A 50,870-nucleotide genomic window follows, 5' to 3' on the forward strand; every position below is an offset into this window, starting at 1 on the left:
ACGACCATAGAGCATTGGAACCACCTGATCCCATCCCGAACTCAGAAGTGAAACGATGCATCGCCGATGGTAGTGTGGGGTTTCCCCATGTGAGAGTAGGTCATCGTCAAGATTAAATTCCAGAACCCCTGTTTGCTAACGCAAACAGGGGTTTTGTTTATGTAGAAGTCCATGAATTTAACCGGCACGTTGCTAACACAACGGTCCGGTGCACAGAATTTCTTGACGACCATAGAGCATTGGAACCACCTGATCCCATCCCGAACTCAGCAGTGAAACGATGCATCGCCGATGGTAGTGTGGGGTTTCCCCATGTGAGAGTAGGTCATCGTCAAGATTGAATTCCGAAACCCCTGTCTGCTAGCGCAGACAGGGGTTTTGTCGTTTAAGAGATGCGGCAGTTGATAGATCCCCGGTAAGCATGTTCGATTTATTCACGTCGTCAGTGATCGATTACCAGGCCATTGCATGACATGCAAAAACCTATGAGGCATCTTGATTCCGGAGCTCCTGCTCTGTTGCAGCAAGTTCACAAAGGCGCCTTGCGCGGACGTATCTGCGGCACGACCCTGGCGACTGAAAGGCTCTGCATCACCGATCCGTTATCGCCTACCACCGGTCGGTTTCTCTCGCGAAAACAGGATATACCTCACAATCCCCTAAGATTTGCCCTGCTTTGGCCGAAAGCCTGATGAGCCATGCGTGCACCGAAATAGAGCGGTCAGAGAGTCCGCCTATACCGTTACATGGAATGTTCCACTTGGCACGCTCACACCCCCATTTGGCAAAAGAAGTCGGTGAAATGAATCTTAAGTTCAGTCATAAAATTCTGTTGGCCGCGTCAGGCGTTGTGGTTCTAGCCTTCGCGTTATTCACGCTTTACAACGACTACCTGCAGCGAAGCACCATCAAGCAAAACCTGGATTCCTCCATCCAGCAATCCGGCGAGCTTACCGCCAGTAGTGTGCAGAACTGGCTCAGTGGGCGAATTCTGGTACTCGAAAGCCTGGCGCAAAATATTGCCCACCAGGGCACTGGCGCAGACCTCCCGGGCTTGGTCGATCAACCTGCCCTCACAGCAAATTTCCAGTTCACCTATGTCGGCCAAACCAACGGTGTGTTCACCCAGCGTCCAGATGCGAAGATGCCTGATGGCTACGACCCCCGTCAGCGTCCTTGGTACAAGCAAGCTGTAGCCACTGATAAAACCATGCTCACCCCGCCTTACATGGCCGCAGTGGGTGGGCAGATCGTGACCATCGCGATGCCGGTGAAAAAGAACGGTGAACTGCTGGGTGTCGTCGGTGGTGACCTGAGCCTGCAAACCCTGGTGAAGATCATCAACTCTGTGGATTTCGGCGGCATCGGACATGCGTTTCTGGTCAGCGGCGATGGCCAGGTCATCGTCAGTCCTGACCAGGACCAGGTGATGAAGAACCTTAAGGACATCTATCCAGGCTCCCCTGTGCGTATCGAGAAGGTCAGTCAGGATGTCGTCCTCAATGGCCAGGATCGTATTTTGTCGTTCACCCCGATCAGTGGCCTGCCAGATGCGGATTGGTACATTGGTCTGTCGATCGATAAAGACAAGGCCTACGCACCGCTGGGTAAATTCCGTACATCAGCGTTGATTGCCATGTTGATTGCGGTGGTGGCGATCGCAGTGCTCTTGAGCCTGCTGATCCAAGTACTGCTGCGGCCTCTGACCACTATGGGCGTTGCCATGCAGGACATCGCTCAGGGTGAGGGCGACCTGACCCGTCGCCTGGACGTCACCAGCAAGGACGAGTTTGGCGAGGTAGGCAGTGCATTCAATCAATTCGTAGAGCGTATCCACGCCTCCATCTCCGAAGTGTCTTCAGCAACACGCCAGGTGCATGACTTGTCCCAGCGCGTAATGGCATCGTCCAACGCCTCGATCATTGGTTCCGACGAGCAGAGCGCGCGCACTAACAGCGTGGCTGCCGCGATCAACGAGCTGGGTGCAGCCACTCAGGAAATCGCGCGTAATGCTGCCGACGCCTCGCAGCACGCGAGCGGTGCCAGTGAGCAGGCTGACGATGGGCGCAAAGTGGTGGAGCAAACCATTTTGGCGATGTCGGAACTGTCGCAAAAGATCAGCCTGTCCTGCACGCAGATTGAAACCCTGAATGCCAGCACCGACAACATCGGTCACATTCTTGATGTCATCAAAGGCATCTCCCAGCAGACCAACCTGCTTGCGCTCAACGCCGCGATCGAGGCTGCCCGTGCCGGGGAGGCTGGCCGCGGGTTTGCCGTGGTCGCTGATGAAGTGCGTAACCTGGCCCACCGTACGCAGGAGTCGGCTGAAGAAATCCACAAAATGATCACCTCGTTGCAAGTGGGTTCGCGTGAAGCGGTGAGCACGATGAACGCCAGCCAGACCTCCAGCGAAGAAAGTGTCCAGGTGGCCAACCAGGCGGGTGAGCGGCTGATCAGCGTGACGAAGAGGATCGTTGAAATCGATGGCATGAACCAATCGGTCGCTGCCGCCACCGAAGAGCAGACTGCAGTAGTGGAAACACTCAATGTCGACATCAATCAGATCAACCTGCTGAACCAGCAAGGCGTGACCAATCTCAACGAAACATTGAAGGACTGCGATGCGCTATCCCAGCAGGCCAGCCGCTTGAAACAGCTGGTCGACAGTTTCAAGATCTGACGGTGATTGAACAGGAGCGAGCCCTCTCGCTCCTGCTCCTCAACCCAGCATATGGCGCACATTTCCCAAAGCGTTGTCGGCGAATGTTTGTACAAACTGTTCAAACTCCGCCTGCGCCATTTCTGCCGGCTCGCCGATCAGCGTCCAGGTCGCCCTTGAACCGCTTGAACCGAGTGCTTCCACGCGCATCGCCGCCCACAATCGAGCTACGCCCAGCGTGTTATAGATCGTTGTCCAGGTCATGCTCATGGCATCTTCGTCCCGGCTATTGAGTTGCTCCACGACGCGATGACCATCGTGGAAAAACTTGGTGCGCAAAGCGCCCACGCCTTCCCCCGTCATTTCGATGTGCGACAGGGCCGGAATAAAGGCATCAAAGCCTGCAAAGTGACCCACCACCCCCCACAGTCGCATGGCCTCGCAGTTGACCACGACAGAGGCCACCACCGGCATGCCAGTTGGGTTGTGAATCAATGTATCGGGTTGCAGCGGTTTCATGAGGTTGTCCTTAATCCGTTCAAAGAAAGCCGATAGCCTTGAGGTAGTCGCAGCCCCTTTGCAGCAGCGACGCGCTCTTTTCGGGGTAGTGGGTACCCATTGCTTCCACTGCCCGGCGTGCGTTGTTGCAGTGGATCATTGAGGTGTCGCCAATGTCGTCCCCCAGCCCGTCCAGATAAAAGCCCAGTACGCCAAACAGCGCGTTTTCGCGGCTTACCGTGCGCAGCGCCCTTTGCCAGTGCGCGACACTGACGCGCTCGAATTCGTAGCCCGCCCGGCTGAATGCATCCAAATATTGATCCCAGCTCAAAGGCTGTGGGTTATGCAGGTTGAAGACGTTTCGCCTCGCTTCAAAATGGCCGCAGTGGAACGCGAGAAACCGAGCAAAAAAGTCCACAGGCATCAGGTCGAAGTTCACTTCCAAACGGGGCACCAAGCCCAATTGCAGCGAGCCTTTTAGCATCAGCATCAGGCGATTTTTCTGCGGCTGACACACACCGCTCCGGCTGTTGAAACTGATGTTTCCCGGGCGGTGAATGTTCACCCAGGAACCTTGCTTGACCGCGCGCCCCAGCCAGCGCTCAGCGACCCACTTGGACAAGTTGTAGCCATTTTTGATGTAGATCGGCAGGGTCTGCGCGGCCGGGGTTTCGAGGACGTGGCCATGTGCGTCGGTGTCGCTGCAGGCGGACAAGGTCGAGATGAAATTGAGCACTTTCTTGCAGTGGGTCTCACACAAGCGCAGGCATTCCAGCAGGGGGGCGACGTTGTCCTTTACCAACGAGGCGTAGTCCATCACGTGATTGACCCGCGCGGCGTTGTGCACGAGCACACCGTAGTCCCGTGCAAGGTGCTCATACGTATCGCAAGCCAAGCCCAGGCGTGGTTGGCTGATATCCGCGGCATAGACCTGCACCCTGCTCAAGTCCAAGTGTTCAAGACGGTGTTCGCGCAACGCCTGAGCGAATCGCGTGTTTGCGGCTTGTCCCGGCAGCTCCCGCACCAGGCACGCCACGTGGGTTGCACCATTGGCCAACAGCGCCTCGACGATATGCACACCGATAAAACTGTTTGCGCCTGTCACGATCACTTTGTTGCGATCACCGACGCGCTCTACAGGCAGTACCTGAACAACGTCTTCCCTCTGTGCATCCTGAAGCGCCTGGCCGGAAGCTGCTTCAGGCAGCGCCCCATCCTCGATCAGCAGCGCAAGCGTGCGAATCGTTGGTGCTTCAAAGAAGCGGTTCAACGGCAGGCTGCGGCCAAACTGCTCGCGGATACGCAGCAACAACATCGACAACAACATGGAGTGGCCGCCGAGATTGAAGAAGCTGTCATCAATTGACAGCTCGCCCACTGGCAACCGCAACAACTCACGCCATAACGCCACCAGTTGCATGTGAAGGGGCGTTTGCGCAGCCTGCCCGGCGCTATTCAACGTGGGGTGGGCCGGCAACGCCAGCAAGGCCTGGCGGTCGACCTTGCCGTTACTGGAGCAAGGCAGGCTGGGTAGCTCGGCCCACAGGTCGGGCTGCAGGTAATCAGGCAGCCACTGCCGTGCATGCTGTTTCAAGCCGGCTAGCGTGGCGCCAGGCTCCGGTTGGGCGACGACACCACGAATCTTGCGTTCACTATCAATGACCACCGCCACCTGGCGATACAGTCGACTGTCGCGCAGGCACTGTTCGATTTCCTGAGGTGCGACCCGGATTCCGCGAATCTTCACCTGCGCATCGCGCCTGCCGCCCAGCTCGATACCCCCGGCAGTCCACTTCGCAAGGTCGCCACTGCGATAGGCCCGCAGGGGCTTGCCACCCGGCAGGGCCAGCGTCATGAAAGGGTCGTCGGGCAACTGCGCTGCATTTAAATACCCCAGGCCTACCCCAGGGCCGACGATGTACAGCTCGCCCATCACCTGTTCGTCCACCGGTTGCAGGTTATCGTCGAGGATCAGCACTTGGCTGTTGGCGATGGGGCGGCCCAGGTTGCGATTGCCATCCCCGGCTTGCAGGATCCGATGGGTGACCAGTACCGTCGCTTCGGTGGGACCGTAGAGGTTGTGCAGGTGGCATTGGCCTGCCAAGCGTTCGATCACATAAGGCTCGCAGGCATCGCCGCCGGTCAACAGATGCGTCAGGCCCAAGGGTTTATCAAGCGGCAGGAGGCTGAGCAGCGCCGGCGGCAAGAACGCATGGGTGATGCGCTGTTGCCGAATCAGCTCGACCAATTGCTGCGGATCGCGCCGTTGCGTCTCGCTGGGGATGATCAACTCCGCGCCGGCGATCAGGCTGGGGAAAATGTCCATCAGCGATGCATCGAAATTCACCGAGGCGAACTGCAGCACACGACTCCGTTCACTCAGCGCCATTTGGCTGGCAAACCAAGCGCTGAAATGGGCGAGATTGTCCTGGCCGAGCAGTACACCCTTGGGCCGTCCCGTGGTGCCTGAGGTGAAGAGCGCCATGCAAGGTGCTTCAAGGTCTATGCAAGGAGGCCGCAATGGTCGTGCAGTGTCTGGCGCGCCGAGATTGCCAACGTCCAGCGAAACGAAGTGCTCACGCAATGGATGGCTGCCTTCATCCAGCAATACGCGGGCGCCTGCACTTTCCAGCATGGCCTGCTGGCGTTGTGATGGGTGGTCGGGCGCCAACGGCAGGTACACTGCGCCGCAGCCGAGCACTGCGAGAATACTGGCGTACAACGCGATGGATTTTTCCAGGCAAACACCGACTACGGCGGGTGCCTCAATGCCCTCCAGTAGCCGTTCCAGCCGCTGCTGGATGGCGAGCACCTGAATCTGCAGTTGCCGGTAAGTCGTCACATTGCCCGCAATGTTCAGGGCAGGTCGCTCGGCGAAGGTGAGAAGGCTGGCCTGCAATCGCTCGATCACCGGCACCTGGGCTGCCTGCCACACGGCCGGGTCCGCCGTGCGATTAAACCGATGCAGAAACGCCACCGCTTCCAGCCCCTGCATGCCTTGCTCAGGCCAGGCATTGGCGCAGGCCTCTGGGGGCAAATACTCAGGGTCACGTGCAACACGACTGATGTGCAAGGCAACCCATTCCGCCAGCACCCGGGTTGCTTGCAAACGCAGTCGCTGGCCGTTCCCACTGAGCTCTTCGGCAAGGTTCAGCGCGGCAAGCAGGCGCCTGTTGCGGTCATAGCCGCGCAACTGTACGGCGGGCAGCCCGTATTCAGTCAGAGCGCCGATGCCCACGCGCAAGCTGATGCGGGAGGCTTCGGACAAGCGCCGGGGTACTGGCTGGCTCCCGTCTTCGATCACCCACTCGGCGGCCTCATCACCAGACCGATGGCCGTACTGCTCCAGCACGTGCTTCACGCTCTCCAGGGCTTGGCTGACACCGACCCATCCAATGGTCAGGCATCTCATGCCGCTCTCCCGGCCAGGGGCAAATAGTCACTCAATGCCTGTGTCACGCTGGGTGTCTGCAGCAAGCCGCTACGCTGCAGAAAACCTGTGATGTTACCGATCAGTGGGTGTTGTCGGGTGATGGGGAAATCCAGCGCGTTTACTTCTCGCGTCAGCGCCTGACGGATGTTGGGGTCCACGTCCAGACGTTCGATCAGTTGCAGGTCGAAGGACTTCTGCAGGTCGTTGGTCAGGTAGTGGCTCAAGAATGTTGGCAGCACGTCGGCGATGCTGTCGCGATCCTCCGGGCTCGCCGCTTGCCAGTAGAGGCGTACCAGGCGTGTCCAGAATTGCGCATGACGCCCTTCGTCAGAGAGATGATCGGCCATCATGCCGCGTACCGACGACTTGACGCTGTCGTCCTTGGCGAAGGCGGCGACGTCATGGGTCACCGTATTTTCGGCGATGGCCACGCCAATCAACTCAACCGCGTCACGCAGGTGTGCCGGGGCCTGCGCCTGTGCTGCCGGCAGGGCGCGACTGAGCTCGATTTGTGCCGGCAGTTCGAGCGGTTCTATACCGGTCATTGCCACGGTCTGTTGCAGGAAATCCAGCGCGACCAGGGCATGGTAATCCTCGTCCACCACGATGGTCATTGCGTCGTAGCGACAGGCGAGGGGGAAGGTGATGGCGAAGCGGTTCTTGGCAATGCGGCGGGCGGTCTTGTCGACGATCTCGGTTTCGAAAATCACTACGTCATTGATGAATTTATAGAAGCTTTGCACCAGCACAAAATCGCGCCATTGCGAGCAGTGCTCGAGAAACGTCGCGCCCACTACCAGTGGCTGGCGACACAATGGATAGATCAGATTGCCGTCGTTTTCCAGCACGCGGCGAGGACGTGTGCGAATGGTTGCACGGCACTCCCAATCCTCAGCGATGGAGCGATAGTCAGCGGTATTCATGGATGCCCCCTTGCAACGAGGCACGCACCGAGTCCCAGAAGGTGATGCGGTTTTCCACCGCGTTGAGTGCAGCGCCCGCAGCTTCTTCTTTGCGGCACGCGTCGGCGCCAATCAGGCGTTGCAGTAACTGTTGCGCCGCTGGCTCATGGCCCTGGGTATCCAATTCGATGTGACGGTTCAGGTAGTGGCCCAGGATAGGCGCCTGTTGATTGATGATCCCGTTACCTTGCAACAGACGTTCGAACATGGCCGGGATTACACTCTCACGGCCGTGCAGGAACGCTGCGGCGACACAATGGGTCGGGGCATTTAACGCGATAAGCAACGTGTCCTCGACGAAGCGGGACACGCCTTGCGGTACATCGATCTGTTGCAAGGCTGCGTGGGCCTCGATGCCTCCGCGTTGCAGCGTAATAAAGGCATCGACGGCGGCGGTGCTGGCGCCCACTTCGACCATTGCTTCACGGTACAGCTCGAAGTGGCTGCTATAGCCTCGCTCAGGATGCTCGTCGGACTCCTCACCCAGCACGATCTCGTTGATCAATCGGGCAGCGTGTGGATCGGTCGGGGGAAGCCAGGGTAGCCGCGTGCACGTCAGGTCCTGTTGCAGGCGTTTGGTGAGGGTCATGAAGTCCCATACCGCAAATACGTGGCTCTCCATGAAAAGTTGTAACTTACCCAGTGAAGTTATTTCATCAAATAACAGATGGCTGCATAACAGCTGTTTTTTTTGCTCAAGCAAAGTTTGATACATGGTTGATGCCTATAAGTTGTCGCGACTGCTCGTGAAGCAGTGATGGCTTTTGCAGCCGGAAGTAGACAAGTAGCGTTCAGTCAGGCCAAGCGCAAGGCGCGCCATAGGCCTGGATGGATACGGACAGTTGAAAAGTTTAATGTTCAGCGGAAGATAATAAGCTGATTAAACGTTTGGGTGAGCTTATAAGTGCACTGGATGTTTTTTCGAGAAGTTACATGTGGTGTGTAAAGTGCGTTTTAAAGGTGGGAAGTTTCTTGGGTAGAAGCAGGTTTAGTTTAATCAAGTTGTTTTAATCACGTCATCTTGACGCGGCGCTCTCCTTGAGGGGGGAGCCCCGCAACGCAGGGGGGCAAGCGTTGCGGTGGAAAACCTATCTGTCGGCTTCTTCAAGGCCATTGAGATAGTTCGCGATGACTTCCATGCCGCGCGTCAGGTGATTGCGCAGTGCCAGGATGCTTTCGTCGAGCTTCTTCTGCGCCACCAGGTTCAGCAGTTCACGGTGATCTTCCTGGGATGTCTCGCCCAGCCCCATCGCTTCAAGGTTGAAGCGCAAAAAACGCTCCTCTTCATTCAAACCGTGTTCGACCAGCTTGAGCAGCCGCTGGTTAGGAGCCTTGCCATACAGGACCATGTGAAACAGTCGATTCAGGCGGCCAATCTCGGTGTAGTCTTTCTCCCGTTCCAAGGCATCGATGTAGGTATTCGCCTCGGCAATATCGGCGGCGGTCAGCAACGGGGTCGACAAGCGCAGCGCTTCCGACTCCAGAAGAATGCGCAAGGCATAGGTCTCAGCCGAGTTGTCCTCAATCAGCGGCGCAACCACTGCGCCCTTGTGCGTCACCACATGCAGCAATGACTGTGCCTCCAACTGGCGCAAGGCTTCGCGGACTGGCATGCGGCTGACCCCGAACAGGCTGGCCAGCTCTTGCTGGCGCATGGCGGTACCACACGGCAACCGGCCATCGAGAATGGCGTTACGCAAGGTTTCTTCAATTACGGAGCGGGCAAGGTGGGCGGGAATCGGCCCGCTGATCTTGATGCTGTTCAAAGGGTTCGGCTTCTGCGTCACGGCTACGCTATCCTCCTTATTAGAATGAGTGTGGCTAATTGGATCCAATGCACACTAGAGACTGCCTGCCGGGTTGTCAAACGGGCAAGGTTTTCGGCTTGTAAGCGGCTAAACACGCGGTTCTTGGCGCCCACACAGCGTTTCTACGACGTCTTACAGTTGAACGTTTCGCTTCGCTGATTTATGCCATCCCGGCCGCCGAAAGCGCCTTTTCGCCGGAACATTCCTGTCTATAGATATTCATTATCGGTATTTAAAATGCCGCTCTTATATCTATAAAGTCAGTCTCCTGTCTGACCGGGAGTGAACTCATGTCCGCCGCCTCTACTGTTCCAACAGCGATCCCTACCCACCAAACCTTCGAGATTCGCCCACTTCCCGGCAGTGTCGGTGCCGAGATCATTGGCCTGGACTTGACCCGTGCGATCAACGACAAAGATTTCGCGCGCATCCACCGCGCACATCTGGACCATCATGTCGTGGTCTTCCGTGACCAACGCATCACCCCCGAGCAACAGATCGCCTTCAGCCGTCGCTTTGGCGTGCTGCAGATCCATGTGCTCAAGCAGTTCCTGTTGGCCAACCATCCGGAAATCCTGATCGTCTCCAACATCATCGAAAACGGCCAGTCCATCGGCCTGGGGGACGCGGGCAAATTCTGGCATTCGGACCTGTCCTATAAAGAACTGCCGAGCCTGGGCTCGATGCTGCACGCTCAGGAGCTGCCCTCTGAAGGCGGCGACACCTTGTTCGCCGATATGCACAAAGCCTGGGACCAATTGCCCGAGCACTTGCGCAACGCCGTCGAAGGTCGCAGTGCCGCCCATTCCTACACCGCGCGCTACAGCGAAACCAAATTCGAAGGCAACTGGCGCCCCACGTTGACCCCTGAGCAGCTTGCCCAGGTTGCGGAAGTCGTGCACCCCATCGTGCGCACTCACCCGGAAAACGGCCGCAAAGCGCTGTTTGTCAGTGAAGGTTTCACCACCCGCATCGTCGGCCTGCCGGAGGACGAAAGCCGCGACCTGCTGGCCCAACTCTATGCGCACAGCGTGTTGCCGCAAAACATCTACCGCCACCAGTGGCAGCCCCACGATCTGGTGTTCTGGGACAACCGTTCGCTGATCCACTTGGCCGCCGGTTGCCCGAGCCATCTGCGCCGCAAGCTGTTTCGTACCACCATCCAGGGCGACGCGCCTTTCTGATTCGGAGCATGACCATGTCCAGGAACATTCCATTTGCACGGCTGGCCGCGACCGTCGGCCTGGGTATCAGCCTGCTGGCCGGCAGCCTGGTCGCGCCAGCGGCCGCGCAGGCCGAAGGCGAGATTCGCATTGCTGAGCAGTTCGGCATCGTCTACCTGTTACTCAACGTGGTACGCGACCAGAACCTGATCGAGAAATACGGTAAGCAGGAAGGCATCGACATCAAGGTGGACTGGACTCAGCTGTCTGGCGGCGCGGCAGTCAACGACGCACTGCTCTCCGGTTCCATCGATATTGCCGGTGCCGGTGTCGGCCCGCTGCTGACCATCTGGGATCGCACCCACGGCAAGCAGAACGTCAAGGCCGTCGCTTCCCTGGGCAACTTCCCGTACTACCTGGTCAGCAACAACCCCAAGGTCAAGACCATCGCCGATTTCACCGAGAAAGATCGCATTGCCGTACCGGCGGTGGGCGTGTCGGTGCAGTCGCGTTTCCTGCAATACGCGGCGGCCGAACAATGGGGTGACAAGGAATTCAATCGCCTCGACAAGTACACCGTTGCCGTCCCGCACCCGGATGCCACCGCCGCGCTGATCGCAGGCGGCACCGAGCTCACCGGGCACTTTTCCAACCCACCGTTCCAAGACCAGGCCCTGGCCAACCCGAACGTGCACGTGGTGCTGAACACCTACGACCTGCTCGGCCCGAACTCGCCGACGGTGCTGTTCGCCACCGAGAAATTTCGCAACGACAACCCGAAAACCTACAAGGCGTTCGTCGAGGCATTGACCGAAGCCGCGCAGTTCGCCCAGAACGACAAAGGCGCAGCGGCGGACACCTACATCCGTGTCACCAACGCCAAGATCGACCGCGCCGAGTTGCTGAAAATCATCGACAACCCGCAGTTCGAATTCAGCGTCACGCCGAAAAACACCTACCCGCTGGCGGAATTCCTCTACCGCGTTGGCGCCATCAAGAACAAGCCTGAATCTTGGAAGGACTATTTCTTCCAGGACGCCAAGCCCCTGCAAGGAAGTTGAGATGAACGCGCCTTTGCAAGGCCACGCGGCCAGCAACCTGCACACCACCGGCCCGCTGCTGGCGGTGGATAACGTGAGCCTGGAATACCGCACCCCCGAGCGCGTGGTGCGGGCCACCCACCAGGTGAGTTTCGAGATCGACCCGGCCGATCGCTACGTGCTGCTCGGCCCTTCGGGCTGCGGTAAGTCCACCTTGCTCAAATCCATCGCCGGGTTTATCAAACCCTGCGAAGGCGAGACCCGCTTGCTGGGCCAGAAGGTCGAGCAACCAGGCCCGGACCGTATCGTGGTGTTCCAGGAATTCGACCAGTTGCCGCCGTGGAAGACCGTCAAACAGAACGTGATGTTTCCGCTGCTGGCCTCGAAAACCTTGAAGCGCGCCGAAGCCGAAGAACGCGCGCTGCACTACCTCGACAAGGTCGGCCTCACCGCCTTTGCCGATGCCTACCCGCACACCCTTTCCGGCGGTATGAAAGCCCGTGTCGCCATCGCCCGTGCCCTGGCCATGCAGCCGAAAATCCTGTTGATGGACGAACCCTTCGCCGCCCTCGACGCGCTGACCCGGCGCAAGATGCAGGAAGAGTTGCTGCTGCTCTGGGAAGAAGTGCGTTTCACCCTGCTGTTCGTCACCCACTCCATTGAGGAAGCGCTGGTGGTGGGTAATCGCATCCTGTTGCTGTCGCCCCACCCGGGACGCGTGCGCGCGGAAATCCACAGCCATCAATACGACCTGCACAGCCTCGGTGGCGTGGAGTTCCAGGCGTCGGCGCGGCGCATTCATCGCCTGCTGTTCGATGAAGCGCCCGAGGCCGAACGTGAGTTGGGTTTCGCCGATATCCGCATCGCTTACTGAAGGGACAACCCATGCGCCAGGAATACGAAATCACCCTCGAACCGTTGCTCAGTGTCCCCGTGGAACGCGAGCTGCCGCTGCGTCAACGTTTGTGGCAACAATGCTGGCTGCGCAAGGGCCTGATCCTGATCGTGCTCGCGATCCTCTGGGAAGCCGTTGCGCGGTATCAGAACAACGACCTGCTGTTGCCGAGCTTCTTGCAGACCTTTCACGCACTGTACGACGGCCTGCTCAGCGGTGAATTGCTCAGCAAAGTCAGCATTTCGCTGGTGGTGCTGATCAAGGGCTACCTGATCGGCATTGTGCTGGCGTTTGCCCTGACCACCTTGGCGGTATCAACCCAACTGGGCCGCGACCTGCTGAGCACCCTGACCTCGATGTTCAACCCGCTGCCGGCCATTGCGTTGCTGCCGCTGGCGCTGCTGTGGTTTGGCCTGGGGCAGAACAGCCTGATCTTCGTGCTGGTGCATTCGGTGCTGTGGGCGTTGGCGCTCAATACCTATTCGGGGTTCCTCGGCGTGTCCGAAACCCTGCGCATGGCTGGCCGTAATTACGGTCTCAAGGGCATGCGTTTTGTGCTGTTCATCCTCATCCCTGCGGCGCTGCCATCGATCCTTGCGGGTCTCAAGATTGGCTGGGCCTTTGCCTGGCGCACATTGATCGCCGCCGAACTGGTGTTCGGTGCTACCAGCGGCAAGGGTGGGCTGGGTTGGTACATTTTCCAGAACCGCAACGAGCTGTACACCGACAAGGTGTTTGCCGGGCTGGCGGTGGTGATCCTGATCGGCCTGCTTGTGGAAAATCTGGTGTTTGACACGTTCGAGCGCCTGACCGTGAAGCGCTGGGGCATGCAGCGCTAAACAGGAATGATTGCTCTTTGTCCGCCGTGAACCCGATAATGCCGGCCAAATCTGACGTCGCCCTGGCGTCAGGTGTGCCCGGTAAAAGGATTTACGACGATGCGGTTTTTTGTGTTGGCGGCGGCTTTGTGTTTGTCGACTTCGGTTCTGGCGGAATTCGTGCCTGAAGTGGTCACCATGCCCAAGCCGCTGTACCCCAGCCACCTGATAGCCACCCAGGGGCACGCACGCATCAGCCTGAACATTCATAACGACGGTACGGTCAGCGACGTCAAAGCGCTCAGCGCCACCAAGCCGGCGTTTGGTGAAGCCGCCGTGGCGGCGGCCACGCTATGGCGTTTCAAGCCCTGGACGGTAGAGGCCGATCGGCCCGCAGTGCTCCAGGCGCAAAACGATATGGTGTTCACACCCGAACCGGTGAGAAAGGAAACCACTCAACTGACCTTTACCCAGACCACCTACCAATCCTGCAGCGCGCTGACCGAAGAAGTCAGCCAGTTCCGTCGCGAACATCCCACGCGCCCCTTGATCGCAATGAAGAGCTTTGCCATTACCCGAGTCGCGGTGATGTTCCCGGCGCTGAGCGGTAAGAGCGACTACAACGAAGGCCTGACTCGCGCCGACGAATTGGAAAATGCCCTGCCGGACATCGTGCGCAAATGCCAGGCCCATCCCAAAGCCGCCTTTGCGGACTACCTGCCCCGCAACGTGAAGCCTTACCTGTAAAGCCTGCTACGATTGCGCTCAATTCACGCCTTGTTGATCACGAGTGCTTGGCATGCAACTACCGGACATGAACCTGCTGGTCGCCCTCGACGCCTTGCTCGACGAGGGCAGTGTGGTTGGCGCCGCGCGCCGCATGAACCTCAGCCCGGCGGCCATGAGCCGCACCCTGACGCGTATTCGCGAAGCGGTGGGCGACCCGATCCTGGTGCGCGCCGGTCGCGGCCTGGTGCCCACGCCTAAGGCGCTGCAGCTGCAAGGTCAGGTGCGCAACGTCGTCGAGCAGGCGGCGTTGCTGTTCCGCTCGGCGGACCAGGTGGATCTGAGCACCTTGCGCCGCCGCTTCAGCGTGCGCGCCAATGACTTCTTTATCGGCGTATACGGCGGGCGGCTGTTCGACACCATGGAGCGCCTGGCGCCCCTGTGCGAGCTGTGCTTCGTGCCCGAAGGCGACACCGATGACGAGGCCCTGCGCGAAGGGCGCCTGGATTTACGCGTGAGCAACACCATGCCGGCCAGCCCCGAAGTGAAGGTGCAGAATCTGTTCTCCACCACCTTCGTCGGCCTGGCGCGGGAAGACCACCCGTTGTTCGACGAAGAAATCACCGCCGCACGTTTCGCCAGTTATTCCCATATCAGCATCTCGCGGCGCGGCATCGCGCGGGGGCCGATCGATACCGCGCTGAATGCCCAGGGCCTGGAGCGCCGCGTGGCGATGATCGCCCCAGGCTTTCACGGCGCGATGTTCATGCTGCCCGACTCCGACCTGATCCTGCCGGTGCCTAAGGAGGCGCTGTTGAGTGCCAATCGCCTGAAGCTGCCACTGCGCGCATTCGCCCTGCCTATCTCGCTGCCGACGCTGGTATTGGCCCAATCCTGGCACCCGCGATTCGACAAAGACCCCGCCCACAAATGGCTGCGCGAAACCCTTCGCGAGAGCTGCCACGCCACGTGGCTCGAAGCCCAGCCGGCCTGAAGTGAACTCGGTGAATGTGGGAGCTGGCTTGCCTGCGATTGCGGTCTGACTGTTCCAAATGGATCACTGACCCACCGCTATCGCCGGCAAGCCAGCTCCCACAGAGGTTGGTGTTTATCGTGATTGTTGCGTCTGGTGCAGTTACACACTGCCAACAAGTAACTTTTTGTCATGTTTGTGCCTGATTAAACTGCTCGGGTATTTATCATTCGAGCTACTTGTTCATGACGTCCCTCGCTGCACCCACCCTTGCGGCCGCAGCCAAGCCCACTGCCATGACCCCGCCCGTGTTCGGCCCGCGCATCATCATCGGGCTGGTCGGCGTGTTGCTGGCGGTGCTGGTCTCCGGTCTCAACGAGATGGTCACCAAAGTAGCCCTCGCCGATATTCGCGGCGCGCTGTACATCGGGTTCGACGAAGGCACCTGGCTGGTCGCGGCCTACACCGCCACCTCGGTATCAGCCATGGCCTTTGCACCCTGGTGTTCGGTGACTTTTTCCCTGCGCCGCTTCACCCTCTGGGCGATCGGAGTGTTTACGGTGCTGGGGATCCTGTGCCCGTTCGCGCCGAACTACGAAAGCCTGCTGGTGCTGCGCACCGTGCAAGGCCTGGCCGGTGGTGCGCTGCCGCCGATGCTGATGACCGTGGCGCTGCGTTTCCTGCCGGCCAACGTCAAGCTGTACGGCCTGGCCGGCTACGCCCTCACTGCCACCTTCGGCCCGAGCCTGGGCACGCCGCTGGCGGCGCTGTGGACCGAGTACGTCGGCTGGCAGTGGGCGTTCTGGCAGATCGTTGCGCCGTGTCTGCTGGCCATGGCCGCCGTGGCCTACGGGTTGCCGCAGGACCCGCTGCGCCTGGAGCGCTTCAAGCAGTTCAACTGGCGCGGCCTGCTGTTGGGCTTCCCGGCGATCTGCATGCTGGTGATCGGCATCCTGCAAGGCAATCGCCTGGACTGGTTCGAGTCGGGCCTGATCACCTTCTTGCTGTCGGGTGGCAGCGTGTTGTTGGTGTTGTTCATGGTGAACGAGTGGTCGCACCCGATGCCGTTTTTCAAATTGCAGATGCTCGGGCTGCGCAACCTGTCGTTCGCCCTGATTGTGCTGGCGGGTGTGCTGATGGTGCTGACCTCGGTGATCATCATCCCATCGAGTTTTCTCGCCCAGGTCCAGGGGTACCGTCCGCTGCAAACCGCGCCGGTGATGCTGTTGATGGCGATCCCGCAATTGATCGCGCTGCCGCTGGTGGCGGCGCTGTGCAACCTGCGCTGGGTCGATTGCCGCTGGGTGCTCGGGATCGGCCTGGGGATGCTGGTGCTGTGCTGCGTGGGCAGTGCGCACCTGACCTCGGCCTGGATTCGCGATGACTTCTACGGCCTGTACCTGCTGCAAATTTTCGGACAACCGATGGCCGTGTTGCCGCTGCTGATGCTCTCCACCGGCAGCATCCAGCCAACGGACGGCCCGTTCGCCTCAGCCTGGTTCAACACCATTAAAGGCCTGGCCGCCGTGATTGCCACCGGCGTGCTCGACACCTTGACCACCCAGCGCCTGCACTTCCATTCGACCCTGCTGGTGGACCGCCTGGGCAACTCACCCCTGGCCGACGGCGACGCGCCGGGCTTGGCGCACCGTCTGCACGAGCAGGCCGTGGTGCTGACCTCTTCGGATCTCTATTACGTCATGGCCGCAGTCGCGGCGGCGTTGATCCTGCTGATTTTCTGGATGCCCACGCGGATTTTCCCGCCTCGTGCACCGACTTGATTGAAAGGACTGCTCATGAAACGCAAAGACAAAATTGCCGTCTCCGTTATCGCGGTATTCGCCGTCGGCGTGCTGGTGTACCTGGTCGCGCCGGGCGTGCTCGGCAGCAAGCGCCAGACCACCAACGACGCCTTCGTCGCCGCTGACTTCACCCTGGTGGCGCCGCGCGTGGCGGGCTTCATCAAAGAGGTGCTGGTGGAGGACAACCAGCGCGTTAAGGCCGGGCAACTGTTGGCGCTGATCGACGACCGCGATTTCCGCGCCGCCGCCCAGGCTGCCGACGCTGATACGTTGGTCGCCCAGGCCCAACTGAAAAATGCCACCGCCACCCTCGAGCGCCAAAGCTCGGTGATCGCCCAGGCCCAGGCCACCGTCGCAGCGGACCGCGCCGAAGTGGCTTTCGCCGAACACGAACTCAATCGCTACAACCACCTCGCCGGTGTCGGCGCCGGCACCGTGCAGAACGCCCAGCAAGCCAAGACCCGCATCGACCAGGCCACCGCGCGCTTGGCGAACGCGACGGCGGTGCTGGCGGCCGAACGCAAGCAAGTGGAGATCCTCACCGCCCAGCGCGATGCCGCCGAAGGTGGGCTCAAGCGTGCCCAGGCCGCGCTGGAATTGGCCAGTTATCAACTGTCCTACACGCGCATCGTCGCGCCGGTGGATGGCATGGTCGGCGAACGTGCGGTGCGCGTTGGCGCGTATGTGACGCCGGGCAGCAAGATACTCGCGGTGGTGCCGCTGGAGGAGGCGTACGTGGTGGCCAACTTCCAGGAAACCCAGCTTTCCCATATGCACGCCGGCCAGGCCGTGCAGGTGCGCGTCGACAGCCTCGACGGTGAGTTGCTCAACGGCCATCTGGAAAGCCTCGCGCCTGCGACGGGCGTGACGTTCGCCTCGATCAAACCCGACAACGCCACCGGCAACTTCACCAAGGTCGTGCAGCGGATTCCGGTGAAGATCGTCCTCGAACCCAACCAGGCACTCACCGAACGCCTGCGGGTCGGCATGTCGGTGGAAGCCAGCGTCGACACCCAGCCCGTTGCGCAGCAGCGTGAGGTGGCCCAGCAATGAAGCGAATTGCCTGGCTCACCTTGAGCCTTATCAGCCTGAGTGCCTGCACGGTCGGCCCGGACTTCCACAAGCCCCAGAGCCTGCCAGTGTCGCAATGGAACGAGCCCCAGGGTCGTCAGGCGACCAGCCGTGCCGTCAGCGATCCCTTGCAGGAGCGCTGGTGGGATGTGTTTCACGACGCGCAACTCTCGGCCCTCACCCGTCGCGCGCTCACCGATAACCTTGACCTGAAACTGGCCAGCAGTCGCCTGCAACAAAGCCGTGCCGTACGCCAGGTGACCACGGCCGAGCGATATCCCAACGTCAACGCCAACGCTGATTACCTGCGCCAACGCAACAGCGGCAAAGGCCTAAGCGACCCGTCCGGCAACAACGGTCGTTCGGCGTTCAACCAGTGGGACATGGGCTTTTCTGCCTCTTGGGAGTTGGACTTCTGGGGCCGTGTGAAACGCGAAACCGAAGCCGCTGACGCCACCCTGCAAGTCGCCGAAGACGACCGCCGCGCTGTGCTGTTGTCGGTACTCGCCGAGACCGCCCAGGACTACATCCAACTGCGCGGCGTACAGAACACCCGCGCCGTCACCGAGCAGAACCTTGACGTCGCCCGCCACAGCCTCAAGCTGTCACAGTTGCGCCTGGCCGACGGGGTGGCGACCGACCTGGACGTCGCCGAAGCCGCCGCCCAGGTCGCGGCCATCGAAGCGCGTCTGCCGGATCTGCAACAGCGTCAGGACCAACTGATCAATGCCCTCAGCCTGTTGATGGGCGAGCCGCCGCAGGCCCTGCATGCGCAGTTGTCCAAGGACGCCGCCGTGCCGCAAACCCAGCGCCAGGTTGCGATTGGCCTGCCGTCGGAACTGGCCGAGCGCCGCCCGGACATCCGCCAGGCCGAAGCCCGCCTGCACGCCGCCACCGCCAGCATCGGCGTTGCCAAAGGCGACTTCTACCCGCGCATCACCTTGTCCGGCAGCCTCGGCTCCCAGGCCATGCAACTCTCGGATCTCGGTTCCTGGGGCTCCCGCGCTTTTGCCTTCGGGCCGCAGTTCAGCTTGCCGCTGTTCAACGGCGGGCGCCTGCAAGGCATGGTGAACCTGCGCGAAGCCCAACAACAGGAAGCGGCGCTCGCGTACCAGCAAACCGTGCTGCGGGCCTGGCATGAGATCGACGACCAGTTGACCCGCTACAACGCCAGCCAACTGCGCCGCGACAGCCTCGCCGAAGCCGTGCGGCAGAACCAGATTGCCCTGAGCACCGCGCAGCAGCAGTACGTGGAAGGCGTGGTGGATTTCGTCAACGTGCTCACTGTGCAGAGTGCGCTGCTGGCGACGCAGGAGCAGTGGGTGGAAAGCTCGACCGGCGTGTCCCTGGCCATGGTTGGCCTGTACAAAGCGTTGGGCGGCGGCTGGGAATCGGTGTATCCGCTGCAAACCGCTGGGCGCTGAGCGGCAAAGCTACAGATTGAACGCATCAAGGGTTTTGCAAAAACACCACATAGCCTCGAAACCACTCGCTGTCCTTCAGATACCCCGGTGCTTGCCACTCTCCGCCCTGAATCAAGCCAATCTTGAACGGCAGCCCCAGCCGATCCATGCGTGGCAAGTACGCCGCGTAATCCGGGATGCTGTGGCGGCCTTGGTACGTCTGCACCACCACTTCATCCACCACGCCCTTGAGCTGGGCGATGGCCGCCGGGTCGGCGTTGCTGCTCCAGTCCATCAAGCCGGTGATGCTCAGGCGCAACTCGGCAGGCAAACGCTGGCGCAGGTCGCGCAGGAACTCGGCATATTCGTGCAGGTATTGGGTACGCGCATCGAAGTCGATCTGGATACCGACCACCGGGTTGCCCGCATCGCGCCAGCGTTGCACTTGCCCGAGCAGTTGTGTGTAGACCTGTTCCGGCCAGCGCAGGGTGTGGGCGCGGTAGACGATCCAGATGTCGCCCTGGGTGAGGCGTGGCACGCTGATGCCTTGGGCGATCATCTGCACGCCACGGCCCGGCGCGCGGCGGGTGGCGTTGATCTGGCCCTGGAGGATATACAGGGTCTTGGCCTGCTTGAGCACCGGTTGCGGGGTGACGCCACTCCACAGCCAGAAGGCGTCATAGTCACGGGCGTCAACGGCGCCGAAGGCCGGGCTTGCCAGTAACAGCAAGCCTAGCCACAGGTGCTTCACCAGTAGTACTGCAGGGACTTGCCCCACTGGGTGTCGGCGAAGCCGGTTTTCAACTGACGGAACCATGCCTTGCGCACGGCCGGCTCCACATCAACGCCGCCGCAACTGTTGTAGCCCGATGGCCCATAGCAGTTGATGGCGCGAAACAGCGCATAGGCGCGATCATTCTTAGGCGCCTTGGCGTTGCCGATCACCTGTTTGTAGCCGTCCAGGCGCGAGAAGGTTTCTCCCTTGAAGTCCGACGCAGTGCTGCCCAGGCTGCCGGCGGCGCGTGCCTGTTCCAGTGGCATGCCGTCCAGGCCGTTGCGCAGGATGAACTCACCCAGACAGTTCAGGCCCTGTGGATTTTTGGCATCGCCCTGCAAGGTCGCGGCGGTTTGCGCGATGCTCGGGCAGGCGTAGCCGGATTCGGCCTTGTCGCCATTCCACTGGAACAGCTTCAAGGTTTGGCCGGCGCTGTAGACGTAGCCCAGGCTGGTGCCCAGTTTGTCTTCCGAAGCCTGGGCGGGCAGTTGCTTGAGGTCCTCGGCAAAGGTCGCGAACTGGCCGCGCAGCAGGTCTTTGTAGAGCAGCACGAATTGTGCGGTCTGGCGTTCCAGCGGGTCGCTGGCCTGGGCGATCTGCTGGCGCAGCAACTCAGGACCTGCAACGTTGCGCAGCAGGATGTAGCGCACCGGCTTGGCGCTGATCGGCGAGTCGGCGGCGAATACCTTGGCCAACTGGCCGCTGCGCTCGTAGTTCATGGCCAGGGCCAATTCCAACTGGTCGCGTTGCAGCGGCAGTTTCGCCAGCGGCAGCAGTTGCAGCCAGAGCGCTTCGGCACCTTTCCAGTCTTGCTTGGCTTCCAGGGCGAGGGCGCGCAGGGTCTGCTGGCTGAAGGCGAAGTAATTCAGGCTCGACGGTACGCTTTGGGGCAATAGCTTCAAGGCAGCGTCCGGTTGATGCTCGCTGTACAGCGCATTGACCGCCAGCAGGTAGTCATGCAGTTCCGGCGCATTGGCGAATGCGGCTTTTTGCTTCTCCAGGTCGGCGCGGGAGAGGGCCGGCTGGTTGCCGCCGCGCATTACCATCAGGTCACTGACAAACTGGATCATCGGTGTGGTGACGGTCTCGCTGTTGACCATCAACAGCTTGAGGTCAGCTTCCTCCACCAATTCATCCACCGACACATTGCGCTGCGCGTCAGTGGCCTGGGTCATCGCCCAGGCGTAGGCCTCGGCGAGTTTGGTGTTGTCACCCGCCAACCAATAGACCCGGCGCAACAGGCCACGGGCGGAAGCGACGTAATCGCCCTGTGGATAAGTTTTCAAGTAGTTGAGGAAACCTTCCTCAGCCTCGCTCAGGGCAGACTTATCCACATGCTCGAGGCGCGGCATGCCGTATTCATCGAAGGCTTCAGCCTGGGCCTGGTTCAGTGAGGTACGCGCGGTCATGTACAGCGCGGTTTCCTTCAGCCACGGCACGTTGCTGCTGCTGGCGGCGGCAAACCCCCGTTCGGCGTCACTGAAGCGACCACTGTAGAAGTCGGCCGCGGCTTGCAGGTAAGTGCGCAACAGTTGGCCTTCGCTGGACTGGATCTGCTGGGCGTTCACCACTTGGCCCTCCCACGAACAGGCCGTCAGCAGCTGCAAGCGCGCCTTTACCAGCAGGTCGCGTTCGGCCGCCGGCACGTCGGCCTTGATCACCTGGCGGATAAACGCGGTGGCGCTGTCATCGTCGTTGCTGCGGCAGCGGCTGCCTTCGCCATTGAGGAATGCTTCGCCAGCGGTTTTGTACTCGTCGCGCTTGATGCCCAAGGGCTGCAGCAGTGTGTCGAGTTCAGCGGTGCGTGAGTCGTCCGGGGCGTTGTCGGGTTCTTCGTTTGTGCTGGGAATGGGGGCCAGGCGATAGACCGGGAAGGGCACCGGGCCAAAGCCCTGGGACAGGTCATCTTCGCTCAAGGCGTTGGGCGCCAACGGCGCTGACTTTTTGTCGGCCAGCAACAGGCGCAGATTGACGCGGCTGTCGTTGCCCGGGCTGAGGAAGGGCAGGTTGCTGCACGCGTCGAGGCTGTCACGTGCCACCCGCCAATCGGGGTAGCACGAGTCGTCGGAGCTGGCCTGGGCGTGTTGGGAAAGGCCTGCGAGCAGTGCCAGTGCCAGGGGTGACAGAAAACCGATGCGCATGACGTGTCCTTGATCCTGAGTCCGTGGAGGGGGGCAATAATAGCGTGTTCCTACGGTTGCTTCGGAGACGCCCTGCACAATTTGCTGATTTGTCCGATTCCAGCAGCCAGCCTGGATCTTTTGTCCTAGAGTGGCGGTGTTTACGCGTGGGCAATCAAGGCAGTGGTAGGGGAATCGAGGTGCGTCGGTCTGTGGTAGAACAAAACGAAAAGGTCGGGACGTTACCCGCACTCAACCGCCTGACGTGGGATGGCGCCGGTTGGATCAGCCGACTCTGGTGGGTGCCGATCCTGGCGCTGGCTATGATTCTGCGTTTTTACAACCTGACGGCGGCGGCGATCTGGGGCGACGAAGGCTCGAGCCTGCTGCTCAGCGAATACGCCTTGGCCGACCTGTGGTTTCACGCGGCGCACGACGTGCATCCGCCGCTGTATTTTTTCCTGCTGCGCGGCTGGATCGAGCTGTTCGGCGACAGTATCTGGTCGATACGCGGCATGAGCGCCATTCCCGGTGTGGTGGTCGTGGGCCTGGGCGTCTGGCTGACCCGGCAACTGTCCACGCGCCGGGCGGCGGTACTGGCGGGGATCCTGCTGGCGCTGTTGCCGACAGCGGTACGTTACAGCCAGGAAGTGCGCATGTATTCGCTGCTGGGCGTGTGGTTGCTGGGCGCCACGCTGGCGCTGGTGTACTGGGTGCGCCAACCCGAGCGCACGCGCTATCTGGCGGCCTATGTCGTATTGATGAGTGCCGGTTTCTATACCCATTACTTCACTGCGCTGTGCGTGCTGGTGCATTGGGCTTACCTGGGCGTGCTGGGTGGCACGGCGCCGCGAGGCCAACGCCTGATCACGCGCCCGGCCTGGTGGGTGGCGAACACAACGATTGTGCTGGTGTACCTGCCGTGGCTGCCGAACCTGCTGGACCTGGTACAGCACGTCGACCAACTCAAGGTGGGGGGCGACATCGGCTGGGAAGAACCGGTCAACCTGTTCTCCCTGCCCTCGATGATCTGGCAATTCGTGCTGCAGGATGAAGGCGTTGGCTTCTGGGCACCGCTGTTCTGGCTGTTTCCGCTGTTGCTGGTGGCTGTCGTCGTCATCACGGCCTGGCGTGATCGCGAGCGTCATCGACCGGCCCGCCTGCTGGCGCTGTTTTTCTTGCTGCCGTTGTTATTGGTCTACGGCGTGTCGTTTATTTCCCCGGTGTTTATCGAACGCTACCTGACGGTGTATGCCCTGGGCTTGCCGATCCTTTGGGCGATGGCCATCGACCGCCTGCCATCACGGTTTGCACTGCTGGGGGCGGCGTTGTTCGTCCTGTTTGTCGGCGTGGAATTGGTGGGGCTTAAGAACAATTTCACCGTGGATGAACACGACCAGTTCAACGTGCCGGTGGAGTTCGTCAACCGCAATTACCAGGAAGACGACCGCATCGTCCTCAGCGACATGATGTGGTACCTCAGCTACGTGTATTACGACCAGACCGACGCTCAACTGCAGCTCTACACCCCGCCCAAACCCGACGGCACGCCCACCCGGCCGAATGCCTACGGCTTCGGCACCCTGGTGGACCAGGACGGCGGACGCATCTACCTCGACCACCTGTCGGCACTGCCCGCCGAAACCCGCCGCGTGTGGCTGATCAGCAGCAACGAAGCCCCGGACGACTTCGCCCCGCTGCCCGAAGGCTGGCGCGAACTCAGCCGCCAGGATGGCGGCGGTGCGAGGGCGCGGTTGTTCGTGTTGTGCAACGTGCCGTCGGCGCAACCCGAGGGCTGCCGCTAGACTGGGTTAACGCTTTTCTAACAGGAGTCCGTCATGGAATCGCCCGTGCATAGCTTGCCGTCACTGTTCAAACAGCTGGGTCTGCCGGATGACCCGGTGAGTATCGAGCAGTTTGTCACGACTCATTCGCCCCTCAAGCCGGAGCTGAAACTGGCGGATGCGTTCTTTTGGACCGACAGCCAACAGGCGTTTTTGCGCGAGGAAATTCTGGAGGATGCAGATTGGGCAGAAGTGGTGGATGAGTTGAACTTGATGTTGCGGGGCGGGCGAGGGGTGCAAAAAACTTAGCAGAAAGGGCAAAAGTTGAAAAAACCGGGCTTGATGGCTTGGACCTAGTGGGCGAAATCCAGCCCCGTCTGGATGGCCAGGCCGAACACCAACCCTGAAGCCAGCACTGATCTAAATGTGGGAGGGGGCTTGCTCCCGATAGCGGTCAATCAGTCAACCTTGTATTGACTGAAACTGCGAAATCGGGAGCAAGCCTCTCCCACATTCGGTATGCGGTAAATCCTACCCCCACGCTAAAACCAGCTTTACTGACTCCCACCACCCATCCGCAAAATTGTTTCAAAACTTGACGCATTTGGATCCATCCACCATATTGATAGTTAGCAAACTAACTGTATGCGAACTATCCAGTGCCTCAATCCCTCGAACAACTCCAGATGAACCTCAGCAGCAGCATGGTGGTGGGCGCCCGTAACTGGCGCAAAATCTGCCAGACCACGCTGGTGAGCTATGGCATCTCCGAAGCTTGCGCCGTGCCGCTGTTGATGATCGGCCGCCTGGGCGACGGGGTGCACCAGGTCAAAGTGGCCCAGGCGTCGGGGATGGAAAGCCCGTCGCTGGTGCGCCTGCTCGACCGGCTGTGTTCCGACGGCTACGTGTGCCGTACCGAAGACGTTCACGACCGTCGCGCCAAGTCCCTGAGCCTCACCGAGCGCGGCCGTGAACTGGTGCGTGCAGTGGAAGTACAACTGGTGCGCCTGCGCAAGGACGTGCTGGCGGATATCGCCCCCAGCGATCTGGAAGCCGCGCTGCGTGTGCTGCGTGCTTTCGAGGCGGCGTCGCTTTGAACGGATTTTTTACCGGTTTCCCGCCCGCCCGTGATTGGTTCTACGGGGTCCGTACCTTCGCGGCCTCGATGATTGCCCTGTACATCGCCATGCTCATGCAAATGCCACGTCCGTACTGGGCGATGGCCACGGTGTATATCGTGTCCAGCCCGTTTGTCGGCCCTACCAGTTCCAAAGCGCTCTACCGTGCCATCGGCACGTTCATGGGGGCGGCGGCGGCGGTGATCTTTGTGCCGATGTTCGTGCAATCGCCCTACCTGCTGGTGGTGGTGATTGCCCTGTGGACGGGCACCTTGCTGTTCCTCTCCATGCACCTGCGCACCGCCAACAATTACGCCCTGATGCTGGCCGGCTACACCTTGCCGCTGATCGCCTTGCCGGTGGTGGATAACCCCCTGGCGGTCTGGGACGTGGCCGAAGCGCGCACTGAAGAAATCTTCCTCGGCATCGCAGTCGCAGCGGTGGTGGGCGCAATGTTCTGGCCGCGCCGGTTGATGCCGGTGTTCGATGGCTCGGTGGCCAAATGGTTTGCCGACGCGCAGGTCTACAGCCAGCGCTTCCTCACGCGCAATGTCGAGCCTGAAGAAATCAGCACACTGCGCGGCGGTATGGTCGCCACTTTCAACACCCTTGAATTGATGATCGGCCAATTGCCGCACGAAGGCGCACGGCCACAGACGGTACGCAATACCAAGGAACTGCGCGGGCGCATGATTCACCTGCTGCCGGTGATCGATGCCCTGGATGATGCGGTGTACGCCATCGAACACCGCGCACCAGAGTTTGTCGATCAGCTCGCGCCGTTGCTGGAAGCCGCCAACGCCTGGCTGGAAAGGACTACCGACACCGCGCCTCTTGAGCGCTGGCGCGTGCTGCGCGATCAGGTCGACGCCGCCCAACCCCAAGGCGAAGCGCTGGACGACCGTCACACGCTGCTGTTTTCCAACGCGCTGTACCGCCTGGGCGAATGGATCGATTTGTGGCAAGACTGCCGCAGCCTGCAAGCCGCCATCCAGTGCGAGAGCCAGGACACTTGGCGCGCCGTCTACCGCCACTGGCGCCTGGGCCGGCTCACGCCGTTCCTCGACCGTGGCCTGATGTTCTACTCGGCGTTTTCCACCGTTACCGCGATCATCGTCGCCTCGGTGCTGTGGATCCTGCTCGGTTGGACCGACGGCGGCAGCGCAGTGATCCTGGCCGCCGTCGCCTGCAGCTTTTTCGCAACGATGGACGACCCGGCGCCGCAGATCTACCGGTTCTTTTTCTGGACCGCCATGTCGGTGCTGTTCGCCAGCCTGTACCTGTTCCTGGTGCTGCCCAATCTGCATGACTTCCCGATGCTGGTGCTGGCGTTTGCCGTGCCGTTTATCTGCATCGGCACGCTCACGGTGCAGCCGCGCTTTTACCTGGGCATGCTGCTGACGCTGGTGAATACCTCGTCGTTCATCAGCATCCAGGGTGCCTACGATGCGGACTTTCTCAACTTCGCCAACGTCAACCTGGCGGGGCCGGTGGGCCTGCTGTTCGCCTTTGTGTGGACGTTGATCGCGCGGCCCTTCGGCGCTGAATTGGCGGCCAAGCGCCTGACCCGTTTCAGCTGGCGCGACATCGTCAGCCTCACCGAGCCGGCGACCCTCGCCGAACACCGGCACATGGCCGTGCAAATGCTCGACCGCCTGATGCAGCACCTGCCGCGCCTGGCCCTGATCAACCAGGACACCGGCACCGCCCTGCGCGATTTGCGCGTGGCGCTGAACCTGCTCGACCTGCTGGCCTACTCGCCGCGCATCCTCGGCGTGCCACGGGTGCTGCTCAACCAAGTGGTGGAAGGCGTGGGGGGGTACTTCAAGGCCTGCCTCAAGGCGGGTGAACGCTTGCCCGCGCCCAGCGGTCTGCTGATGACCCTGGACCGCACGCGCCGCGCCCTCAACGGCCAGGGCCTGCAAGACGAACACGACACGCGCCTGCACCTGCTGCACGCGCTGGCCGGGCTGCGCTTGTCGCTGCTGCCGGGCGTGGAATTTATTGGCGGCACCGAGATGGAAGCGCCGCTGCCTGATGGAGCGCCTTTATGATCGGTGATCTGGATATCAGCGGGGTGTTCCTGCCCACGCTGCTGGTGCTGATGGGCATTACGTATGTGTTGTTCCTGGTGGTGCACGGGTTGTTGACCCGCGTCCATTTCTATCGCCTGGTCTGGCACCGGGCATTGTTCAATGTGGGGCTCTACGCGCTGTTGCTGGGCGCGGTGGACTCACTCAGTCGATACCTGATGACATGAAAAAACCTTTTTTGACCATCGGCCGTGTAGTCCTCACGCTGTTGATCGTGACGTTTGCGGTCGTCGTAGTGTGGCGCATGGTCATGTACTACATGTTTGCCCCTTGGACCCGTGACGGCCACATCCGGGCCGACATCGTGCAGATCGCCCCGGACGTCTCCGGGCTGATCCAGCGCGTGGACGTGCGCGATAACCAGTTGGTGACCAAGGGCCAGGTGCTGTTTGCTGTCGACCAGGACCGCTTCAAGCTGGCCCTGCGCCAAGCCCAGGCCGCCGTGGCCGACCGCCAGGAAACCCTGGCCCAGGCCCAGCGCGAGTACAAGCGTAACCGTGGCCTTGGCAACCTGGTGCCCAGCGAGCAACTGGAAGAAAGCCAGTCGCGTGTCTCCCGCGCCCAGTCGGCCTTGGCCGAAGCCCAGGTGACGGTGGATTCCGCCCAGCTCAACCTCGACCGCTCGGTGATCCGCAGCCCGGTGGACGGCTACGTCAACGACCGTGCGCCGCGCGCGCAGGAGTTCGTCACCGCCGGGCGCCCGGTGCTGTCGGTGGTGGACAGCAACTCCTTCCATATCGACGGTTATTTCGAAGAGACCAAGCTCGACGGCATCCATGTCGGCATGAGCGTGGATATCCGTGTGATCGGCGACAACGCCCGTCTGCGCGGCCATGTGCAGAGCATCGTCGCCGGTATCGAAGACCGCGACCGCAGCAGCGGCTCCAACCTGTTGCCTAACGTCAACCCGGCGTTCAGTTGGGTGCGCCTGGCCCAGCGGATTCCGGTGCGCATTGCCTTTGACGATGTACCGGCGGACTTCCGCATGATCGCCGGGCGCACGGCGACGGTGTCGATCATCGGCGATAAGGTCGACAACGGAGCCAAGCCATGAAGCAGCTGCTGGCAACCGCTGCACTGGGGGTGTTGCTGTCGGCCTGCCAAGTCGTGGGGCCGGATTACACGCTGCCGGAAAAGTCCGCCATCAACCGTGGCGACCTGCAAGGGCAACTCGCGGGCGAGGGCAACAACGTGGTCTCGGCGCCGGTGCCGGCCGACTGGTGGAAGCTCTACAAGGACCCGCGCCTGGATGAGCTGGTGCGCCAGGCCATGGCCTCCAACACCGACCTGCGCGTGGCGGCCGCCAACTTGCAGCGTGCGCGCTATCAAACCCAGCAAGCCGAATCCGCCGGCGGCTGGAGCGTCGGCGCCAAGGCCGAAGCTCAGCGCCTGCAAGAGTCCGGTGAGGCCTTTTTGCTGTCGGAAAAAGTACCGGTGGGCAATATCGGCAGCGTCGGCATCACCACCTCTTACCAGTTCGATTTGTTCGGCACCCTGCAGCGCGGAATCGAAAGCGCCCAGGCCAGTGCGGACGCCGCGCAAGCCGCCGCCGATATCGCGCGCATCACCCTGGTAGCGGACGTAGTGCGCTCCTACACCCAGGTCTGTGCGGCCAATGAAGAGCTGGCGATTGCCAACGAGTCCCTCGACCTGCAGGCCCAGAGCACGAAGCTGACCCAGCGCCTACGCGACGCCGGGCGCGGTGATGAAACCCAAGTGACGCGCTCGCAGACCCAATACAAATCGTTGCGCGCCGACATGCCGCGCTACCAGGCGCTGCGCCAGGCCGGCTTGTTCCGCCTGTCGATGCTGCTCGCCAAGCCGCTGGACCAACTGCCGGCGGGCACCGGCACTTGCGCCGAATTACCGCACATCGCCCAATTGTTGCCGGTGGGCGACGGCGCGACGTTGCTCAAGCGCCGTCCCGATGTGCGTCAGGCCGAACGGCAACTGGCCGCTGCCACTGCGCGTATTGGCGTGGCCACGGGGGCGCTTTACCCGGATATCAGTATTGGTGCCACTGTGGGCACCGTCGGTCTGCTCGATAACCTCGGCACACCGGCCACCAATCGCTGGGGCTTTGGCCCGATGATCAGTTGGACAGTGCCGACCAACGGCGCACGCGCCCGTATCCACGAAGCTGAAGCCGCCACCCAGGGCGCCCTCGCGCACTTTGACGGCGTGGTGCTCAACGCCATCCGCGAAACCCAGACCGGCCTTGCGCAATACACCGCGCAGTTGCAACGCCGCGACGCCCTGGCCGAAGCGGGCGAGTCGGCCAAGGAAGCGGCGGGGCAGACCCATCGCTTTTTCCAGGCGGGTCGCGCGTCTTTCCTGGCCGACCTGCAAGCCACCCGCACCTACACCGATGTGCGCGCGCAACTGGCGGCGGCCAACACCCAGGTCGCCATGAGCCAGATCGATCTGTTCCTGGCCCTGGGCGGTGGCTGGGAAAGCGGACGAACGCAAGCGTCACAGCCCGGCAAACCCTGAGCGAATAGCTATGCTTTGACAGGCGGATCGTCGTGACGATTCGCCTGACACTGCTCGCGTTTGCTCATGGGGATTCCAATAATGAAAAACCCTTATGCTCCCGCTTTCTGGTGCGTGTGTTTCGCACTGGTATTGTTATCGGCGACTTACTTCTACGGCGTCATGCTGGCTCATCAACTCGACAAGGCGATGGTATTTCTCGACAGCGCCTGCCTGGTGATCGGCACCCTGTCCATCGGCGTCGTGGCCTGGGCCTCCTACCAAAATCAACGGGTGAAGAAAAAACTCCTCGAACAAGGCAAGACCCGCGTAGCCATCTGGGATACCAAGGTTGCGCTGCGTCGGGTCGAAACCGTGTTCGACCGCTATTTCTGGGGCAGCTATTGGCAGCCGGGGCGCACGTTCCAGGAAGTCATGGGCGACCTCACCGGCACGCCCCTGGAAAAAAGCCTCGAAGTCCTGAAAAAACAGTGTGTGGCGCTTGATCAGCAGGTTGCTGACGGCAGGCACTGGCTGAATAACGCGCGGGAATTGTCCGACGTGGCCACCCAGATGGCCCGCGAGCGCTACCAGCTCGACTTCTGCGACCCCAAGGCCGACACCCCCGGTAATGCCGTGATACACCGCGAGTTTGAGGTGTTGGTGTACACCTGGACGGCGCGCTTGAAGAGTTTCGACCACCAACTGGATGAAATTGAGCTGGAGTACTCCTGAACTCCTGTTGAACTGATCCCTCTGAAAGGCTGGGCCGTTTGTGGCCGCCAGTGCTAATCTTCCCCCGTTTTCGGCGGGCTTGAGCCAATCCCCTTGGGGTTCAAGGAAGACAGCCCACTTCTCACAGGATTTGATCAGGTCACTTCATGAATAAGCCAGCAGTCGTTCTTTTGGGTTTTGTTGTCGCCGTCGGCGTCGTCAGTGCGGGCGGTGCCTGGTACACCGGTAAGCAACTGGAGCCGGTGTTGCAAACGGCGGTTCAGGACGCCAACAAGGAACTGCAACGTTCCATGGCCGGCATCGACGGCACCGTTGCACTGGAGCTGGTGTCCCTGGACCGTGGCCTGTTCAGCAGTACCGCGCATTACCGCCTCAAAGGCCAGGGCTCGTTCTTCGGCGAGCAGAACCCGAACCCCGAGCTGCTGATTGTCGACCATATCGAACACGGCCCGCTGCCATTCTCGCGCCTGGTGTCGCTGAAATGGCTGCCGGTCATGGCCACCAGTCACTACGAACTGGAAAAGAACGCCACCACCGAGAAATGGTTCGCCGCCGCCAAAGACCTGTCGCCGCTCAAAGGCGTGGCCAATATCGGCTACAGCCGTTCGGTGAACGGCAATCTCGAACTGCTGCCGCTGGAGTTCAAGGACGCGACGGGCTCGGTCAACTTCTCCGGCCTGAACCTGGATTTTGACAGCACCGCCGAAGGCAAGAAGGTCAAGGTTGACGGCTACATGAACAGCCTCAAGCTGGCCGTGATCGACGCCAATGGCGCGCCGTTCGACGCTGAACTCGCTGGCCTGACCGTGGCCAGCAACCTGGAGAAATCCACTTTCGGCTTCTACACCGGGCAGAACACTGTAGAGCTGAGCGACGCCAAGCTCACCTTCGGCCCGCAGAAAGCCGTGCTGACCCTCAAGGGCTTCGAGCAAAAAGACGCCAGTGAAGTCAAAGACAACACCATGTCCGGCCGCGTTGACTACAAGATTGACGAGATCGGCTACCAGGGCAAACCGGTCGGTTCCGCCGCCATGGCCCTGAGCTTGAAGAACATCGATGTCCCCTCGGGCCTGGTGCTGACCAAGCTGTACCAGGACAAGATGCAGCCGGTGCAAGCCGCTGCCGCCGCCGGCCAACCGGTGCCGGAGCTGCAGCTGACCGAAGCCGAGCAAGCGCTGGCCCAAGCCAACGTCAACCAGTTGCTGGCCGCCAAGCCGCACCTGGCGCTGGAAAACCTGTCGCTGAAAACCACCCACGGTGAAAGCAAGTTCAACCTGGTGCTGGACCTGGCCAAGCCGACCACCCTGGAGCTGCCGCCGGTTGAACTGGGCAAGCAAATGGTCTCGCTGCTGGACGCCAACCTGACCCTGTCCAAGCCGATGATCGCTGACGTTGCCGCGCTGCAAGCACAGGTCGGCGGTGTGACCGACCCTAAAGCCATCGAGCAGCAATCCCAGATGGCCAGCGAAATGGTCAGCGGCATGGCTGTCGGAACGCAGCTGGCGACCCTGGTGGGCAGCGACGTGGTCTCCAAGCTGCATTACGCCAACAATGAAGTGACCTTCAATGGCCAGAAGATGACCGTTGAGCAATTCATTGGCTTCGTGATGTCCAAAGTCGGTGCGGTTGGCGGCGCGCAGTAAAGATTTCGCCATCGCCCAGAAATAAATAATGGGGGAGCGGGATTGCCCGCGATACGGGTCAAACTGTCGGCGCTCCCGCCGGAGTGTGACCCGTTATCGCAGGCAAGCCCGCTCCCCCATTCGTATTTCAGATTTGTCGCGCAATTCTGAACAATTGTGCTGATTTGTGCATTTCGATACAGGCGTCGGGGATAGTTCATACAGGAAAGCTAGGTCGGGTCACGAGACGCCGACGCCCTGATGCAAATCGCTCAGGACCACCTATCGTTACAGCTTTCCGTGTGTAAGGAAGCTCACGATATGCTGCGAAACATTCCACTCAGTGCCTCAGGCCGGTTACGGCTGCTCATCGGGGTAACCTTGTGCAGCCAGTTGCTGATGCCCACCTTTGCCATGGCCGACCCGGCCTATGACGCCCTGATCATCCAGGCGCGCAACGGCAACTTCACCCCCGCCCTGACTCAATTGCGCCAATTGCCTGCCGAGCGCCAGACGCCAGGCCAGATCAGCGATCACCTGGTGATCGCTGGTTGGGCCGGCCAGGATGCCGAAGTGCTGAAGGTGTACGAGGCGCAGGGTCAGAACCGCAACTTGACCGCCCAGGCGCTGGCCACGGTTGCGCGTACCTATCGCAACCAGAAGCAGTGGGCGCAGGCCGAGGCGGTCTATCGCAAGGCGCTGCTGCGTGAACCGAATAATGTCGACCTGCAATTGGGCCTGGCCCTTACCCAGGCTGACGGTGGTAAGGCCAGCGAAGCGGTGCAGCGCACCCGCGCCTTGGTGGCCGCCAAGCCCGATGACCCCAACCGGCGCATGGCGCTGGGCTACGCGCTGACTCGCGCGGGCTTGCAGTTCGATGCGCTGCATGAGTTCGACCAAGCGTTTATCCGCGCCGGCGACAAACCGGAAGTGGCCCGCGAATACATCGTCGCCCTGCAAAAGGCGCGTTTACCGGAGCCTGCATTGCGCCTGTCGGCCCAGCGTCCGGGGCTTGTTGACCCCGTCACTCAGCGTCGCCTGGAAGGTGACCTGGCGGCCGAGCGCGTGCGCATGGCCGAGTTCGCCACGCGCTCCGAGAAAGAACGCTATGTCATCGCTGATCGTGCCTTGCAGGGCTACGACCAACTCCTCGCCCGCTGGACCCCGGACGCTACGGCCCATGACGACGTGCTGACCTGGCGCATCGACCGCCTGGGCGCGCTCAAGGCACGGGCACGCACCGCTGACGTGATTCGCGAGTACGAAACCCTCAAGGCCGAGGGTGTGCAATTGCCCACCTACGCTGTGCGTTGGGTGGCGGCATCCTATCTCGACCAGCGTCAGCCGGAAAAAGCCGAACCGTTGTACCGCCAGGCGTTGAGCGCCCCCGACGCCGAGCCCGATGATCGGGTCGAAGACACCACGGCGTTGTTCTACGCCTTGCAGGAAAGCGATAAAGCCGACGACGCCCGCGAAGTCGCCAACAACCTCGCCAAGAGCCAAAGCCCTCGGGTCGAACTCAAGGGCTTGCCTGTCGGCAACCCCAGCGATGCGTGGATGGATGCGCAACAACTGTCAGCCCAGGCCGGCGTTTTCGGCGGGGACCTGCCAGGCAGCGAGGCCGGCCTGGAAGCGCTGGTGGCAAAAGCCCCGGGCAATGTCGGCTTGCGCCTGGCCCAGGCCGACATGTACCGCGCCCGTGATTGGCCACGGCGCGCCGAAGGCCTTCTCAAGGAAACCGAAGCCCAGGCCCCGCGCGACATTGGCCTGGAAGTGAGCCAGGCCTACACCGCCATGGACTTGCAGGAGTGGCGCCAACTCGATGTGCTGACCGATGACGTGGTCGCGCGCAACCCGGACAACCGCCAGGTGCAGCGCCTCAGTCGCCTGCGCGATGTGCATGACATGGCCGAGCTACGGGTCGAGGCCTACACCGGTAAAAGCTTCGGCGGTGGCAACGACGGCGATGCGGGTGCCGTTTCCGGCAGCCGTGACTGGGGTATCGAAAGCCGCCTCTACACGCCGCCCATCGACGAAGACTGGCGCCTGTTCGCCGGTGCCGGCTATGCCCGCGCCGATTTCGAAGAGGGCACCGGCCAGCATCGTTGGCAGGTGGTCGGCGTAGAGCGGCGCACCCGCGACATGACCATTGAAGCCGAGGTGTCCAACCACTCCTACGGTGATGGCTCAAAACAAGGCGCTGCCGTGTCGATTGCCCGCGACATCAACGACAACTGGCAATACGGCGGCAGCCTTGGCTACCTCCTGTCCACCACCCCGCTGCGGGCGTTGAATGACGGCGTCACGGCCAACGGCGGCAGCGGTTTCATCCGCTGGCGTGCCAACGAAAGCCGCGAATGGAAACTGACCCTCAGCCCGTCCCATTTCAGCGATGGCAACGACCGTTTCGAAGCCTTGCTCAGCGGCCGTGAAGGCCTCTACAGCTCGTCGAAAGTGCAAGTGGACCTGGGCCTGGAAGTCGGCGCCAGCCGCAACAGCAAGGAAGACACGGTGTACTTCAACCCGAAGTCGGACTTCACCGTGTTGCCTGTCCTCAACATCAACCATGTGCTCTATCACCGCTACGAGACCCAGTGGAGTCAGCAGTTCCAGGTCGGTGCGGGTACGTATAGCCAGCGGGATTATTCCACCGGTGGCATCGGTCTGGTGGGCTACGGCCAACGCTTTCGCTGGAACGATGTCCTGGAAGCCGGCGCCAACCTGAGCCTGATCAGCCGACCTTATGACGGTGATCGCGAACGCGATCTGCGTCTGCTCGTCGACCTCACTTACCGTTTCTAGAAGAGCCTGACCATGACCGTCCTCAGCCGTTGCCTGTTGATCCTGGGCGTAATGCTGGCCAGTGCCTGCGCCCAGCAACCCGCACCCTTTACTCCACCCGCCGAGCGGCCGACCCCGGCCAACGAAGCGCCGTGGCCGAAAAACCATTTCCTGGGCATTGCCTACCACGACGTCGAGGATCGCGACCCCGATCAGGCGGTGGTGGCGGTGCGTACCGAACGTTTGATCGAACAGCTGGCCTGGCTGCGCGAGAACGGCTACCAGGCGGTCAGCGTCGACCAGATCCTGGCAGCCCGCAACGGTGGGCGGCCGCTGCCACCCAAAGCCATCATGCTCAGCTTCGATGACGGTTATTCCAGCTTCTACACACGGGTGATGCCGATCCTGCGCGCCTATCACTGGCCGGCGTTGTTGGCGCCGGTGGGCTACTGGATCGATACGCCGATGGACAAACCGGTGGACTTTGCCGGCCAACCACGGCCGCGTGGAGAGTTTCTTACCTGGCAGCAGATCCGCGAAGTGTCCCAGTCGGGCCTGGTGGAAATTGCGGCGCACACCGATGCCAGCCACACCGGCATCCTCGCCAACCCCCAGGGCAACTTGGAGCCGGCGGCAACCTCGCTGCGCTTTGATCCGGCCACGGGCCGTTATGAAAGCCAAGCGCAGTTCGATGCGCGCATGCGTGCCGATGTGGTGGCAATCTCCAACAAGATCCAAAAGGTCACGGGCAAGAAACCACGGGTGTGGGTATGGCCCTACGGTGCAGCCAAGGGCACTTCGCTGGCGATCGTTGGCGAGCAGGGCTATCAAATGGCCCTGACCCTGGAAGATGGCCTCGACAGCTCCAGTGACCTGATGAACAGCCCGCGCTTCCTGGTCGCCTCTGACCCGGACGGCGAGCACTTCGCCAACAGCATCGTCGCGGCGCAAGCCAAGGCACCGCTGCGCGTGCTGCATGTGGACCTGGACAACGTCTACGACCCGGACCCGGCCCAGCAAGCGCGCAACCTCGACCAACTGGTACAGAGGGTCGTGGACATGGGCGCGGGCACCGTGTTCCTGCAAGCCTTCGCCGACCCCAAGGGTGACGGCCTGGTGCATGAGCTGTACTTCCCCAACCGTCACTTGCCGGTACGTGCGGACTTGTTCAACCGCGTCTCCTGGCAATTGCACACCCGTGCCCATGCCGCGGTGTATGCCTGGATGCCGGTGCTCAGTTTCGCCCTCGACCCCAAGCTGCCGCGCGTGACGCGCTGGGACCCGAAAACCGGCCAGGTCGGCCTCGACCCCGACCAATACAAACGCCTGTCGCCGTTTGACCCGCAGGTGCGCAAGATCATTGGTGAGATCTATGAAGACCTGGCGCGCAACAACGCCATCGACGGTGTGCTGTACCACGACGATGCGGTGCTCAACGACTTCGAAGACGCCAGCCCGGCCGCGCTCAAGGCATATGCCGCCAACGGCCTGCCGAATACGATCGAGGCCCTGCGTGCCGACCCGGCCGTGATGCAACGCTGGACGCGCTTCAAGAGCCGCTACCTGATCGACTTCACCAACGAGCTGACCGCCAAGGTCCGCGCCATCGGTGGGCCGCAGGTGCAGACCGCGCGCAATATCTTCGCCGAGCCGATGCTCAATCCCGGCAGCGAAGCCTGGTTCGCGCAGAACCTTGATGACTTCCTCCAAACCTACGACTGGACTGCGCCCATGGCCATGCCGTTGATGGAAGGCCAAGAGTACAAGACCTCCAACGCCTGGCTGGAGAAGCTGGTGGCGACGGTCAAGGCGCGTCCTGGCGCGATGGAGCGCACGGTATTCGAACTGCAAGCCAAAGACTGGCGCACCAAGGCCGCGCCGGATATTGACGCTAAGCAGATGGCTGAATGGATGGGTGTACTCAAGCGCCAGGGTGTCACGAGTTTCGGTTACTACCCGGACAACTTCCTGGAAAACTCCCCGGACCTGAAGACTGTGCGTCCGGCCCTTTCCAACCAATGGAACCCTTGACCATGTTCGACAGACTCCTGGCTTTATTCGTGCTGGCATTGGTATTGGGCGTGCCCCTGGGCCTGATCTTCCTGGTCACCGGGCAGTTCCTGATGGACTTTGTGTTTTTCTACCCGCTGTTCATGTCGGCGTTGTGGATCGCAGGCGGCGTTTACTTCTGGCTGCACTGGGAGCGCCACTGGCCCTGGGAAGAAGACACCCCGGCACCCACGCTGGCCGGCAACCCGCTGATCTCGATCATCATCCCTTGCTACAACGAAGGGGATAACGCCGCCGACACCATCCATGCGGCGCTGGGCCAGCTGTACCCGAACATCGAAGTGATCGCGGTGAACGACGGCTCCAAGGACAACACCGCCGCCGTGCTCGACGCACTGGCACTGCAGCACCCGCGCCTGCGCGTGCTGCACCTGGCGCAGAACCAAGGCAAGGCGGTGGCCTTGCGCATGGGGGCCGTGGCCGCACGCAGCGAATACCTGGTGTGCATCGACGGCGATGCGTTGCTGGATAAAAACGCGGCGGCCTACCTGGTTGCGCCGATGCTCGATAACCCGCGCCTGGGCGCCGTGACCGGCAACCCACGGATCCGCACACGCTCGACCTTGATCGGCCGGGTGCAAGTGGGTGAGTTCTCTTCGATCATCGGCTTGATCAAGCGGACACAACGGGTGTTTGGCCGGATCTTCACGGTGTCGGGTGTGGTGGTAGCGTTCCGTAAAAAGGCGCTCGACCGTATCGACTACTGGAGCACCGACATGATCACCGAGGACATCGATGTCAGTTGGAAGCTGCAGCTTGATCACTGGAGCATCTTCTACGAGCCGCGTGCCCTGTGCTGGATCCTGATGCCCGAAACCGTCGGCGGCCTGTGGAAACAGCGCCTGCGTTGGGCCCAGGGCGGTGCCGAAGTGCTGTTCAAGAATATCCGTGGCATCTGGCAATGGCGTCACCGCTACCTGTGGCCGCTGCTGTTCGAATACTGCCTGTCCACCGGTTGGGCGTTCACGTTCCTGCTGTCGGTGATTTTCTGGGGGGTGGGCAAGTTCATTCCGCTGCCCCAGGCCATTGCCGTGGACTCCCTGATGCCGCCGGCGTTTACCGGGCTGGTACTGGCGATGGTGTGCCTGTTGCAGTTTGCGGTGAGCATCCTGATCGACCGCCGCTACGAGAAAGACCTGTGGAAAACCCTGTTCTGGACCGTGTGGTACCCGATGGTGTTCTGGCTGGTCAGTTTGTTCACCACCCTGGTCAGCTTTCCCAAGGTGCTGTTCAACCAGCACCAGAAGCGTGCGCGCTGGGTCAGCCCCGATCGCGGCATCAAACCCACTGAAGAGGAGGCGTGATCATGAAACTGGTCAGAACCCGCCAACGTACCGTGATGTGGATCATCGATGTGCTGTTGACCCTGATGGCCTGGGCCGGGTTGATCTGGCTGCTGGCCCGCGGGATCGGCTCGATGCTCGACAGCCACGGTGGGCCACGGATTGAAGCGCCGATCTTTGCAGCGCTCAATACCCTGCAGATCTACCTGTGGATCGCGCTGTTCAACGCTGTGATCCTGGTCAGCTGGGCCCGCTACCAGCAACGCAAGGGGCGCAAGTTCGCCCAGCGTCGCGCGGAGGCCAAAGCCCTCACCGACAAGAACCTGAGCGAGAGCTTCAGCCTTGCTGAAGGGGACCTTGAGCAGTTGCGTCGACCTGGGGTGTTGGTGATCCATAACGACGAGGACGGCGGTGTCGCGCAAGTGACATCCCATGTCTCCCGCGATGTGGAAAAGCCGGGGCTGACACTGGTGCCTGGCAAGGACCAGACCAAAGACGCCGGTTGAGTATTGTGACGGGCGGGCTTTGTGTCTGCCGCAAGCCCGCTCGTCACAGGTATAAGCTTTAAGCCCATAAATGGGATCCAAATCACAAAAAGGCCGCGAACTTTTCTGCTGTTTTCGGTACTAACTTATCTCGGCAAGAACTTGATGGCTAATTAATAGCAATCTGTTAGTTCTCCGACGAATCGCGATCAATAGTGCTGCCGCTTGTCGGATTAATACTTCCAGTTACAAGCCGTTCGCCTATTTGATTATTTTTACTTGTTATCAATCAATGGGTTGCGTGATTAGCTTGCGCGAATATCCAACTAGCTCTGTTCTTTGAGTTGGCGGAAGTTCGATGTTAGTTTGCCGGCCTTTGATTTTCGACGGATCGAACATGTCTTCGTTATTGCCACGGACTCGGTATCTGCTGTGCACTTTCCTGCTCGCTTATTTGAGCCTGAACAGCGCCACGGCCGCCCCTACGCCCGGGGATCAGGACCTGATCCGCGACCGGCAGAACCGTTTGCTCGAAGAGCAGCGCCGGCGCCTCGAAGAGCTCAAGGACCTTCCCGGTAAAGAAGCCAGGCCCCAGGCCCCGGCGACGCCTGCCGACACACGTTGCTTCCCAATCACAGACATCGAACTCAAGGGCGCTGACAGTCTGTCTGCCGACGACCGCGCGGGCTTGCTCAAACCCTACACACGCCAATGCCTGGGCGTTTCACAGCTTAATGAACTGCTCAAGGTCATCACCGATTTCTACATTTCCAAAGGCCGCGTCACCAGCCGTGCCTATTTGCCTCAGCAAGACCTTTCCAGCGGCCACCTGCAGGTGCTGGTGGTGGAAGGCAAGCTCGAAGGCGTGAAAGGCGGCCCAGGCAGCACCGTCACCGACCGCGAACTGGCGATGGCCTTTCCCGGCAAGGTGGGTGAGCCGCTCAACCTGCGCGAAGTCGAGCAACTGGTCGACCAACTCAGCCGCTTGCCGTCCAAGCAGGCGCAGATGGAGCTGACGCCCGGCAGCCAAGTGGGCGGCAGCGAAGTGGTGGTCAAGAACACCCCTCAGAAACCCTGGCGCGCCAGCCTGTCGCGTAACAACGACGGTCAGAAAAGCACCGGCGAACAGCAATGGGGTGCTGGTCTTGAGTGGGACAGCCCCCTCGGCCTGGCCGATCAACTGATACTGCGCGGCGGCCACGACGCCATGAGTGATCACCAGAAAACCTCGAAAAACAGCATGCTCTACTACAACGTGCCATGGGGCTGGTGGAACTTCAGTTACACCTACAGCGAAAGCGACTACCGCACCCTCGGCGATGCTGATGGCTTCAAGTTCAAGCAGTCCGGCGACAGCCAGAACCATCAGCTGCGCGCCGAGCGTGTGATCCATCGTGACGATGTGAGCAAGACCTCAGTGAACGTCGGCCTCGCCCATATACGCACCAACAACTACTTGCTCGACACTCGCCTGGGCCCCAGCAGCAACCGCCTCAGTGAGTTCCAGGTCGGCATCAACCACGGGCGGCGTATCGGCAGCGCCTTCGTCAACCTCGACCTGGGTATGCAGAACGGCATCGGCGCCTTCGACGCGCAAAGCAACGACCAGGAACGCGATCGCGAGGGCAACCTCACGCCCACGCCGAACTACCGCAAATACACCGCCACGCTCAGCTACCTGCAGCCCTTCACGCTGTGGGGTGAGTCGTTCAGTTTTTCCAGCCTGGCCACCGGGCAGCGCAGTGAAGACGTGCTGTTCAGCCCCCAGCGTATCAGCCTAGGCGGGTCGGCCTCGGTACGCGGCTACAAGGACCAGCAACTCACCGGCGACAGCGGTGGCTACTGGCGCAACGACATTCGCTGGGCCCGCCCGGTGACGTGGGACTGGATGCGCCCGGCGTTCCTGGAATACGGCGCCAGTGTCGGCTACGACCAGGGTGTGATCCGCAATGACCGCTACAACGAAACGCTCCATGGCCGGGTTTCGAGCAACTCCTTGGAGCTGTTCGCCCGCGGCAAAAACGTCAGCGCCAGCGTGACATTTGCCCACTCCCTGGAACGCCCTGCGGTGATGAGCGAGCGCGAAGCGCCGATCTATTTCCGCATGGATTTTTACCTGTAATTCAACGCCAGCTGCCTTGAGATCTTGAATATGGACATTCGCCCTGTTTCTGCCCTGAAAAGCCTAACCCAGCGCGGCCTCGCACTGATTTTGGCGAATGCGCTGTTCTGGCAGCCGCTGCTGGCCCAGGCCGACGGCATTGTCGTCAGCGGCCCTGGCACCACGGTCGGCCAGGCAGGCAATGGCGTGCCGGTGGTGAACATCGCCACGCCGAACGGCAGCGGCCTGTCGCACAACCAATTCAAGGACTACAACGTCGGCCCCAACGGCGTGATCCTTAACAACGCCAGCGGGCCGGTGCAAAGCACGCAACTGGGCGGGATCATCGTCGGCAACCCGAACCTCAGGGGCGGCGCGGCGAATGTCATCCTCAACGAAGTCAAAGGCGGCAGCCCCAGCCAATTGCGCGGCTACACCGAAGTGGCGGGCCAGTCGGCCAAGGTCATCGTCGCCAACCCCTACGGCATCAGCTGCAATGGCTGCGGCTTCATCAACACCCCCAACGTCACCCTGACCACCGGCAAACCGATGATCGATCAGGCCGGGCAACTGAAAAGCTACCAGGTCGATGGCGGCGCCGTGACCATCGACGGCCAGGGCTTGAATGCAAGCAACGTGGACCGCTTCGAAATCATCACCCGTTCGGCCAAGATCAACGCGAAGATCAACGCCCGCCAATTGACCGTGATCGCCGGCCGCAACGACGTCGATGCACAAAGCCTGAAGACCACTGCGCGCGCCGACGACGGCAGCGCCAAGCCCGAACTGGCCATCGACTCGTCGGCCCTGGGTGGCATGTATGCCGGTGCGATCAAACTGGTGGGCACCGAAGCCGGTGTGGGCGTGAAGCTCGACGGCACACTGGCCGCCAGTGGTGGTGATATTCAGCTCGACGCCAACGGCCACCTGAGCATGGCCCAGGCCGCCGCGAGCGGTGCGGTGGACATCAAGGCCGCGAGCCTGGAGACCAAGGGCGCGGTGTACGCGGGCACCACCCTCAAGGCACAGACCAAGGGCGCACTGAAAAACAGCAAAACCCTCGCCGCCCGCGACAGCATCACCCTGGCCAGCAACGGCCAGCTGACCAACAGCGGCATCATCGAAGCCGGCGTCAACCCCGACAACACGCGCAATGCCGGTGGCGACGTCACCCTCGACAGCCAGCACCTCACCAACACCGGCACGGTGATCGCCAATCGCAACCTCACCGCCACCGCGCAAAGCCTGGATAACCAGGGCGCTACCTTGAGCGCCAAGCAGGCGCTGAGCGTCACCGCCGCCAGCGTCGACAACCGCAACAAAGGTCGCCTGCTCAGCGACGGCGCACAGACCCTCAACGTCAGCGGCCTGCTGGACAACAGCCAGGGCGGCATCATCGACAGCACCGGTGCGTTCACCCTCAACGGCAATACCCTGGAAAACAGCGCCGGTAGCTTGACCGCTGGTGGGGCGATCACCCTCGATTTGATCGGCGACCTGATCAACCGCAACGGCAAGCTGGCCAGCGCCGGGCCGCTGCTGATCCAGCGCGCCGCGCACATCGATAACCAGGGCGGCAAGCTCGCCAGCCAGGGCTTGCTGACGGTATTCGCCAACAGCATCGACAACCGTAACACCGGCACCCTGGCCGCCAACGATGGCCTGGCCCTGACCACCAGCGGCCTGTTGCAAAACAGCGGCAACGGCCTGATCCACAGTGAAAACGCTGGCGTGACCATCACCGCCGGTACGCTCGACAACGACGGTGGCCGTATCGCCGCCAAAGCCGGTGATGCGCAGATCGATGCAACGGATTTCAACAACGGCAGCGGCGCGTTGTTTGCTCGGGATCGCGTGCACCTGACCGGTATGAATGTGGATAACGGCGGCGAAATCGCCGGCAACCGGATCGACGTCAGCCTCAATGGCGCACTGACCAACCGTGGCCTGATCGAAAGCGCCACGGCCCTTGATGTCGAGACCGCCAGCCTCAACAACAGCGGGCAAATGCGCGCCTTGGGCACCAGCGGCAAGACCCGCTACGCCATCGGTGGCCTGCTCAACAACAGCGGTAGCCTGGAAACCGCCAACGACCAATTGAGCCTCGCCGCGACCCGCTTCCAGAACACCGGCGGCAAGGTGTTGCACGTGGGCACCGGCGCGCTCGACCTCAGTGGCATCAGCCTCGATGACGTGGGGGGCAGCCTGGTCACCAACGGTGACCTGACCTTCAACAAGGCTAATTGGACCAACAGCACGGCGATCCAGGCCGGGCGCCTGACCGTCAACGTGGATAACCTGCAACAGACCGCCACCGGCAAACTGCTCGGCACCCGCGCCCTGGTCGGCAGCGGCAAGGACTGGACCGTGGGCGGCAGCGTCGCCAGCCAGGGCAGCCTGGATCTTTCGGTGGGCAACCTGCTCAACGACCACGGCCTGATCTTCAGTGGCGGCGACCTGAACCTCAAGGTCGACCGCCTGAAAAACCTCGGCGCCACGCTCTACGCCATGGGCAACCTGCGCGTCGATCGTGACGGCCAGGGCGGCTTGGCCACCAGCATCATCAACAGCTCGGGCACCATCGAGAGCGAGCGCAACCTGGTCCTGGCCGCCAGCACGATCCAGAACATCCGCACTGTGCTCAACACCGAGTCCGGTATCTACAGCGCCTCCATCACGCCCACGGCCTGTATCTTTCGCGTGACCGGTGGAGACTGCGACGGCCCCAAGCAGAACCGCCCGTTCCTGATTACCCAGCGTGATCACTTCATCGTCAGCCAGGCCACGGCAGCGTCCAGCATCACCTCGGGCGGCAACATGCTGCTCACTGGCGGCGAGCTGCTCAACAGCAGCAGTAGCATCGGCGCCGGTGGCAACCTCACGGCCGTCGTCAACCAACTCACCAATGTCGGTGTAGTGACCCACGACACTCAGTACGATCGCATCTTCACCTCCGCCCGTGAGCGCAAGCCCGGTGCCTGGTACCGCGAAGCCGCTGCGTTCACCCAGCGCTATTCGGCCGGCCAGGACATGGGCGGCGTCGAAGCGGGCCTGGCCTCGTTCATCGGTAAGATGGAGAGCGAGCAGATCGCCCTGCGCAAGACCACCCAGTTAAGCGCGCCAGACCAAAGTTACGCCGCTGTGATCCAAGCCGGCGGCAGCGTGGATGTGAAGGCCCAGGCCGGCATCGACAACAGCGTCGTGCGCGGTGGCTACACCTACGTCGGCAGCGGTGCCAACACCCATGCGCCGGGCTACTCGACCCTGGTCAGCCTCAACCCGCAACTGCCGCCGGACGTTGCCCAGCAACAGGTCAACCCGCTAGGTCTGCCTGGCTTCGACCTGCCCAGCGGCCAGAACGGCCTGTTCCACCTCAACGACAGCGATGGCGCCAAAGGCCTGCCCACCAGCCAGTTCGCGGCCAGCCCGCATAAATACCTGATCGAAACCAACCCGCTGTTCACGGATATGCGTCAGTTCCTGGGCTCGGACTACATGCTGACCAAGCTCGGCTATGACCCCGACACCGCGCAAAAGCGCCTGGGCGATGGTTTCTACGAACAGCGCCTGATCCAGCAAGCCGTACTCGCCCGCACCGGCCAGCGCTTCATCGACGGCCAGACCAGCGATGCCGACTTGTTCAAGCACCTGATGGACAACGCCATCAGCAGCAAAAGCGCCCTGAATTTGTCCGTAGGCGTGAGCCTCACCGCCGAACAAGTCGCGGCCCTGACCCACGACATCGTCTGGCTGGAAAACGCCACCGTCGCCGGGCAACAAGTGCTGGTGCCGGTGTTGTACCTGGCCCAGGCGAACAACCGCCTGGCACCCAATGGGGCGCTGATTTCCGGCAGCGACGTCAACTTGATCACCGGCAGCAACCTCAATAACGCCGGTACATTGCGCGCCAGCGGCAGCCTGTTAGCGAACGTCGGCGGCAACCTCAGCAACAGTGGGTTGATGGAAGCCGGTGGTCGCCTCGACCTGCTCAGCGGCAACAACCTGACCAACCGCGCAGGCGGTGTGATCAGCGCGGGCAACGTCAACCTCGCCGCTGGCGCCGACCTGCTCAACGAACGCAGCGTCACCACCCACGAAAGCGCCAGCAGTTACCGCACCGAACGCAGCGACTTCGTCGACAGCGCCGCGCGCATCGAATCGGCCAACGATTTGGCCATGCAGGCGGGCGGCAACGTCAACAACATCGGTGGCGTGCTCAAGAGCGGTGCCGACACCACGGTCAAGGCCGTGGGCGACGTGAACATCACCGCTTCAAAAACCCTCGACAGCGGCGCCATCGGCAACCGTTCCAGCTTCACCACCATCGCCCAACAGGGCTCCGTGGTCGACGCTGGCCGCGACCTGCATGTGATTGGCGGGCGCGATATCAGCGCCGTGGCCAGCCAGGTCGAGGCCAAGCGCGACGTCAACCTGATTGCCACTCGCGACCTCAACGCCGTTGCGGCGGCCAACGAGCAGCACTCCACGGGCAACACAAAAAAGGTCAAGAGCATCGAAGACCACGTGCAGCAAGTGTCCAGCGTGATCAAGGCCGGCGGCGACGCCACCCTGAGCGCCGGGCAGAACCTGCAACTGGTCGCCAGCCAGGTGAATGCCGGCAACGAGGCGTACCTGGTATCCGGTAAAAACCTCGAGCTCAAAGCCGCTGCAAACCAGGACTACAGCTTCTACAGCAAGACCAAGAAAACCTCCCAGGGCAAGAAATTCCGCCTGGATGAAACCGACGTCGTGAACAACGTTGGCAGCCTGGTCAGCGCGGGGACGAACAGCACCGTCGTCGCCGGTGCAGACCTGCTGCTGGCTGGGAGTGCCGTCACTGCTGAAAAAGGCGCCACGCAGCTGGTGGCCGGCCAGGACGTGAACATCCTCGCCGTCAGCAACGCCGACAGCGCCCGCCACGAACGCAAGGAAAGCAAAAGCAGCTGGGGCGGCCTGAAGTCGAGCAAAGTCCAGGACAAAGTCGACGAAAAACGCACCACCGCCATGGGCAGCATGGTCTCCGGCGAAACCGTCACCGTCGCCGCCAAGCGCGACGCCACGGTCACCGGTTCCAACCTGGTCAGCACCGGCGACCTCGCCGTCCAGGCCGGCCGCGACCTGACCATCGACGCGGCGCAGAACACCTTCGCCCGCACCGACATGCACAAGGAAAAAAACCGCGACCTCACCGGCGTACTGACCGGCAACAAGCTCGGTCTGGATGACATGACCGGCAACCAGAAGCTGTACATCAACAGCTCGAAACACAACGGCACCGCCAATGAAATGACCTTGACCGGCAGCACGATTGGCTCGAGCGCGGGCAATGTGTCGTTGACCGCTGGGCGTGAGTTGAAGGTGGTGGCCAGTGATCTGGTGAGCACCAAGAACATGGAGTTGAGTGGGGCTAATGTCACCGTTACTTCGGGGATGGAGACGGCCAGTCAGACCAGTAAGGACAGCTCAAAAAGCTTGGCGGTTGGGCGAGTGATTGCGGGCACCGTGGTCGACACCGCCAACAGCATCCGCGACGCAGCCGAGGCGGCGCGCAGCTCCGACGATCCACGCCTCAAGGCTGTGAAGATCGCCCAGGCGGCGCTGTCGATGTACAACCTGAATAACCAGGCGGGCGATCTCGCTAAACAAAGTACCGGCTTCAAGGACAAGACTGGTGGCTCTGCCGGCAACGGGTCGCTGATCAAGATCGGTACCGAACTGGCCAACACCCGCACCAAAAGCAGCAGCGAATACACGGCGCAGACCGCTCACCAGAGCAGCCTCAACGCCGGGGGCAAACTGTCGATCATCGCTGCGGGCGATGCGCCGGGCACTGTGGGTGACTTGACGATTACCGGCAGTACGTTGAAAGCCGACAGCACGTTGCTGTCCGCGAAAAACAACATCCTGATGCAGAGCGCACAGAACACCACCGACCGCAAAAACGACGGCTCACGCAACAGGACCGCTATCGGTGCCAGCTTCAACATAGGCGAGCAAAACGGTTTCACCATCGACCTCGGTGCACAAACCGCCAAGAACCTTGGCTCTGGAGGCTCGGTTATCCAGGTCAACACCACGTTGGACACCGGCTCGCTGGTACTGCGCAGCGGCCAGGACACCAGCCTGATCGGCGCGCAGGTACGCGCTGACCGTATCGATGCCAACATCGGCGGCAACCTCAACATCCTGTCGCGCCAAGACACCGAAACGTCCAAGAGCAAGCAGAACAGTGCGGGCTTCGGTGCGAGCATCTGCATTCCGCCGATCTGTTATGGCTCCCCGGTAACCGCGTCCGCGAACCTGGCGGCGTCGAAGATGAACAGCGACTACCAGGCGGTTACCGACCAGAGCGGCTTCTTTGCCGGTAAGGGTGGCTACACCATCGATGTGGCGAAAAACACCACCCTGCAAGGTGCGGTGATTGCCAGTGAAGCCAGCGCTGACAAGAACCGCCTCAGCACGGATCGTCTGCTGGTCAGCGACATCAAGAACAAGAGCGAGATCGAGAGCAAGTCGGCGGGCATGAGCGTCTCTGGTTCTTACAGTAGCGGCGCGAGCACCGTCACTCCGGGCGCTCTGTATGGCATGGCGCTTAATGATTCGGATCACAGCTATACGCGCAGCGCTGTCAGCGAAGGCACGATCGTAGTGCGCAACCCCGAGGGCGCCAACGACCTCGTTGGTTTGAACCGCGACACGGCTAATGCTAACCAGCGCCTCGACAAGCCTGATGAAAAGGCCATGCAAGAGCGCATGGAACTGGTCAAAAGCTCGATGGAGTTGACCAAGGGGATTGGCGATGCGATTGCTGCGGCCAGGATCAAGGCCGCTGACGACCCTAACAGTGACGTCAACAAAGCGACCCGAGAGAAGCTCGTACAGGAAGGGGTTACTAACCCGACGCGGGATCAGATCAACCAACGTGCCCAGCAGGATTACGGCGTTGGGAGCAGCTTCCAGAAGGCCAGCCAGGCGGTGACGGCTGTGGTGCAAGCGGCCATGGGTGGTAGCGTCGGGGGCGCGTTGGCGGGAGCGGCGGCGCCGTATCTGGCAGAAACCATCAGGGACAGGACCAAGGGCGACCCCACAGCCAATTTGATGGCCCATGCGGTACTGGGTGCTGTGCTCGCCAAGGCTGGCGGTAACTCAGCACTCGCTGGCGCAGCCGGTGCTGTGGCGGCGGAAGAAACCGCCAGGCTGATCAAGGAACATTTGTATGGCGTCGTCAGTAATGAAAGCCTGACCCAAGAGCAAAAACAAACAATCGCCAGTCTTTCGACCCTGGCAGGTGGCCTTTCTGGATCGCTGACCGGCAAGGGTGCGTTGGATGCGGTGGCAGCGGCGCAGGTTGGGAAAAACGCGGTTGAAAATAACCTGTTGAGCCCGGCTAACAAGTCTTTGCTTCAAAAGGCTCGCGACGCGATCAAGCACAAAAAGTACACCATCGAGGACGCAAAGACGCTTATCGCGCTCGATCAGCAAGATCAGATTTCAGATGCCTTGGTTGAGCGCCTGCGCCGCAATTCAGACTCGATGTCGGCTGCCGATAAAGACGCAGCACAGGCGTACCTCACGGATTACACAAACGCACTCGTTGCGGCGTATGGACAGGGTGAGGCTGATCGTCGCATCTACGCGCTTATGCGGCCCGGTCCTCTGCGACAAAGTAACGATGTGGCGTACGCGGCTGGTAGTTCCAATAAAGACGCTTCGCTGGAACGGCTCTATCCCGGCGATTTGTTGGCGCAGATGAACCGCTCTCCTAGCGAAAACGAACAGCTTTACCGCGAAGCGCAACAGAAAATGCTCATTAACCAGCACTACGAAGGGGAGGCTGCAGTTGGCACGCCTGCTTTGTATGTGCTGGGCGGGGGCGTGGGGTTGGCGGTACGGTTAGTGACCGCTGAGAGCGGCGTATTGCAGATCACTTATGGTGGCGTGCAGGCCTATAACGGTGACTCAAGCGACGGCGCCAAGAACATTTTCCTTGGGGCTTTGAACGCATCGGCTGCAGGTTTGCCGAGCGTGTTAAAAGGACAGTCGGTCGCCGGCAGCACGAAGGGGATGACACCCAAGAGTGAGAGCGTGGTTGGGGCAATACCTGACGCGGAACTCGGTATTCTGGTTGATAGGAACGTTCTGCAAGCCGGTCCAGATTTCGCCAAAGGTGCAAAAGAGACCTCAGCGCCTGTAGTGGGGGGATTGGATCTTTCGAAGGTTGATGTATTGACCATAAAAGACGCACGCAAGCATGAGGGCGAAAATAAAGGTTTGATCTTCGTACAAGAACCTCAGGGAGATTTTAGTAAGCCGTTTGTGAAATTCGAAGCGGGTACAACAGGAGCGTTTTCAGAGGTTCTTTCGCAGCGTAAGGCCGTGCCTGCAATACGGTTTGACAACCCAAATCCTAACGGTAACAATTTCGTGAAGTTTGATGGCGTTGAGGATGTCGATGGTATTACCCTAATTGACCGAAAAACAGCACTGACATCGTTTGATAAGCAGATTCAAAGTGTTCAGCGAGTATCGAATGCGTTGAAACAAAACCCTGGTATCAAAGCCGTTTTTGAATTTCCAAGTCAAAAAGCGGCTGATAGAGCAACTAATATTTTGATTGAGCAAAATATCAGAAACATTACTGTGAGGGTTGCACCCTGATGACTACGCATAAGCTTGAATTTCGTCACAGGCCAAAATTTTCAGAGCCTATTGAAAAGCGGCACCAAAATTTTCTGGAAAAGTTGTCCGGCTTAGGCAAACCCTGGGACTTGGACGGTGCTGTAGAAGTTCCCGATATTGAAGGCGAGCTTGTTGTTGCTGTTTCTTTAGATAAGTTTCTTCCAAAGGGAATAAAAGGCCGAATTGCATATGCTCTTAGAAGTGAGAAATATCTAGAAGATGATGCTCAATTTGATGACTCTCTATTCGTTGAGTTTTCGAATGCTAAAGTTGATTATTCCGACTTGTTGAAAAGGATTTTCCCTGCATACGTACATGCTTTTGGTGCCTATAGAGCTGCGCTGCATGATTGGTCGGTTACTAGACGCGACTGGCCGGAAGTAATAGCTGCATGCGATGCTACAAAAAAAGATGTTAACGGGAGAGATGGTGTTTTTCGTATAAATGCGGTTAATTATTTTGATGAGGCATTGTGCATTCGCGCATTTGGGAAAAGTCCTCAACAGATTATTAGCTGTCTCAAGGGGCACGTTGAGGAGGCGTCGGAACTGGCCGGAGGTGTGCTGATTGTTGTTAGCTATACACCGCTGTCCACCAGTGAGATAACTACTGCTGGAGAGCGATTAAAAAAACTTTTGGTTGGGTGATGCGAGGGGCTAGGTGCAAAAGGGGCTGTAATTCCAAAAGGTTTTTCAAGCGCAGATGACTTTTCACGTTTTAGCACAGATACACGAGATGGTTTGGCACGCGCTGGCTATGGGAATGTAGAGCCAATTCTTCAAGGAAGTGCCGTAACAGGTAAGAGTTTTAAAACCGGGCAAGAATTTGACGTTGGCAGGGTAAGTGACTTTGATATTGCGCTGGCAAGCCCAGAACTTTTGCAGCGAGCTCAATCTTTAGGAATAGGTTTGAGGAGCGGTGGAAGTCGTACAGGTCCATTGAGTGCGAGAGACTTGCAAACTCTTGGCCTAAAGGATTTGTCGAGGAGAAAAATAGGGGTCAGACCACGGTTTTGCGCTTTTTAGAGTTCAGCAAAATTGCTCTTTTAAAATATGATTTATTTTTTGTAATTATTCGATTTTGTTGGCCTGGTGATGGGCGGCTAAGCTGTTAGCTCTTATTCATTTGGGGGTTTATATGGCTCGCCGTCCTAGAGTTATACTGCCGGATATCCCGTTGCACATTATTCAGCGGGGAAACAACCGGTCTGCGTGTTTTTATTCAGACGAAGACTATATTTTTTACGTTGATAAATTAGACATGCTTGCTGAATTGTATGGCTGTGAAATTCACGCAATGTGCTTGATGACAAATCACGTTCACTTGTTGTTGACTCCCACCTGCTTCGCAGGTGCTGGTCTACTTATGAAAGGGCTGGGGCAGCGCTACGTTCAATACATCAATCGAACCTATCAACGAACGGGCACGTTGTGGGAAGGACGTTTCCGCTCCTGTCTGGTTCAAAAAGACAACTATGTTTTAGCTTGCTATCGATATA

The 50,870-nt window shown here is 60.7% G+C and carries 34 protein-coding genes, 2 rRNA genes and 1 pseudogene; 30 read left to right on the forward strand and 7 right to left on the reverse strand.

Annotation, left to right across the window (positions count from 1 at the left end):
• From rrf (QCBJ_RS00005) to QCBJ_RS30600, 4 genes and pseudogenes are all read left to right on the forward strand, one after another.
• Positions 1–112 (forward strand): 5S ribosomal RNA (gene rrf, locus QCBJ_RS00005); the annotation flags it as partial.
• 109 nt (positions 113–221) lie between these two features.
• A 5S ribosomal RNA gene (gene rrf, locus QCBJ_RS00010) occupies positions 222–337 on the forward strand.
• Positions 338–802: 465 nt separating this feature from the next.
• Positions 803–1,780: pseudogene (locus QCBJ_RS30595) on the forward strand (cache domain-containing protein); the annotation flags it as partial.
• Between the two features lie 117 nt (positions 1,781–1,897).
• Positions 1,898–2,683, forward strand: coding sequence for a methyl-accepting chemotaxis protein (locus tag QCBJ_RS30600; protein WP_370636097.1), 786 nt, complete (start codon positions 1,898–1,900; stop codon positions 2,681–2,683).
• A gap of 39 nt (positions 2,684–2,722) precedes the next feature.
• Here the strand turns inward: QCBJ_RS30600 and QCBJ_RS00020 are convergent, their stop codons facing one another.
• The 5 genes from QCBJ_RS00020 to QCBJ_RS00040 all read right to left on the reverse strand — a co-directional run bounded on the left by QCBJ_RS00020 (position 2,723) and on the right by QCBJ_RS00040 (position 9,342).
• Positions 2,723–3,181 (reverse strand): SRPBCC family protein, encoded by a 459-nt coding sequence (locus QCBJ_RS00020; RefSeq protein WP_102059865.1) that lies wholly within the window; start codon positions 3,179–3,181, stop codon positions 2,723–2,725.
• Positions 3,182–3,200: 19 nt separating this feature from the next.
• On the reverse strand, positions 3,201–6,572 hold the full coding sequence (locus QCBJ_RS00025) for an amino acid adenylation domain-containing protein (RefSeq protein ID WP_102059866.1): 3,372 nt from the start codon (positions 6,570–6,572) through the stop codon (positions 3,201–3,203).
• Positions 6,569–7,516 (reverse strand): diiron oxygenase, encoded by a 948-nt coding sequence (locus QCBJ_RS00030; protein WP_012721559.1) that lies wholly within the window; start codon positions 7,514–7,516, stop codon positions 6,569–6,571. Before QCBJ_RS00030 ends, QCBJ_RS00025 begins: the two co-directional genes overlap by 4 nt.
• Positions 7,503–8,270, reverse strand: coding sequence for a DUF3050 domain-containing protein (locus tag QCBJ_RS00035; protein WP_102059867.1), 768 nt, complete (start codon positions 8,268–8,270; stop codon positions 7,503–7,505). The genes QCBJ_RS00030 and QCBJ_RS00035 overlap by 14 nt, the downstream gene beginning before the upstream one ends.
• Positions 8,271–8,643: 373 nt before the next feature.
• Complete coding sequence (locus tag QCBJ_RS00040) at positions 8,644–9,342, reverse strand: GntR family transcriptional regulator (protein ID WP_012721561.1); 699 nt, start codon at positions 9,340–9,342, stop codon at positions 8,644–8,646.
• 311 nt (positions 9,343–9,653) lie between these two features.
• Between QCBJ_RS00040 and QCBJ_RS00045 the strand changes: the two genes are divergently transcribed.
• The 9 genes from QCBJ_RS00045 (at position 9,654) to QCBJ_RS00085 (ending at position 19,275) form a co-directional block, all read left to right on the forward strand.
• Positions 9,654–10,547, forward strand: coding sequence for a TauD/TfdA family dioxygenase (locus QCBJ_RS00045; RefSeq protein WP_012721562.1), 894 nt, complete (start codon positions 9,654–9,656; stop codon positions 10,545–10,547).
• A 14-nt stretch (positions 10,548–10,561) separates the two neighbouring features.
• On the forward strand, positions 10,562–11,587 hold the full coding sequence (locus QCBJ_RS00050; RefSeq protein WP_102059868.1) for an ABC transporter substrate-binding protein: 1,026 nt from the start codon (positions 10,562–10,564) through the stop codon (positions 11,585–11,587).
• A gap of 1 nt (position 11,588) precedes the next feature.
• Positions 11,589–12,440, forward strand: coding sequence for an ABC transporter ATP-binding protein (locus QCBJ_RS00055; RefSeq protein ID WP_102059869.1), 852 nt, complete (start codon positions 11,589–11,591; stop codon positions 12,438–12,440).
• Positions 12,441–12,451: 11 nt separating this feature from the next.
• A complete protein-coding gene (locus QCBJ_RS00060) occupies positions 12,452–13,300 on the forward strand; it encodes an ABC transporter permease (RefSeq protein WP_102059870.1) in 849 nt (282 codons plus the stop codon).
• A gap of 99 nt (positions 13,301–13,399) precedes the next feature.
• Entirely contained in the window at positions 13,400–14,026 is a 627-nt protein-coding gene (locus tag QCBJ_RS00065; RefSeq protein WP_102059871.1) for a TonB family protein, read from the forward strand.
• Between the two features lie 52 nt (positions 14,027–14,078).
• Positions 14,079–14,999, forward strand: a complete 921-nt coding sequence (locus tag QCBJ_RS00070; RefSeq protein WP_012721567.1) for a LysR family transcriptional regulator — start codon at positions 14,079–14,081, stop codon at positions 14,997–14,999.
• Positions 15,000–15,223: 224 nt separating this feature from the next.
• Entirely contained in the window at positions 15,224–16,759 is a 1,536-nt protein-coding gene (locus QCBJ_RS00075; RefSeq protein WP_046034549.1) for an MFS transporter, read from the forward strand.
• Positions 16,760–16,774: 15 nt separating this feature from the next.
• On the forward strand, positions 16,775–17,833 hold the full coding sequence (locus tag QCBJ_RS00080; protein WP_102059872.1) for an HlyD family secretion protein: 1,059 nt from the start codon (positions 16,775–16,777) through the stop codon (positions 17,831–17,833).
• Positions 17,830–19,275 (forward strand): efflux transporter outer membrane subunit, encoded by a 1,446-nt coding sequence (locus tag QCBJ_RS00085; RefSeq protein WP_093546193.1) that lies wholly within the window; start codon positions 17,830–17,832, stop codon positions 19,273–19,275. The genes QCBJ_RS00080 and QCBJ_RS00085 overlap by 4 nt, the downstream gene beginning before the upstream one ends.
• A 25-nt stretch (positions 19,276–19,300) precedes the next feature.
• Here QCBJ_RS00085 and QCBJ_RS00090 read toward each other — a convergent pair whose 3' ends face one another.
• Entirely contained in the window at positions 19,301–20,005 is a 705-nt protein-coding gene (locus QCBJ_RS00090) for a DUF3142 domain-containing protein (protein WP_012721571.1), read from the reverse strand.
• Positions 20,002–22,170 carry an outer membrane assembly lipoprotein YfiO gene (locus QCBJ_RS00095; RefSeq protein ID WP_102059873.1) on the reverse strand — a complete coding sequence of 723 codons (2,169 nt, stop codon included), beginning with the start codon at positions 22,168–22,170 and terminating at the stop codon, positions 20,002–20,004. Before QCBJ_RS00095 ends, QCBJ_RS00090 begins: the two co-directional genes overlap by 4 nt.
• A 179-nt stretch (positions 22,171–22,349) precedes the next feature.
• Between QCBJ_RS00095 and QCBJ_RS00100 the strand changes: the two genes are divergently transcribed.
• The 17 genes from QCBJ_RS00100 to QCBJ_RS00185 all read left to right on the forward strand — a co-directional run.
• Complete coding sequence (locus QCBJ_RS00100) at positions 22,350–23,954, forward strand: glycosyltransferase family 39 protein (RefSeq protein ID WP_102059874.1); 1,605 nt, start codon at positions 22,350–22,352, stop codon at positions 23,952–23,954.
• 33 nt (positions 23,955–23,987) lie between these two features.
• On the forward strand, positions 23,988–24,242 hold the full coding sequence (locus QCBJ_RS00105; protein ID WP_046034555.1) for a DUF2789 domain-containing protein: 255 nt from the start codon (positions 23,988–23,990) through the stop codon (positions 24,240–24,242).
• 377 nt (positions 24,243–24,619) lie between these two features.
• The gene (locus tag QCBJ_RS00110; protein ID WP_102059875.1) at positions 24,620–25,030 is read left to right on the forward strand and encodes a MarR family winged helix-turn-helix transcriptional regulator; all 411 of its coding nucleotides are present in this window, start codon (positions 24,620–24,622) and stop codon (positions 25,028–25,030) included.
• Positions 25,027–27,105 (forward strand): FUSC family protein, encoded by a 2,079-nt coding sequence (locus tag QCBJ_RS00115; protein ID WP_046034556.1) that lies wholly within the window; start codon positions 25,027–25,029, stop codon positions 27,103–27,105. The genes QCBJ_RS00110 and QCBJ_RS00115 overlap by 4 nt, the downstream gene beginning before the upstream one ends.
• On the forward strand, positions 27,102–27,311 hold the full coding sequence (locus QCBJ_RS00120; RefSeq protein ID WP_012721577.1) for a DUF1656 domain-containing protein: 210 nt from the start codon (positions 27,102–27,104) through the stop codon (positions 27,309–27,311). Before QCBJ_RS00115 ends, QCBJ_RS00120 begins: the two co-directional genes overlap by 4 nt.
• On the forward strand, positions 27,308–28,198 hold the full coding sequence (locus QCBJ_RS00125) for an efflux RND transporter periplasmic adaptor subunit (protein ID WP_102059876.1): 891 nt from the start codon (positions 27,308–27,310) through the stop codon (positions 28,196–28,198). Before QCBJ_RS00120 ends, QCBJ_RS00125 begins: the two co-directional genes overlap by 4 nt.
• Entirely contained in the window at positions 28,195–29,637 is a 1,443-nt protein-coding gene (locus tag QCBJ_RS00130) for an efflux transporter outer membrane subunit (RefSeq protein WP_102059877.1), read from the forward strand. Before QCBJ_RS00125 ends, QCBJ_RS00130 begins: the two co-directional genes overlap by 4 nt.
• 81 nt (positions 29,638–29,718) lie before the next feature.
• The gene (locus QCBJ_RS00135) at positions 29,719–30,351 is read left to right on the forward strand and encodes a hypothetical protein (protein WP_028615228.1); all 633 of its coding nucleotides are present in this window, start codon (positions 29,719–29,721) and stop codon (positions 30,349–30,351) included.
• Positions 30,352–30,497: 146 nt separating this feature from the next.
• Entirely contained in the window at positions 30,498–31,994 is a 1,497-nt protein-coding gene (locus tag QCBJ_RS00140) for a YdgA family protein (protein ID WP_102059878.1), read from the forward strand.
• 300 nt (positions 31,995–32,294) lie between these two features.
• The gene (gene pgaA / locus QCBJ_RS00145) at positions 32,295–34,775 is read left to right on the forward strand and encodes a poly-beta-1,6 N-acetyl-D-glucosamine export porin PgaA (RefSeq protein ID WP_102059879.1); all 2,481 of its coding nucleotides are present in this window, start codon (positions 32,295–32,297) and stop codon (positions 34,773–34,775) included.
• 12 nt (positions 34,776–34,787) lie between these two features.
• The gene (gene pgaB / locus QCBJ_RS00150) at positions 34,788–36,785 is read left to right on the forward strand and encodes a poly-beta-1,6-N-acetyl-D-glucosamine N-deacetylase PgaB (protein WP_012721583.1); all 1,998 of its coding nucleotides are present in this window, start codon (positions 34,788–34,790) and stop codon (positions 36,783–36,785) included.
• Between the two features lie 2 nt (positions 36,786–36,787).
• The gene (gene pgaC, locus QCBJ_RS00155) at positions 36,788–38,128 is read left to right on the forward strand and encodes a poly-beta-1,6-N-acetyl-D-glucosamine synthase (RefSeq protein ID WP_102059880.1); all 1,341 of its coding nucleotides are present in this window, start codon (positions 36,788–36,790) and stop codon (positions 38,126–38,128) included.
• A 2-nt stretch (positions 38,129–38,130) separates the two neighbouring features.
• Entirely contained in the window at positions 38,131–38,613 is a 483-nt protein-coding gene (gene pgaD, locus QCBJ_RS00160; RefSeq protein WP_043204617.1) for a poly-beta-1,6-N-acetyl-D-glucosamine biosynthesis protein PgaD, read from the forward strand.
• A 376-nt stretch (positions 38,614–38,989) separates the two neighbouring features.
• Positions 38,990–40,714, forward strand: coding sequence for a ShlB/FhaC/HecB family hemolysin secretion/activation protein (locus tag QCBJ_RS00165; RefSeq protein WP_102059881.1), 1,725 nt, complete (start codon positions 38,990–38,992; stop codon positions 40,712–40,714).
• 30 nt (positions 40,715–40,744) lie between these two features.
• Positions 40,745–49,351: a hemagglutinin repeat-containing protein gene (locus QCBJ_RS00170; RefSeq protein ID WP_256581431.1), complete on the forward strand. Its 8,607-nt coding sequence runs from the start codon at positions 40,745–40,747 to the stop codon at positions 49,349–49,351.
• Positions 49,351–50,019: a hypothetical protein gene (locus tag QCBJ_RS00175; protein ID WP_102059882.1), complete on the forward strand. Its 669-nt coding sequence runs from the start codon at positions 49,351–49,353 to the stop codon at positions 50,017–50,019. Before QCBJ_RS00170 ends, QCBJ_RS00175 begins: the two co-directional genes overlap by 1 nt.
• A 490-nt stretch (positions 50,020–50,509) precedes the next feature.
• Positions 50,510–50,870 (forward strand): transposase (locus tag QCBJ_RS00185; protein WP_177410635.1); only part of this gene is annotated, 361 nt, incomplete at its 3' end.

Origin of the sequence: Pseudomonas sp. QC2, assembly GCF_002859085.1 — a bacterium.
Lineage (GTDB): Bacteria > Pseudomonadota > Gammaproteobacteria > Pseudomonadales > Pseudomonadaceae > Aquipseudomonas > Aquipseudomonas petroselini.

Bases quoted from the DNA above. Each gene is read 5' to 3' on its own strand.
- QCBJ_RS30600 (WP_370636097.1), top strand. From the start codon at position 1,898: ATGGCATCGTCCAACGCCTCGATCATTGGTTCCGACGAGCAGAGCGCG.
- QCBJ_RS00020 (WP_102059865.1), bottom strand. From the start codon at position 3,181: ATGAAACCGCTGCAACCCGATACATTGATTCACAACCCAACTGGCATG.
- QCBJ_RS00025 (WP_102059866.1), bottom strand. From the start codon at position 6,572: ATGAGATGCCTGACCATTGGATGGGTCGGTGTCAGCCAAGCCCTGGAG.
- QCBJ_RS00030 (WP_012721559.1), bottom strand. From the start codon at position 7,516: ATGAATACCGCTGACTATCGCTCCATCGCTGAGGATTGGGAGTGCCGT.
- QCBJ_RS00035 (WP_102059867.1), bottom strand. From the start codon at position 8,270: ATGTATCAAACTTTGCTTGAGCAAAAAAAACAGCTGTTATGCAGCCAT.
- QCBJ_RS00045 (WP_012721562.1), top strand. From the start codon at position 9,654: ATGTCCGCCGCCTCTACTGTTCCAACAGCGATCCCTACCCACCAAACC.
- QCBJ_RS00050 (WP_102059868.1), top strand. From the start codon at position 10,562: ATGTCCAGGAACATTCCATTTGCACGGCTGGCCGCGACCGTCGGCCTG.
- QCBJ_RS00055 (WP_102059869.1), top strand. From the start codon at position 11,589: ATGAACGCGCCTTTGCAAGGCCACGCGGCCAGCAACCTGCACACCACC.
- QCBJ_RS00060 (WP_102059870.1), top strand. From the start codon at position 12,452: ATGCGCCAGGAATACGAAATCACCCTCGAACCGTTGCTCAGTGTCCCC.
- QCBJ_RS00065 (WP_102059871.1), top strand. From the start codon at position 13,400: ATGCGGTTTTTTGTGTTGGCGGCGGCTTTGTGTTTGTCGACTTCGGTT.
- QCBJ_RS00070 (WP_012721567.1), top strand. From the start codon at position 14,079: ATGCAACTACCGGACATGAACCTGCTGGTCGCCCTCGACGCCTTGCTC.
- QCBJ_RS00075 (WP_046034549.1), top strand. From the start codon at position 15,224: ATGACGTCCCTCGCTGCACCCACCCTTGCGGCCGCAGCCAAGCCCACT.
- QCBJ_RS00080 (WP_102059872.1), top strand. From the start codon at position 16,775: ATGAAACGCAAAGACAAAATTGCCGTCTCCGTTATCGCGGTATTCGCC.
- QCBJ_RS00085 (WP_093546193.1), top strand. From the start codon at position 17,830: ATGAAGCGAATTGCCTGGCTCACCTTGAGCCTTATCAGCCTGAGTGCC.
- QCBJ_RS00095 (WP_102059873.1), bottom strand. From the start codon at position 22,170: ATGCGCATCGGTTTTCTGTCACCCCTGGCACTGGCACTGCTCGCAGGC.
- QCBJ_RS00105 (WP_046034555.1), top strand. From the start codon at position 23,988: ATGGAATCGCCCGTGCATAGCTTGCCGTCACTGTTCAAACAGCTGGGT.
- QCBJ_RS00110 (WP_102059875.1), top strand. From the start codon at position 24,620: ATGAACCTCAGCAGCAGCATGGTGGTGGGCGCCCGTAACTGGCGCAAA.
- QCBJ_RS00120 (WP_012721577.1), top strand. From the start codon at position 27,102: ATGATCGGTGATCTGGATATCAGCGGGGTGTTCCTGCCCACGCTGCTG.
- QCBJ_RS00125 (WP_102059876.1), top strand. From the start codon at position 27,308: ATGAAAAAACCTTTTTTGACCATCGGCCGTGTAGTCCTCACGCTGTTG.
- QCBJ_RS00130 (WP_102059877.1), top strand. From the start codon at position 28,195: ATGAAGCAGCTGCTGGCAACCGCTGCACTGGGGGTGTTGCTGTCGGCC.
- QCBJ_RS00135 (WP_028615228.1), top strand. From the start codon at position 29,719: ATGAAAAACCCTTATGCTCCCGCTTTCTGGTGCGTGTGTTTCGCACTG.
- QCBJ_RS00140 (WP_102059878.1), top strand. From the start codon at position 30,498: ATGAATAAGCCAGCAGTCGTTCTTTTGGGTTTTGTTGTCGCCGTCGGC.
- pgaA (WP_102059879.1), top strand. From the start codon at position 32,295: ATGCTGCGAAACATTCCACTCAGTGCCTCAGGCCGGTTACGGCTGCTC.
- pgaB (WP_012721583.1), top strand. From the start codon at position 34,788: ATGACCGTCCTCAGCCGTTGCCTGTTGATCCTGGGCGTAATGCTGGCC.
- pgaC (WP_102059880.1), top strand. From the start codon at position 36,788: ATGTTCGACAGACTCCTGGCTTTATTCGTGCTGGCATTGGTATTGGGC.
- pgaD (WP_043204617.1), top strand. From the start codon at position 38,131: ATGAAACTGGTCAGAACCCGCCAACGTACCGTGATGTGGATCATCGAT.
- QCBJ_RS00165 (WP_102059881.1), top strand. From the start codon at position 38,990: ATGTCTTCGTTATTGCCACGGACTCGGTATCTGCTGTGCACTTTCCTG.
- QCBJ_RS00170 (WP_256581431.1), top strand. From the start codon at position 40,745: ATGGACATTCGCCCTGTTTCTGCCCTGAAAAGCCTAACCCAGCGCGGC.
- QCBJ_RS00175 (WP_102059882.1), top strand. From the start codon at position 49,351: ATGACTACGCATAAGCTTGAATTTCGTCACAGGCCAAAATTTTCAGAG.